This is a genomic window from Polynucleobacter sp. es-EL-1 (assembly GCF_018687975.1).
Lineage (GTDB): Bacteria > Pseudomonadota > Gammaproteobacteria > Burkholderiales > Burkholderiaceae > Polynucleobacter.
Genome location: NZ_CP061310.1, coordinates 519,044 through 576,047, shown reverse-complemented (window position 1 = coordinate 576,047; position 57,004 = coordinate 519,044). Strand labels below are relative to the sequence as shown.

The window sequence follows — 57,004 nt, the reverse complement described above, 5'->3', positions numbered from 1 at the left end:
CTTAGATGCGCTCATGGGCTCAGTTGCTCAAAAAGTCAGTAATTCTGCCAAGCAAGCTGTTTTACTAGTGAAGTAATTTCGATATTGGATATGCTTTATCAGGCCGTCTACAAGACGGCCTTTTTTATAGGTCACTAAATGAGCATTGTGTTTCTCTTATTAGCGCCAGCAATATTTGCCCTCTTTTGGCTAATCAAATTACAAATTTGTCTATCGAGAGTGCGCTATCTGGTGGATACCTATGGAATAGATCGCAAGAAACTGCGCAAGCTCAGCTGCAAAGAGATTAGAGCGCTTCGAAGTTCAATTGACAACTTGAGACAAGAAAATGATGCTATTGCCTTAGAGGCCCTTATTCGTCCTTATCGTGCATAGCAATAGCCAATCTAAATTGAGCGTTGATTGACGCGTTTAGATAACGCCTCTGCAGATTCTTTGCGCTCGCTGTAGCGATCAGTCAAATAGGAGCTGACATTGCGAGTCAAAAGCGTAAATTTATACAACTCTTCCATCACATCGACAACGCGATCATAAAATGCGGATGGCTTCATGCGACCATCTTCTTCAAATTCAGTAAAAGCTTTCGCTACAGATGATTGATTTGGAATAGTGATCATGCGCATCCATCTTCCCAAAATACGCATTTGATTCACTGCATTAAATGACTGCGATCCACCGCAAACTTGCATCACTGCCAGCGTCTTTCCCTGAGTAGGTCGTACAGCACCCTCAGATAATGGAATCCAATCAATTTGCGTCTTCAGAAGTCCAGTCATCGCGCCATGGCGCTCAGGTGAAGTCCAGACCATCCCTTCTGCCCACATCGCCAACTCTCTTAGTTCTTGTACCTTAGCATGGCTATCAGGCACGCTATCAACCAATGGCAAACCAGTAGGATCAAAAACTTTGACCTCTCCACCCATCGCTCTTAATAATCTAGCCGCCTCAAGCGTCAATAGGTGGCTATAAGATCTCTCACGTAAAGAGCCATACAGCATCAAGAATCTAGGGGGATGGGAAGCCTGAGAAATGCCGAGTTTTCCAAGGTCAGGAACCTGAAATAAAGATTCGACTAATGCAGGAAACTCATCGACATACTCAGACATTTAAGAATCGGCCTTTTGAAAATATTTTTCTTTAAACCATAAAGCTACGGTGACTAAGCCAATCATAATAGGCACCTCCACCAAAGGACCGATTACTGCTGCAAAGGCTGCACCAGAATTAATACCAAAGACAGCAATGGCAACGGCAATCGCTAATTCAAAATTATTACTTGATGCGGTAAAGGAGAGAGTGCAACAACGCTTGTATCCAAAGCCCAACTTACCCGTAACAAAGAAGGTAAGCAAAAACATCACTACAAAGAAAACCAATAACGGTACAGCAATCGTCACAACATCCATTGGCAAAGTCAAAATCAAATTACCCTTCAGACTAAACATCACCACAATCGTGAATAGTAACGCTATCAAGGTCAGCTTGCCAATGCGTGGCACAAAGTGCTCGTGATACCACTCCTTAGAAACAAACTTGAGCATCACAAAACGGGTAAGCAAGCCAGCAATACAAGGAACGCCTAAGTAAATGAAAACGCTCTCTGCAATTTGAGCCATACTCACACTGACATTGGCGCCAGCTAAGCCAAAATATGGCGGCAATACTGTCAAAAAGAAGTAGGCGTACACACTAAAAAATAGCACTTGAAAGATTGCATTAAAAGCCACTAACCCTGCTGCATACTCAGCCGAACCTTTAGCTAAGTCGTTCCATACGATCACCATGGCAATGCAAGGTGCAATACCAATCAAAATAAGGCCAGCCATATACTGGGGCTCATTTGGCACAAAGGTAATGGCCAGAAAAAACATGAGCGTGGGAGCCACGATCCAGTTCATTAAGATAGTAATAGCGAATATTTTTTTATCTTTAAAAACATCTGGAAGATCTTCATAGCGCACCTTCGCAAATGGAGGGTACATCATCAATATGAGGCCAATAGCAATCGGAATATTGGTAGCGCCCACCTGAAAAGAATTAATCCACTCTTCCATGCTGGGGACAAAGTACCCCAGACCAATACCAGCAGCCATTGCCACAAAAATCCAGACCGTGAGATAACGGTCTAGGAAAGAAAGTTTTTTGGTTAGAGAATTCATGCTTTTTGGTGAATCTCTTTAAGACTCATAGAATCCAACTTCTCTAAAGGCATGGCAGCCAAGATATCGAGACGCTTCTTTAAACCATTCATCACCTCAACAAAAGCAGCTTTTTTCTCTATATCGTTTCCCTGCACTTGCGATGGGTCTGGGAAACCCCAATGTGCTGTGGCAGGCTGACCCGGCCAGAATGGACACTGCTCGCCAGCTGCGTTATCACAAACCGTAATAATGAAATCCATCTTAGGAGCATCAGGCTGGCCAAAGACATCCCAACTCTTGGACTTGAGTAGCGTCCTATCCATTCCCATCTCAGCAGCAAGATCTGCTGCAATTGGATTGACGCTAGTCCCTGGCGTTGAGCCTGCTGAGTAGCCAATAAATTTGCCGCTTGGATGGGTCGAAGCTAAGGCCTCACCCAAAACGGAACGTGCAGAATTGTGGGTGCATAAGAAAAGAATATTGTATGTTTTCATAAGGATTTAATCTTTTTGGATATTTTTGAAGGAATGCAGGATTTGCCTCCACAGCAGTTATCCAATAAGAATGCGCTTAATTCTTGGACAAGTGCTGCATTAGGGCGATAAATCAGATTGCGACTTTGGCGCTCTACTAACAACAAGTTCGCCTGAACCAACTCTTTTAAATGGAAGCTGAGTGTCGCGTTGGGAATGCCCAACTTCTCAATAATTTGAGTGGGCGTTAAACCCACGTCACCCTTTTGCACAATCAGGCGAAAGATATTAAGTCGCGACTCCTGACCTAGAGCCAGGAAAGCAGAGACTGCGTCTGTATTTTTCATATTTCCAATTATATAGAAATATATGACAGATTCATGACAACACAAAAATTTGAGGTCTATCACCTCCCTAAATTACTTCTTTAGCTTTCCAAAAGCTGCTGCCATCGCACTATTCATGGGAGGAGCGCTGCGGCCTTCCTGAGGTCTTCTGTCTTGAGATTTTTGAGAATTTGATTTATTAGCTCTTTGTTCGGCCTGACCCCCAGCACTTGCTTTTGGAGCCTCATCTGAAAGCCGCATAGTAAGCGCGATACGCTTACGCTTCTCGTCTACCTCCAATACCTTCACTTTAACAACCTGCCCCGCCTTCACAACAGTATGAGGATCTTTTACAAAGGTATTGGCTAGTGCGGAGATGTGAACTAAGCCATCCTGATGAACGCCAATATCGACAAAAGCCCCAAAGGCTGCAACGTTGGTAACGACACCTTCCAAAATCATATCCACTTTGAGGTCACTGATTTTTTCTACACCATCTTTAAAGGTTGCTGTCGTGAACTCTGGGCGAGGATCACGACCGGGCTTCTCCAATTCCTTAATAATGTCTGTGACTGTTGGCACACCAAACTTCTCATCGGCATACTTTTCTGGATGAAGGTTCTTCAGAATTGATGCATCACCGATAAGCTCTTTAACACCCTTCTGAATATCCTTGAGAATCTTCTCCACTAATGGGTAGGATTCAGGATGAACGGCAGAAGCGTCCAGAGGGTCATCGCCATTCATAATGCGTAAGAATCCAGCAGCTTGCTCATAGGTTTTATCTCCGAGCCGCGGAACACTCTTAAGATCTGCCCTCGACTTGAATGCACCTTTACTGTCACGATAGGCAACGATGCCTTCGGCCACAGTATTTGATAGGCCAGAAACCCTTGCCAATAAAGGTGCTGAGGCGGTATTCACATCAACACCAACCGCATTTACACAATCCTCTACAACTGCTATTAGAGATTTAGCCAACTGGGTTTGCATGACATCATGCTGATATTGACCTACACCAATAGACTTCGGATCAATCTTTACGAGCTCAGCCAATGGATCCTGTAAACGTCTAGCAATGGATACGGCGCCGCGCAAGGAAACATCCATACCGGGCAACTCTTTTGATGCGTACTCTGATGCTGAATATACTGAAGCTCCTGCCTCAGACACCACGATCTTTGTCAACTTGAGCTCTGGTTTGGCTTTAATTAAGTCCTGCGCTAATTTATCGGTCTCACGCGATGCAGTGCCATTTCCAATAGAAATTAAAGTCGCTTGATGCTTCTCTGCTAATTTGGCAAGCGTATGAAGCGAACCATTCCAATCATTTTTAGGTTGGTGTGGGTAGATAACATCAGTGTCAACTACTTTACCAGTGGCATCGACTACTGCCACTTTTACCCCAGTACGCATACCAGGGTCTAAACCAATGGTAACCTTTGGCCCTGCAGGTGCAGCAAGCAATAAATCTTTGAGATTGCGGGCAAATACATTAATTGCCTCGGCTTCCGAGCGCTCTCGCAGAGCGCTCATGAGCTCCGACTCTAAATGCATAGAGCACTTAATGCGCCAAGTCCAGCGCACAGTTTCTGCTAGCCATTGATCGGCTGGGCGGCCTTCATTCTTAATCTTAAATTGGTTGGCAATACGGGATTCACAAGGATTATGTGGGGCGTCCCATTTGGGCTTTTCTTCTACGGTATCGAGGCGTAAATTCACCATCAAAATCTGTTCACGACGACCTCTAAACAATGCTAAGGCGCGATGTGATGGAATTGCCTTAATTGGCTCAGAATAATCAAAGTAGTCTGCAAACTTCTCACCCTCTTGCTCCTTGCCTGCAATAACCTTAGACTCGACTACGCCATGATCTTGCAAATAGGTTCTAAGAGACTGCACCAGAGCCGCATCTTCAGCAAAGCGTTCCATCAAAATCTGGCGAGCCCCCTCTAGCGCAGCTTTGGTATCCGGCACTCCAGGGTTATCGGTGCCATCGACCTGAAAGGCTTCTTTGAGATATTTAGCAGCCTCGACTTCAGGATCTAGAGTCGGATTACTTAACAGATCATTTGCCAAAGGCTCTAAACCCGCTTCCAAGGCTATTTGAGCCTTGGTACGGCGCTTCGGTTTATAGGGAAGATAAAGATCCTCTAGGCGTGTCTTATCTTCCGCCAGCATGATGGCCTTGAGTAATTCAGGCGTCATCTTGCCCTGCTCTTCAATGGAGGCAACAATTGCCTTGCGGCGATCTTCTAACTCGCGCAAATAACTCAAGCGCTCTTCCAATAGTCTTAATTGCGCATCATCTAGACCCCCTGTTGCCTCCTTACGATAACGAGCAATAAAAGGCACGGTAGCACCCTCATCCATTAAGGCGATAGCTGCAGCTACTTGAGCGGGTTTAGCGGATAACTCTTGGGCAAGGCGTTGTTCAATCGATGGCAGCATTTATTTAGTTTTCTTACTCTGATGTATTTGTATTTTTAGAATATTCGTAGTGATTGAAGAACAAAAGCCACCCGAAGGTGACTTTTGTTGTCTAACTTAGCGAACTTATTCGCGTGAAGCCTTCTTACGCTCATGCTCTTTCAAATAGCGCTTACGAATACGAATACTCTTTGGCGTTACCTCTACCAACTCATCATCATCGATAAACTCAACAGCGTACTCGAGGTTCATTGCGATCGGCGTTACTAGACGAACAGCTTCGTCAGTACCGGAGGCGCGAACGTTGGTTAATTGCTTACCTTTAATTGGATTAACAACCAAGTCATTGTCACGGCTATGAATACCGATAACCATACCTTCATACAAAGGATCGCCAGGGCTCACAAACATGCGGCCGCGATCTTGTAATTTCCATAAAGCGTAAGCAACTGCCTCGCCATCATCTTGACTAATCAATACACCGTTATGACGCTCACCCAAGATACCTTCTTTAGCTGGAGCATAGGAGTCAAATGTATGACTCATCAAACCATTACCGCGAGTCATGGTCATGAAATCGCCTTGGAAGCCGATCAAACCACGCGCAGGAATACGGTACTCGAGACGAGTACGGCCTTTACCGTCGCTCACCATATCCAGCAACTCGCCTTTACGTTTACCCAAGTCTTCCATGACGGCGCCTTGAGTAGTATCTTCTACGTCAACTGTTAAGTTCTCGTATGGCTCCATCTTCACGCCGTTCTCTTCATGGAAGACAACGCGTGGACGGGAAACTGCTAACTCATAACCTTCACGACGCATCGTTTCTACTAAGATGGTGAGATGCAATTCGCCACGGCCCGACACCTCAAATACAGTGTCATCATCCGTTTCTTTAACGCGCAAAGCCATGTTTGATTTCAATTCGCGGTCTAAACGCTCACGAATTTGACGACTAGTCACAAACTTACCTTCACGACCTGCTAATGGGCTAGTGTTCACCATGAAGTTCATGGTCAAAGTAGGCTCATCAATCTTGAGCATTGGCAATGCTTCGGGAGTATCTGGGGAGCAGATTGTCGTACCAATTGCCAAATCTTCAATACCGTTCACCAATACGATGTCACCCGCCTGAGCTTCATCTACCAATTCACGTTCAAGACCACGGAATTTCAATACCTGGTTAATACGGCCTTTGCGTTGAACACCATCAGGGCCATCCATAAAGACAACATCCATCAATGGTTTTACTGTTCCACGGTTAACGCGGCCTACGCCGATCTTACCAACATAGGTGCTGTACTCAATAGAGGTAATTTGTAACTGCAAAGGGCCTTCTGGATTGTCATCACGAACTGGCACATGCTTAAGAACAGTGTCAAACAATGGACGCATATCACCTTCGCGAACATCATCAGTTAAACCTGCATAACCATTCAAGCCGGATGCATAGACAACCGGGAAATCCAACTGCTCTTCAGTTGCACCCAACTTATCAAACAACTCAAAAGTGGCATTGATCACATAATCTGTACGAGCGCCCGGACGGTCAACTTTATTAATCACAACAATTGGCTTCAAACCAAGTGCTAAGGCCTTTTTGGTTACAAAGCGGGTCTGCGGCATTGGACCCTCAACCGCATCCACCAAAAGCAACACACCATCAACCATGGAGAGCACGCGCTCTACCTCACCACCGAAGTCGGCGTGTCCTGGTGTATCCACGATGTTAATGTGCGTACCGTCATATTCCACTGCACAGTTCTTGGACAAAATAGTAATGCCACGTTCTTTTTCCAAATCATTGGAGTCCATAACACGCTCAGTCATTTTTTCATTTGAGCGGAATGTGCCAGATTGGCGTAAGAGTTGGTCAACCAAAGTAGTTTTACCGTGGTCAACGTGGGCGATGATGGCGATATTACGAAGTGCGCGTTTAGTCATGTGAAGCTTCTAAAGTTAAGAATATGAAATTCGGGTTAGTTAAGGTTAATAAATCAATAAGTCAAAATGGTTAATGGGCTGAGGAGATTAAGCGCTTAGGATGTAAGACCCCAGATCGCCAATCACCAGTACCAATAAAGTTATGTGGAGCTGCCGTAGCACGATAAATCCGCACCAATGCCTCAATGGATGGCAAATTCAGCGGAACACGTTGCCCCATTTCAAGGCGTTTAGCTTGCTGCTCATCAACTGTTAAATGAGGCAAGGTTTGTAACAAGGCATCTACTGGCAAGATATAGGAAGAGCTATCTTGCAGACCTTTTTGAATAGACTCAATCGTGAAAGATTGCTCCAAAGTGAGATGACCTACTTCAGTGCGACGCAAGCCAACTAAGTGGGCACCACAACCTAAAGCTTTACCAAGATCTTCTGCCAATACGCGGATGTAGGTTCCTTTACTGCAGCTCACCTCTAAAGTGGCTTCCGGCCATTGGACATTGGTCCAACGAATTGTATGAATCGTAATATCGCGTGGCGCACGCTCCAACTCAACTCCCGCACGAGCGTATTCATATAGAGGCTTACCATCACGCTTGAGCGCAGAGTACATCGGAGGAATCTGACTAATTGGGCCAGTAAACGCAGGCAATAAAGAATCTAATGTCAATTTCAGTGCTGCATCATCAGCAAACACTGGTAAAGGAAGCTCTTCGATGACTAAGCCTTCAGCATCACCGGTATCGGTACGCTGACCAAATTTAACTTGAGCCACATAAGTTTTATCAGCCTCAAGCAAATCTTGCGAATACTTCGTAGCTTCACCCAAACAAATAGGCAATAAACCGGTAGCCATTGGATCTAGCGTGCCCGTATGCCCTGCTTTTTCTGCATTCAATGCACGCTTAATAGCAGTGACGGCGCCTTGCGAGCTCATGCCAGCAGGTTTATCAAGCAATACAACACCATCGATACGTACTGACATGAATTATGCGTTCTCGTCTTTACGATCACTATCCACTGCTTGATCAATTAGCTTAGACATTTCAATGCCATGCTCAACTGAACTGTCATAGTGAAAATGTAAGGTGGGCACAGTATGAATATGCAAACGCTTAAACAATAAAGAATGGAGATAGCCCGCCTTATCCTGCAAGGCTTTTTGTGCAATCTCAGGCTCAGCACCCAACACAGTAAAGAACACTTTTGCATGCGCCAAATCAGGCGTGAGTTCAATGCTTTGCAAGGTAATCAAACCAAGGCTAGGGCTACGCAATTCACGGGGAATAAGCTCAGCCAGGTCTCGCTGAATTTGATCGGCGAGACGCTGGTTACGATGAGGGCTAGTTTTATGCATTATTTAGGAGGCAATTAGAGTGAACGGGCAACTTCAGTAACTTCGAACACTTCCAATTGGTCGCCTTCTTTAATGTCGTTGTAGCCTTTTAATGACAAGCCGCACTCAACACCAGCGCGCACTTCTTTTGCATCATCTTTAAAGCGCTTGAGTGAGTCCAATTCTCCAGACCAAACAACGACGTTGTCACGCAAGAGGCGAACACTAGATGTGCGCTTAACGACACCATCCGTTACCAAGCAACCCGCAATAGCGCCGACTTTAGAGACCAAGAAGACTTGACGAATCTCCACCATACCGGTGATCTCTTCTTTCTTATCTGGTGTCAACATGCCACTCAAGGCTGCCTTCACTTCATCTACCGCGTCATAAATAATGTTGTGATAACGAATATCCACGCCATTGTTCTCAGCTAATTTACGAGCTGCTGCATCTGCACGAGAGTTAAAGCCAATAATGACTGCCTTAGAGGCAACCGCCAAGTTCACATCCGTCTCGGTGATTCCGCCCACAGCTGCATGGACAATTTGAACCTTGACTTCTGGAGTAGACAGTTTTTGCAATGACTGCGACAGGGCTTCTTGTGAACCTTGTACGTCTGCTTTGATGATCAATGGCAATAGCTTGGCTTCAATCGCACCTTCGCCCATGTTTTCCATCATGGTTTCAAGCTTGACTGCTTGCTGCTTAGCCAACTTCACATCACGGAATTTACCTTGACGGAAGAGTGCAATCTCACGTGCCTTACGCTCATCAGGTACCACTTGCACAGCCTCACCAGCTGCAGGAACTTCAGATAAACCCTGAATCTCTACCGGGATAGATGGGCCAGCCTCATTACATGGCTTGCCGTTCTCATCCAACATCGCACGAACACGACCATAGGTGGAGCCTGCTAATAACATGTCGCCGCGCTTTAGTGTGCCTGACTGAACAAGCACTGTAGCAACTGGTCCGCGACCTTTATCCAAACGCGCTTCAATCACTAGACCTTGCGCCGGAGCATCTTTAGGCGCTTTGAGTTCTAAGATTTCTGCTTGCAACAGAACGTTTTCCAGCAAGGCATCGATACCCTCACCTGTTTTTGCAGATACGCCAATAAATGGCACATCGCCACCATACTCTTCAGGAACTACTTGCTCGGCAACTAACTCTGTTTTGACACGCTCAGTATTTGCTTCTGGTTTATCAATCTTATTAATTGCAACAACGATTGGAACGCCACCGGCTACTGCATGCGCAATCGCTTCTTTAGTCTGTGGCATTACACCGTCATCTGCAGCTACAACCAAGATCACGATATCGGTTGCCTTAGCACCGCGAGCACGCATTGCCGTAAAGGCTTCGTGACCCGGAGTATCCAAGAAAGTAATCATGCCGCGAGGAGTTTCCACGTGGTACGCGCCAATATGCTGAGTAATACCGCCAGCCTCACCAGTAGCAACTTTTGCAGCCCGAATTTTATCAAGAAGAGAAGTCTTACCGTGGTCAACGTGACCCATTACCGTAACAACTGGTGGACGAGAGAGTAGCTCCGCATCATGGCCTGAAGTGCCGAGATCCAAATCAGGATCATCTAACTTAGCAGCATGAGCGGTATGACCCATCTCTTCCACGATAATCATCGCAGTATCTTGATCCAAGATCTGGTTGATCGTCACCATCTGACCCATACCCATCAAAAGCTTAATCACTTCTGCACTCTTAACGGCCATTGCATGAGCTAACTCTGCAACAGTAATAGTCTCGGGGACATGAACATCACGTACAACCGGTTCTGTTGGAACCTGGAAATTGGTATCAACGTTGGCTTCAGCAATTTGACGTTGCTTTCTTCTGCCACCGCCAGAACGCCAGCCACCCACACCACCAGAACTATCGCCACGAGTCTTAAGACCACCAGGCTTCTTGGCGCCTTCCTCTTGCCAAGTGGATGAGGTTTCAGCTGATTTAATCGTCTTGCCGCCAACTTTCGCTGGAGCTTTCTTCTTATCGTCTGCACCTTCTGCTTTGGCAGGTTTATGCAGCGTGCCTTTTTTCGCCTCTTCTGCAGCAATTTCACTTGGTGCCTTCAGAACGCGTGCAGGCGTGCTCATCATGTCACGAATTGCCAATGCTTCCGCTTCTGCAGCAGCTCTTCGCTTGGTAATATCGGCCAACTGCGCTTTACTTGCGTCTGCAACTTCTTTAGCAGCTTTATCGGCTTGCGCCTTCTTATCAGCTACTTTTGCAGCTTCAGCTACAACATCGACTTCAGATTTAGCATCTTTTTCTACTACTGGCTCTGCAGCGTTAGCCGCAGCAAGTGCATCAGCTTCTTTTTGCCGAGCAACTTCTGCAGCCTTCATTTCAGCTTCTTGGCGAGCCAATAACTCTGCCTGGCGAGTAGCTTCAGCAGCACGCTTCTCTAATTCTTCCGCAGAGAGGATTGGCTTGGCTGGCTCAGCAGAAGCAGCCGCTTTTGCAGGAGCCTCCTCCACTTCAGCCGCTTTATCTCCCGCTTTAACGAGAACACGCTTTTTACGGACCTCGACCTGCACTGTACGAGTTCGTCCAGCAGAATCCGCCTGACGAATTTCAGAGCTTTCGCGCTTGATCAACGTGATCTTTTTGCGACTGCCCGCATCAGTATTGCCATGCGCTTTTTGCAAATGCTCGAGTAGAACAGTTTTGTCCTTTTCGGTAATGCTATCGTCCTCGGAACCTTTATCGATACCGGCCGCCTTTAACTGCTCTAAAAGGTCTGGTGCGGTACGCTTAAGTTCTTTAGCGAGTACTTTTACTGTTGTTGCCATGTACTACTTCCTCTCATGAAGTAAACCAATGTTCGCGCGCTTTCATGATGAGCGTTTTCGCAGTTTCTTCGTCAATTTGTGTCGCCTCAACTAGCTCATCAACAGCCAGTTCAGCCAAGTCGTCACGGGTATGAACTTGATTGTCAGCAAGCTTGGCAATCAACTCAGTAGTCATTCCCTCAAGGGAGCGCAAATCTTGCGAGACTTCGCCAACGCGTTCTTCTTTAGCCAATTCCATGGTCAATAAAGAGTCGCGTGCACGAGTACGCAATTCATTTACGGTATCTTCATCAAAAGAATCGATTTCTAACATTTCAGATAGAGGGACATAGGCGACCTCTTCCAATGTGTTGAAACCTTCTTCAATTAAGATGTCGGCAACTTCTTGGTCAACGTCCAATTTATCCATGAACAATTGACGTACAGAAGCCGCTTCTTTTTCTGTCTTCTCTGCAGACTCTTCAGGAGTCATGATGTTGATCTGCCAACCAGTCAGCTCACTAGCTAAGCGAACATTCTGTCCGCTACGGCCAATCGCAATTGCCAAGTTTTCTTCATCAACCACCACATCCATAGCGTGACGCTCTTCGTCAACAACAATGGAAGATACTTGAGCTGGAGCTAAAGCACCAATCACAAACTGCGCTGGATCTTCGGACCACAATACGATGTCCACCGCTTCGCCAGCAACTTCGTTACGCACTGCAGTAACGCGTGTGCCACGTACGCCAACGCAAGTACCGATTGGATCGATACGCTTGTCATAAGTAATCACAGCGATCTTGGCGCGGATACCAGGATCACGAGCAGCACCCTTAATCTCTAATAAACCTTGTTCCATTTCTGGAACTTCATTCTCAAATAGCTTGATCAAGAAATCTGGGCAAGTGCGGGAAAGTTCAATTTGTGGGCCACGCGCCTCACGATCCACCTTAAGGATGTATGCACGTACGCGGTCACCAGAACGCAAGTTCTCTTTTGGAATCATTTGATCGCGACGCAGCAAGGCTTCAACGCGACCGGATTCAATAATCAAACCATTCTTATCAGCGCGCTTGACGGTACCGGTCATGACTTTTTCGCCACGCTCAAGGTAGTCGTTCAAAATCTGCTCACGCTCAGCATCACGAATACGCTGCAAGATCACTTGCTTAGCAGCTTGTGCGCCGATACGACCAAAAGCTAAGGATTCGATTTGCTCTTCAATATGTTCGCCGACTTCCATATCTGGAAATTGCTCTAGGGCTTCAAAGTGCAAAATCTCTTTGTCCGGCTCCTGTAGGCCCGCTTCATCAGGCACAACCAGCCAACGACGGAAAGTTTCATACTCACCAGTTTCACGATCAATCGATACACGAATATCCACGTCTTCTGTCGCATAACGCTTTTTAGTAGCGGATGCCAGCGCCATTTCTAGCGCCTCAAACACAATCGCTTGATCAACGTTTTTTTCACGCGCTAAGGCGTCTGCCAACATGAGAACTTCTCGACTCATGACTTTCTTCCTTTGAAATCAATAACAGGGACCAGCCGAGTCTTATCGACCTCGGCTAAAGAAAACTCCAATTGAGATTCGGCGCCATCAGCACCTTCAAACAACAAACCAAATTTCGCATCTGGTGAATCCAATTCACCACTCAGCAAACCTTGCAACACACCACGAAAATTCTTGCGATTTCCCACGGCAACACGTAATTTCAAATCTACTTCCATACCTGAAAACCGCTCAAAATCCGCGGCCGTCTTTACCGGGCGATCTAACCCTGGAGATGAAATCTCTAAACGCTCAAAAGGAATGTTCTCCACTGGCAATGCGTAGCTCAGTTGATGACTTACTTTTTCGCAATCCAACACGGTGATCAAACGCTCATAATCTGGATTCTCAATCGTGACGCGCAGCAAACCTCCGGCTTCACGCTCGATATCGACGAGTGTGTAACCTAAGTTTTCTACTTCGGCAGAAATAATCCGCTGATCTTTCACGACAATCCTTCAATACAAAACGGCAAAAAAAAATGGGCTTCAAAGCCCATATTCTCGAAATTCAGAACAGGCCGACTTACGTTGATCGCAACATCAGTCGGTAACAACTTAAAACAGCAGCGAACTGCTGTAAGTCCAAAATTATAGCTGATTTAGCGGAAAACTGATCAAAATCAGAAGCTTTCGCTCGGATTTCTCGGTTTTCTAGGGCCCTTATTAAAAGGTTTGCGCCCTTTTGGTGCATTGCGCTTGGGACCGTTTCCAGGACTTTGGGGGCTTGCCGTCACAAAAGCAGACTGTCCGTGGTGGACTTTTTTGCCCTTATTGCGGTTCTGGCCTTGGCCGCCCTGCCCACCTTGGCCACCCTGTCCAGGTCGTCCACCCTGCGTGCGGCCTCGGAAGGGACCGCGCCCATCACCCGAGCCACCACCAGCAGGTTTACCACCCCTACCTTGATGAGTTAAGCCGTTGTGGCCACTAGCCAGTGTCAGGGCGTCACGAGAACCCCAGTAAGAAACAGAGGTTTGCATTGGATCAGGCTGAAAGTCTTCCGCATCAGGAGAGCGGCGATCCCGACTTTGCGCATTTGGATTGCGGCCCTTGTCTTGCGGTTGCGGCATTTTTAACCCAGCAGACTTCATTAAGTTATAGATGCCACCCGCCTCAATTTCTTCCCATTTACCCCGTCTTAAGCGAGGGGGTAATAAGAAAATGCCATAACGAGTGCGGATTAAGCGCGATACCGTATGTCCAACTGCTTCAAACATGCGACGTACTTCGCGATTACGTCCTTCTGTCAAAGCAACGTGATACCAACGGTTGGCACCATCACCACCACCCATCGCCAAGCGTAAGAACTTGGCTTGGCCGTCATCAAGAGTAATGCCGCTTTTTAATTGGGCCATATTTTCTTGACTCAACTCGCCCAAAATACGGACTGCGTATTCACGCTCGACGCCGTAACGGGGATGCATTAAGCGATTGGCTAATTCACCAGAAGTAGTAAATAGTAATAGGCCTTCAGTATTAAAGTCTAAGCGCCCAACTGCAATCCAGCGACCTTGTCGTGGCTTTGGTAAACGATCAAATACTGTCGGACGACCTTCTGGGTCAGACTGACTCACGATCTCACCAGCAGGCTTGTGATACATGATCACACGTGGGGGCTTAGTCTGAATCTTGCGATGAACTTGCTTGCCATTAATGCGCACTTGATCGGTTGGTCCTATACGCTGACCAATGTGTGCAGGCAAACCGTTGACTGATACGCGACCTTGAATAATTAGGTCTTCCATATCACGGCGCGAACCCATGCCAACATCAGCCAAGACCTTATGTAGTTTGACGGTGTCTTCATCATCTGCATCATCATCTAAGCCATCTAAATCAGACCAGACTTCATCACGCAAGCTCAGCGGTAAATCATCAACGTTTGCAAATTGCAAACTGCTCATCTCATCTTCGCTAGGCACATCAGCATCGTCGTCATGACGAACGCGTTGGGCACGACGCTCAGCGCCGGTTTGATGAGAAATCTCATTGACATCTACGCCATCTGGATTTTTTAACGCTTCTGGCTCAGGAGCATCTAAGGCTGCATCAAACTCACCCGATACAACCGAAGCAAAGAGTGCTTCAATCTCGGCGGGATTGGGGGCTAATTTTGCACCGCCCCCATCACGAGGTCCATTGGCATCACCACCCTCCCTGCGAGGCCGATCCTTATTGAAAGGACGTTTTTTATTAAATGGATGCTTGCTGGCACCAGGACCTTGACGGCGTGGGCGGCGTTGTCCACCCTCACGACCTTCGGTCTTTACACCATCAGCATTTGGAGAGTTGTCCGAAGCAGGAGCTATCGGGGTTGAATCGTTTTCGTTAGAGCTTGTCATTAATAATTATTTTGGTTCATCCGATTGGTCGGACTGTGGGATTACTTCTTCGCTTGTCTCGTTTGATACTTCATCAATATTGGCTTCAATCACATCTTGCTCATCTATCTGAAGAACCTCTTCTGTAATGACAACCGTCTCAACCGTTGCAGATGGATCAAATTCCATCACTGCTTGACCTAAGTGCTCAGCCGCAGTCATCGGCGCAGCATCCTCAAGCATTGGTAGGCTTTGTAAATTTGTCAGACTTAGATCATCTAAAAATTGTTTAGTGGTCGCATATAAACCAGGGCGGCCAATTGTTTCTTTATGGCCAATTACCTCAACCCAACCCCGATCTTCAAGCTGCTTCATCACATTGCTACTCACAGCAACACCACGAATTTCCTCAATCTCACCACGCGTTACTGGTTGACGATAGGCAATAATTGCCAATGTCTCCATCACAGCACGAGAATACTTGGGCGGCTTTTCAGGAGTTAGGCGATCAAGATATTCGCGCATGGATAAACGACTCTGAAAGCGCCAACCGGTGGCAATATGCACCAGCTCCATGCCTTTATCTTCCCAAGCTTTTTGCAGTTCTACAAGAGCATCATTAATCTCACTGGTTTCCACATCCTCAGCAAATAAGCGAGTGAGGTCAGCAACAGTAAGTGGCTCTTGTGCGCACAAGAGAGCTGTTTCAATGACGCGTTTGTTGTGATCGTCCATAAAATTCGGGCTATCAGGTAGCAACCTGATGAGACTTTAAAAATGTATTTAGTAATGGGTTGGTGGTGTTCTTTTAGCTACTACGGGCAATTAACCTCAAAAAACGAGTCTTGAGAGAGCTACCCGCGCTGAAACGAAGTTCTTTTCGTTCACCGTGAACCCATTATAAGGGAGGCTCAATACAATAGCCACATGCATGAAAATTTTGCCCAAATTCCTTCGCAGTCGTCAGAGGCAGAAGGAAGACGTCATTTTCTTGGCTTGAGCCTTGGTTTTGGGGCTTTTGCCATCACCGGGTGCTCCATCACCCCTAAGCAAAAGCCAGTCCTGGGGCTGGCACTTGGCGCAGGCGCCGCCAGAGGGTTTGCTCATGTCGGGGTTATTAAAGCTTTAGAGGCACAAGGTATTAGGCCCGACATTATTGTGGGTAGTAGTGCGGGCAGTGTCATTGCCGCACTTGTTGCCTCGGGCGCTACCGGCAATGAGCTCAATCGCCTTGCTTTGAACCTAGATGAGGCCACCATAGCGGATTGGGATCTCCCCTTTTCCGGGCGATTCGGAGGACTCATTAAAGGTGATGCCCTGCAAAACATGATTAATCGCGAAGTACAAAATCGAGCTATCGAGCAGATGCGTATTCCTTTGGGAATTGTGGCCACCGAGCTCCAGTCGGGCAAAGGGGTGTTGTTTCGCTCAGGCAATACCGGGCTAGCAGTTCGCGCCTCCTGTAGCGTTCCCGGCGTCTTTCAACCCGCAGTCATTAGCGGTAAGGATTATGTTGACGGTGGCCTCGTTGCTCCAGTGCCCGCAAGTTATGCGAGACAAATGGGGGCAACAATCGTGATTGCCGTGAATATCTCCTCTGAACCTCTTCACCAAGATGCTAGCGGTACCTTTGGGGTGATGCAACAAACCATCTCCATCATGCAACGCAGTATCAATCAATATGAACTGAAAAGCGCTGACATCGTGATTACGCCCCACCTCAAGCAAATGGGTGGAAGCGACTTTAGATCCAGAAACGCCGCCATCTTGGCAGGGGAAGTGGCGACGCAAGAACAAATGCTCATTATTAAAGAGATGCTAAAGGCCAAAAACGATTAGCAACTCCAATAAGGCTTAGGTACTACCCCACCATCTTTAGCGTGAACAATTCTTGAAATAGATATAAGAATATCAACAAGATTTAGTGCAACTACCAATAATATTCCAGCGGTTGGGGTTGGGCGTCTAGGTACCTCGATCCGCTTAGCGGGAAGCTTTTGAGACTGCAGCGCTCTAGAGGAGTTGCGCTTTACGCTTTAACTTATTAACTTCATTGAGAAGTTCTTGGCGCTCACTGCGATCTAAGCCATCACTATAGAGGCGTCGCGCACCATCAAAGCGCTTATCCCAATAGAGACTATTGAGATCATCCACACGCACATTCGCACCCTTGGATGGCGAATGAATAAATTTGTTATCGCCAACGTAGATCCCTACATGAGAAAACGTTAGGCGCATCGTATTAAAAAATACCAAATCACCAGGCTGCAAATCATCACGCTGCACTGGCTTACCAACTTGGCTCATTTGAGTTGACTTGCGAGGCAATAAGAAGCCCAACTTATCTTTAAAAACATAGCCGACAAAACTACTGCCATCCAAACCCGACTGCGGTAATTCCATATCCCAGCGGTAACGCACTCCAATCACTTCCATGGAGCGATTTATTAACTCATCAGATTTGACTGTTACCGAATCAGCTAAACGGTCAGACACCCGAAAAAAATAAGACTTGCCTGCTTGAAACATACTTTGTTTTGCAGCATTTTTACTGGGTTCATCAACATTCTCGATCGGAGCTTCTTTTGCCTGATCCGATGAAGCATCGGCAGCCACGGCCGGCTGCACAAACAAAGCTAGCGCTACAAGAAACGCATAAGGCGAGCACTTGAGAGATGGCTGAAAGAGCTTGTTTTGAAGTGACATCAGTTCATTCTATCAAAGAAGTGGGATTTCAACAAACCCTAGCTCAATGGCTAACTTATTGTTTTCAATCAATTTATTACGATTATTGGGCATGCATGCACCAAAAAAGCTCATGACGCAGAATCCTTGGATAGCCTTAAGTCAATTCTGCGGCCGTAAACAGTTCTTTTGTATAAGTCTGACGAGGGTGCTTGATGAGGGTTTCGGTATCGCCAAATTCAACTACCCGCCCTTGCTTGAGAACCATGATCTCGTGCGACATAGCCCGAATAACAGCCAAATCATGACTAATCATCAAATAAGCGAGGTTATATTTCTTTTGTAGCTCAGTAAGTAAGGCGAGCACCTGCTTTTGAATCGATACATCCAGTGCCGAAGTCGGTTCATCCAATACCAAAATCTGAGGTTTTAGAATTAAAGCTCGCGCAATTGCGATGCGCTGTCTTTGCCCACCAGAGAACTCATGGGGATAGCGCGTTAATGCTGAGCGATCAATACCCACCTCACGCAAAATATCTAAGACACGCGATTCCCGTTCGGCAGCAGACAAATTGGGGAAATGAATATCAAGACCTTCAGAAATAATTTGCATGACATTCATGCGCGGGGATAGAGATCCAAAAGGGTCCTGAAAGATCACCTGCAGGCTTGAACGCATAGCGCGTCGCTCTACTGGTTTGAGCGCCTGCCAGTCATGACCCAATACATCTACTTCACCCGTAATCTGCGCAGCAGAATCTCCAAGCAAACCAAGCACTGCCATACCCAAGGTCGTTTTACCGGAACCCGATTCGCCAATCACGCCAATGGTTTGTCCTTGCTTTAACTCAAAACCGACTTTACGGAGCACTTGATGGCGAGGTGGTTTTTTAAACCACGCAGCAGACTCTGTTCCCGGGTAGGAAACCGATAGGTTTTCTGTCTTCAGCAAGACTGGGGCTAAAGGCATCACTGGCGCTAAATTGCGCACTGGCTCACTGTTGACTAAAGACTTTGTGTAGGGGTCAGTAGGATGACTGAAGACCTGCTTCGTAGATCCCACCTCCATGAGCTTGCCTTGATTGAGCACAGCAACGCGCTGGGCAAAATGCTTCACTAAATTCAGATCGTGCGTAATCAAAAGAATCGCCATACCGCCATGATCTTTTGACTCCTCTTGCAGCTCTTTGAGTAAATCCAAAATCTGCAAACGCAAGCTGACATCCAGTGCCGTAGTGGGTTCATCTGCAATGAGTAGTCTAGGTTTACAGGCCAATGCCATTGCAATCATGGCACGTTGGCGTTGCCCGCCAGAAAGTTGATGTGGATAAGAATGAAAGCGTTTCTCTGGTTCAGGGATTCCCGTCTTTTGCAGCAAATCAATGGCAGCAGACATGCAATCTGCTTTAGAAATCAAGGGCTGATAAACCTGCACAGCCTCAACAATTTGATTGCCCACAGTAAAGAGTGGATTTAAAGCAGTCATCGGCTCCTGAAAAACCATCGCAATTTCGCGCCCGCGGATCTGCCGAATGTCTGATATGGGTAAGGACAATAAATCCACTGGTGGTTGAGCGCCCTGCTGACCGTTCCATAAAATACGGCCAGAAACTTTAGCACCTTCAGGCTCAAGACGAAGGGGCGCTAAAGCAGTCAGCGTCTTGCCTGAACCAGATTCACCAACCAAGGCAACGCGCTCACCAATGCCAATTTCTAAATCGAGATGGTTAACGGCAAATTTCTCGCGCCGTCCCGCGCCAAAAGAAATCGAAAAATCTTCATAGCGCAACAAAGGTGCATTTAATGCAGAGGGTTTGACTGTACTCATGCGCGCCCCCTATTGACCACACCAGACTTGCGAGAATCAAAAGCGTCTCGCAAAGCCTCACCCATAAAGGTGAGTAATAGCAAGGTTGACACTAACACCACGAATGTTGATAAAGAAATCCACCAGGCATCCAAATTACTTTTACCCTGCGACAAAAGCTCACCAAGACTAGGTGTTCCGGGTGGCACCCCTAAGCCCAAGAAATCCAAACTCGTCAAGGACAAAATAGCTGCGCTCATTCGAAAAGGCAGAAAAGTAATTACGGGAGTCAAGCTGTTAGGAAGAATATGTCGCCACATAATTTGTAAATTGGTTAAACCTAATGCTCTGGCAGCACGGACATATTCCAAGGCGCGATTACGAAAGAATTCAGCGCGCACATAATCCGATAAACCCATCCAACCAAAAGCAGCCAACAAGATAATCAGCAATGAAATACTGGGATTAAAAATGGAAGCGAAAATAATCAGTAGATATAACTCAGGCATGGCAGACCAAATTTCAATTACGCGCTGCGAAATCAGATCAAACTTGCCGCCAAAAAATCCCATGAGAGATCCCGTAATGATTCCAACGCTAACACCGACGATGGTGAGCGCTAAGCCAAAGAGGATCGACAGACGAAAACCATAAATCAAGCGCGCCAATACATCACGCCCACGGTCATCTGTTCCTAACCAGTTCTCCAGCGAAGGCGGCGCTGGGTTCGGTACTTTAGCGAAATAATTTAGGGTCTCATAGCTATACGGGATGAGCGGGTAAATCGCCCAATTACCATTACTCGTAATGTTGTGACGAATATCGGGATCCAAAAAATCGGTTGGCGTTGCAAAGTCTCCGCCGAAGACTCTTTCAGGTTGCGACTTGATAATCGGAAAATAAAACTTCCCTTGATATCGCACCACTAAAGGTTTGTCATTGGCAATCAGCTCTGCGCACATCGAAAGACCAAACAGAACCATAAAAATCCAGAGGCTGGCATACCCCATGCGACTATTTTTAAAACGTTGCCAACGGTTCATGATCCACCCCCAGCACCAAACTGAATGCGTGGATCAATATAGACATAGCACAGGTCAGAAATAAGCTTGGTGAATAAGCCAATCAGGGTAAAGAGATAGAGCGTACCAAAGACAACCGGGTAATCACGCCGCATGACTGACTCATAGGACAGTAAACCAAGGCCATCGAGAGAAAACAAAGTTTCAATCAATAGCGAACCTGTGAAGAATGCCCCAATAAATGCTGCGGGGAAACCCGTCACTAAAGGCAGTAGCGCATTGCGAAATACATGCTTCCACAGCACTTGTTTTTCAGTGAGTCCTTTTGCTCTAGCAGTTAAAACATATTGCTTACGAATTTCCTCTAAAAAGGAATTCTTAGTGAGCATCGTCACTACTGCAAAACTTCCTAATGCTGAGGCAGTAATCGGCAATACCAAATGCCATAAATAATCCATTACCTTACCCATCATGCTCAGCTCACTCCAGTTATCAGAAGTTAAACCGCGCAAAGGAAAGATTTGTAAAAAACTACCGCCACCGAAAATGACTAAGAGCAGTACACCCAATACAAATCCAGGAATGGCATAACCAACCAAAATCATCGTGCTGGTGACAGCATCAAATCGTGAGCCATCCCGCACCGCCTTAGCAATTCCTAAGGGAATCGACACCAAGTACGTTAAGAAGAAAGTCCACAGTCCAATACTGATCGAGACTGGTAGCTTAGAGACCACTAACTGCCAGACGCTTTGATGTTGGTAGTAGCTTTGCCCTAAATCAAATTGCGCAAACCGTTTGAGCATCATGAAATAACGCTCGAGTGGCGGCTTATCAAAACCATAGAGCGCTTTAACTTCAGCCAAGCGCTCTGCATCCACCCCCTGCCTGCCACGATAATTACTGCCGCCCCCGGAAGATTCCGCGCCACTAACAGCAGCATCACCCTTGCCTTTTAGTTCCAGCATTAACTGCTCAACTGGACCTCCAGGGACAAACTGCACCACTGCAAAAGTGAGCGTTAGAACACCTAACAAGGTAGGAATCATCAAGAGAATGCGCTTGAGAATGTATGACCACATTTGACCCTGCATTAGCGCGCCCCCTCTTTCCACCAATTGAGCAGGATCCAAGATTCAGCGGTGTAATACAAAGGTGGTTCTGGATAGCGCATCTCTTTACGATACGCGATTCTGTGAGTGGGGTTGTACCACTGTGGAACAACGTAGTAACTATTCCAAAGGACTCGGTCTAAAGCTCTGGTTGCAGCTTGCAACTCTTGACGTGTCTGGGCTTTGACAACTGCATCGACCAAGGCATCTACTACCGGGGATTGAACACCAATCACATTATCCGAACCCTTCTCTTTAGCCGCCTGACTACCAAAGCGATCCCATAATTCATTTCCGGGGCTTTGAGAGTCCGGGAAGCGAATCGTCGTCATATCAAAATCATATTCATCCATACGCTTTTGATGTAAAGCGAAGTCGCTGGTGCGAATATCTACTTGGATACCCAGCTTTTCCAAGTTGCGTACATAAGAAGAAATCACTCTTAAGAAAAATGGGCCATCTTCAACCATCTCAAAACGAAATGGCTCGCCCCGCATATTGCGCAAAGCACCATCACGATATTGCCATCCCGCCTGAGCTAGCAAGTCACGTGCTTTACGTAGGTTCTGCCGCAAGCTATCCGGTGGCGCAGTAGAAGGTGCAGGAGGCATTGGACTAAAGACTGCATCTGGTACCCATTTGGGATACTGCGCTTTAAGCGGTTTAAGTAATTTCAACTCAGCCTCAGTTGGCTTGCGCGGTCCATCAAAATTGGCACTTAAATCACTGTTCGTAAAGTAGCTATTAATTCGGCTGTACTGATCAAAAAATAATTGTCGGTTAAGCCATTCAAAATCCAGTGCATATCCTAGTGCCTGACGAACTCGTGGATCTTGGAAGATCGGTCTGCGTACGTTCATGGCAAAACCCTGCATGCCAGCGCCGTTGTGATTTAAGAAAGCCTTTTTCTCTAAGGTGCCATCATTAAAGCGAGGCCCTACATAACTTTTTGCCCAGTTCTTGGCGCGATACTCCACCAGGGCATCAAACTCGCCCGCCTTAAATGCCTCTAGACGGACAGCATCGTCGCTATAAAGTTTGTAAACCACGCGATCAAAATTAAAGAAGCCAACGCGCACGTTCAAGGTTTTGCCACCTTGATCAGCCCAGTAATTGGGATTACGCTTAAAGATCATGGTCTTGCCAGCCTTATAAGACTCAATCATATAAGGACCGCTCGCCAATGGCGCTTCAAAAGTTAATTTATCGAAGGGTGTGATGCTGCCATCCGGTTTTTTACCCCAATGGCGCGAGAAGATTGGCAAGGTCGCCACCATTACCGGCAGCTCTGGATTGCTATTCTTAAAGTCAAAGCGAATCACTCGATCGGAGACAGCGACTGCTTGCTTCACATCAGCATAGACAGTCTTAAATTGCGGGTTCGCCAAAGAACTCATCAAAGTATCAAAGCTATGCTTAACGTCGCTAGCCAAAATAGCGCTACCGTCAGAAAACTTCGCTTCAGGGCGAATCCGAAACACGACCGACATCTTATCGGGAGCCACTGAAATATCCTCAGCGATCAGTCCGTAGGCACTTGAAACTTCATCCGCGCTGCCAACCGCTAAAGACTCAAACATCAGTTGTGCGACTCCAGGGGCAGCTACACCACGTAAAGTGAATGGATTGAATTTGTCAAAACTGGTACGGCGGTCTGGATTAGGGAGCGTAATGGTGCCTCCCCGCGGTGCATCGGGATTCACATAGTCAAAATGACTAAAGCCATCCGCATATTTGGGCTTCCCATACTGCGCAATGCCCTGAGCACCTTGTACAGAATGGCCCAAAAGCCCAGTCAGAAGGGCTAAACAGCAAAAGCGAGTGATATTGCGGATGGGTGGTTGCATGAACATATATGCAACAATTGTAGATAGCAAACTACATTTGAAGCAAAGGACACATCATGGGCTTTCTCGCTGGCAAAAAAATTCTGATTACCGGCTTACTTTCTAACCGCTCAATTGCCTATGGAATAGCCAAGGCCTGCCACCGCGAAGGGGCTGAATTGGCCTTTACCTACGTAGGTGAGCGCTTTAAAGGTCGAATTGTTGATTTTGCAAAAGAATTTAATACGGAACTGATTTTTGACTGCGATGTGGGTAGCGATGAGCAAATATCTGCTCTTTTTCAAGATTTAGCCAAGTCTTGGCCCCAGTTTGACGGATTTGTTCATGCCATTGGATTTGCCCCACGTGAGGCGATTGCCGGTGACTTCCTGGAAGGCCTCTCACGGGAAGGCTTCAAGATTGCACACGATATTTCTGCTTACAGCTTCCCTGCTATGGCCAAAGAAGCATTACCCATGTTGCGTGATAAATCTTCATTGCTAACCTTGACTTATTTGGGCTCCATGAAGAATGTCCCAAACTACAACACCATGGGTCTCGCTAAAGCTTCTCTAGAAGCATCTGTTCGCTACCTCGCTGGTTCGGTTGGACCTAAAGGTATTCGCGCCAACGGCATCTCTGCTGGCCCGATCAAAACACTTGCTGCTTCGGGCATCAAAGGGTTTGGCAAAATTTTAGAAGCAGTAGAACAAACTGCCCCACTGCGTCGTAATGTGACCATTGATGATGTAGGCAATACAGCCGCCTTCTTGCTATCTGACTTAGCAAACGGTATCACTGCAGAAATCATTTATGTTGACAATGGCTTTAGTCAAGTCGTTGGTGGAATGGAAGAAGCTTGAATATCCCATTAAGTGAGGCCTTGAAGTTTTGGGCCAAACTGGGGTTTATTAGCTTTGGTGGGCCCGCAGGACAAATCGCGGTTCTCCACCAAGAGCTAGTTGAAAAGCGTCGCTGGATTTCTGAGCGACGCTTTTTACATGCGCTGAACTACTGCATGCTGCTGCCCGGTCCTGAAGCGCAGCAACTCGTTACCTATATTGGTTGGTTAATGCACCGCACCTGGGGTGGCATTTTGGCTGGCGCACTTTTTGTACTGCCCTCACTCTTTATTTTGATCGGTCTTTCTTGGGTTTACCTTGCCTATGGACAAGTACCCTGGATTGCAGCGATTTTTTTTGGCATCAAACCTGCGGTCACCGCCATTGTTTTGCATGCGGCTGTTCGCATTGGTAAGCGCACCTTGCATAACCAAGTACTGCGCATCATTGCACTGTGTTCTTTTTTGGCTATCTTTGTTTTAAACCTTGCCTTTCCACTCATCGTTCTTTGTGCGGCACTGATTGGTATGTGGGGTGGCAAGCGCTACCCCCAATGTTTTCAACAATCTACCGCTCACAGCGAAAAGTCTGGATCAGATCAGGGTCCAGCAATGATTGATGACCATACGCCCACTCCAGAACACGCCAGATTTTCACGTAAAAGAATGATTCGCCATAGCGCGACCGTGCTCACTTTATGGATCATCCCCTTCGCAGCGCTTGTCATCCTATTTGGCTGGAAGACTTTATATCCACAAATTGCCTGGTTCTTTACCAAGGCGGCTTTTTTGACCTTCGGCGGCGCCTATGCAGTTCTGCCATATGTTTACCAGGGCGCTGTTGATCAATTTCATTGGCTTAGCGCTGGTCAAATGATGGATGGTCTCGCCTTAGGTGAAACTACCCCAGGCCCGCTGATTATGGTGGTGGCCTTTGTTGGTTATCTAGCAGGGCATATTCAACACCTCATTGGCAATAGCAACCCTTTTTGGTTTGGTGCGCTAGGCGCCTGTATTGCGACTTGGTTTACCTTTCTACCCTCCTTCTTTCTCGTTCTCGTTGGCGGCCCCATCATTGAATCAACCCATGGGAAGTTGAGTTTTACTGCGCCCTTGACCGCGATCTCTGCAGCGGTTGTGGGTGTCATTGCCAACCTCGGTCTATTTTTCGCTTATCACGTCTTTTTTCCGCATGGATTGGGGGGCTCAATATCTTGGCTTTCCATCGTGATCTGCGGATTTGCCGCGCTGGCACTCTTTCGCTTTCAAAAAGGTGTGCTCTCGGTTTTAGCAGGCTCAGCACTAGCTGGACTACTGGCTTACCTGGCTAGTAGTTTATTGATCTAATAGACCATTCTTTTAGCTCGACATTGGCATAATGGAAGTTATGCGAATCGAACCTCAAACCATCACTCAACTTCAAGAATGGCTTGGTAAAACCGAGGCCTTTGAAGACACTGTTACCAGCGCTCCTGTTAGAGCGTTATCGGCGACTTTAGATCGAGTCGATCCAGAGCCTAAGAAAGGGAGCTTTTTGCCTGAGCTTTGGCACTGGTTATATTTTTTGCCTCATGCTCGTCAATCTGAAATTGGTCCAGATGGTCACCCAAAGCGTGGTGGTTTCTTACCGCCCGTGCCGCTTCCCCGTCGGATGTGGGCTGGAAGTCGCGTCAATTGGCTTGCACCCTTAGCGGTTGGCGATGAGATTAAACGGGTTTCCAAAATTGAATCTGTAACGCATAAATCAGGTAGAACAGGTGACTTAATTTTTGTTTTGGTTAAACATGAAATCTCCAATCAAAATGGCTTAGCCTTAATTGAAGAGCATGACATCGTGTATCGCGATGCGCCAGGGCCTGACGATAAGCCCGTTGCGCCCACTGCCGCACCCACCGACGCCCAATGGAGCAAAACCATCAATCCAGATGATGTTTTACTGTTTCGTTATTCAGCTTTGACATTCAATGGTCATCGCATTCATTACGATCGTAAATACGTCACTGAAGTAGAGGGTTATCCAGGTTTAATCGTGCATGGCCCACTGATTGCGACTCTCTTGGTTGACTTGGTGCGTCAAAGTATTCCCGGTTGCACCTTAAAGAGTTTTGAGTTTCGGGCTATCAGACCCACCTTCGACATTAATCCATTCAAAGTCAGCGCAAAGCCTGATCTCGAAAAAGATCCTTCCGGAAAAACGATTGCCATTTGGGCTCAAGATCATGAAGGCTGGCTCACCATGCAAGCAACGGCAGTTTTAAATTAAGCGCGCCCCTTTATGACACACCCCTCTCAAGAATTAGCGAACTTTGCCTCACAGCTGAGCATTAGTGACGTACCCAAAGAAGTCATTGATCGTAGTGAAGATTTATTGGTCGACTGGTTTGGCTCAGCCATTGCAGGCAAGGGCTCACGCCCCGTTGAGATCATGACTCAATTTGCACAGAGCATGGGGGGCTTTAATGCAGCCAATCCTGGCTCTGCAGAAATTCTGATTACACGCACTAGTTCAAGTCCATTTTTAGCAGCATTGGCCAATGCTGCAGCATCTCACGTTGCTGAACAAGATGATGTTCATAACGGTTCTGTTTTTCATCCTGCAACCATTGTTTTTCCCGCCACCCTTGCTACTGCACAAAGTATTGGTGCCTCCGGTGAGGATTTACTCTTGGCATCAATCGTGGGTTATGAAGTGGGTATTCGGGTAGGTGAATTTTTAGGTCGCTCACACTACAAAACATTTCACACCACTGGCACTGCAGGAACATTGGCCGCTGCAGCTGCAGTAGGTCGCCTACTCAAACTAAGCCCTACGCAGATGTTGCATGCCTTTGGTTCTGCTGGTACCCAGTCTGCTGGCCTTTGGGAATTCTTACGCGATGCTGCAGATTCAAAGCAACTTCACACTGCACACGCCTCCTCAACTGGCCTAATGTCTGCGTATATTGCCCAAGCAGGATTTACAGGCGCCCAGCATATTCTGGAAGGTAAGCAAGGTTTGGCTGCCGGGATGTCTAGCGATGCTGATCTCAGTAAGTTGACTGACCGCTTAGGATCACGCTGGGCAACTGCAGAAACCAGTTTCAAATATCACGCCTCTTGCCGTCACACCCATCCTGCTGCCGATGCGCTTTTACAGGTAATGACTGCAAACCAATTAACACCGCAAGACATTGCCAAAGTGGAAACTTTGGTACATCAAGGCGCCATTGATGTGCTTGGGCCAGTGATTGATCCAGCAACAGTCCATCAATCGAAGTTCTCTATGGGCACAGTCTTGGCTCTCGTTGCCCACTATCAATTTGCCGGCTTACCAGAATTTGACCGACATTTTCATGATGATGCTATTTGCCATTTCAGAGATCGTGTCACGATGGTTTTAGATCCTGAAGTGGATAGCGCTTATCCACAGCGCTGGATCGGGAAAGTCAAATTGCATCTCCAGAACGGTACTATTTTGGAGGGTAGAGTTGATGAACCCAAGGGCGACCCCGGCAACACGCTGAGTAGAACAGAGATCACTGATAAAGCGATGCGCTTAGCAGCCTATAGCGGTGGAGCCACTCCAGCTGAAATGGCAACTGCTGTTGATCGTCTTTGGAATATCCGCAAGCAAAAAGTTGTTGGCAATTTGATTTCTTGAGAATGGCACTTACTAGTCCATTTTCTTTTTAGCGACCCCCCTCACCTAAAGCCCATATGAATCCACTTGATACCGCAGTCGGTTTTAGCAGTAGCTTTTTATTTGTTCCAGCCACACGCCCAGAACGCTTTATGAAAGCCCTTGATAGCGGAGCAGATGGCGTGATTATCGATTTAGAAGATGCTGTTGGTGAAGATGAAAAGGGCCAAGCACGCACCGCTATTCGTAGCGCATGGCCAAGCTTTAGTCCTGAACAAAAGAGACGTCTTGTCATTCGCTCGAATTCTCCAGGAAGTCATTTTTATGCCGCCGATTTAATTTTGGCGCAGGAACTCGATATCGGCTGCTTACTGATCCCCAAAAGTGAATCTCTTGATCAAATCAATGGTGCCGCACAGATTCTTCCTAATACGGCAATCATTCCCATGATTGAAACGGCCTTAGGCTTGCATCGTCTGGATGAGATTGCAAACTCAGAACAAGTATTACGTCTCGCCCTTGGCAACCTAGACTTGCAAGCTGATCTAGGGATGGTGTGCGATCCCCAAGAAACTGAATTGCAAACGGCGCGCTTTCGAATTGTTCTTGCATCACGTCTAGCGCAGATTGCCCCTCCAATTGATGGGGTTACCCCTTCTACTGATGACATTGAGCGCATTACCGATGATGCGCAACGAGCCAAAAGAATGGGTTTTGGCGGCAAGCTTTGCATCCACCCAAAACAGGTCGGCCTAGTCAAAGCGGCCTTTATGCCAACAGCCGAAGAGCTCTCCTGGGCCGAGCGCGTTATTGCCGCTGACAAAACATCCAAAGGCGGAGCAGTCAAACTTGATGGGCGCATGATTGATCGGCCTGTCGTTCTTTTGGCCCAAAGAACGCTAGCAATTGCTGGTAAACCCTAGGAGCTTTCATTTTTAGTAGTGGCAAAATTAGAAAGCTTTATACATAAATGGAGACTTACATGAAATTGAAGAAAACTTTGCTTGCTAGCGTAGGAACACTTTTCCTTGCTGGTGGCCTGATGTCAACACAAGCCTTAGCAGCAGATGCCCCATACCCAACGAAACCGGTTTCCTTGATCGTTCCGTTTGCAGCTGGTGGACCAACTGATACTGTGGCTCGTTTGATTGCTGTTCCAATGGGCAAGTCACTTGGACAGACTGTTGTAGTAGAAAACGTCACTGGTGCAGGCGGCACAATTGCAGCTACTAAAGTGGCTCGCGCAAAACCAGATGGCTACACATTGTTCATTTATCACATCGGTATGGCAACTGCGCCAGCCCTTTATGACAAACTCCCCTATGATCCATTAGAGAGCTTTGAATACATCGGCCAAGTTGTTGATGTGCCAATGGTGCTCTTGGGCAAAAAAGATCTACCAGCTAACAACTTTAAAGAACTTGAGGCATACATCAAAGCCAATGGCTCTAAAGTAACTATGGCTAACGCAGGTCCAGGTGCAGTATCCCAACTTTGCGGCTTGCTATTACAAAGTCGTTTAGGCGTTAAGTTGACCAATGTTCCTTACAAAGGTACCGGTCCTGCGCTGACTGATTTGCTAGGTGGTCAGGTTGATTTGCTGTGCGACCAAACTACACAAACTGTTGGATACATCAAAGCAGACAAAGTAAAAACTTATGGTGTCACTACACCAAAGCGCTTACCAAGCTTGCCTAACATTCCTACTTTAGATGAGCAAGGCTTGAAAGGCTTTGACGTTAAAGTTTGGCATGGTGTTTATGCGCCTAAAGGCACTCCTCCAGCTGTCGTTGCTAAAGTTAACGCTGCCTTGAAAGCTGCATTGCAAGATCCAGATATTAAGAAGCGTCTTGATGAATCTAGTATCGACATCGTTTCAATGGATAAAGTTTCATCACAATCCCTTAAAGCTCAGGTTGATTCAGAGCTCAATAAGTGGGGTCCATTGATCCGTAAATCAAAGATTTCTGATTAATCTCGGAACTGCTGAAATAAAAAACCCGCTGAAGTTAGCGGGTTTTTTATTTGCTCAAAATTAGCCAGCTCTAAACAAATAACCTGACTGCAATTTCTGGCGACGCCGCTGATAAAAGAAATGGATGATGGAATACAAGGCCCACAGCGCTAAAAATGGATCAAGAATGTAATCCCACAAATTAGCAGACTCATGCCAATGGAAAGACCATGCCATGATCGCCATAGACAGAACCCAAACACCTTTTACCCAACCGGCAATACCGCATATAAGAGCAAAAACTACTACTGCAATCAATAGACCCAGTGTGCCGTATCCCCACACATACGGATCAAACATCCCATAACCTAAAGCGAGAGGGTAAAAAGCGATTGCCATAACAACAATGGCTACGCTAAAAGCCAGCGGCATTTTACCATTTTGGGGTAGCAGAGTGCTCCACAATAACAACATAGTGACGATGCTCAACTCTCCCGTAACCCCCCTGACATAGGCGGACAACGGCAGCTCTAAAGACAAGCCAATGGGCCAGAAAAATAGATTGGCCAATAACAATAAAAGCGCTATGCGAATAACTAACGGAAATGAAGTCTGAGAAAAACGTTGCACTAAGTAGATCACTACCACAGCACAAGTAATCGACATTTCCACTAAAGCAATTTGTTGCAGGTATGGACTCATGGCTGTACTCCCTCCATCACTTGTTTGGCCTGCTTAAACCATTGCGCTGGAAAATAGATGTGGCGAATTCTTTTTCTATCCCAGGTGTATGCCAAATGGGCATCATCACCCTGAACTGTAATTAAATAGGGATAAGAATATTCACGGCGCTGATCGCTAGCAAGGGCCTCATCATCTTCCAAAACCTGAATCACTTGCCAATCTAAAGAGTTCGCTTTGCGCATCACCATCACTAGGCGAGAGCGCCCTACTTCAATATTATTCAGAACCATTAAGCGTGTGCCATCACTTAGGGTCAGTGAGGCCACTGCAGCATTTGGGTTCGGGATTTCAAGATCTTTAGCAATCTTCCATGTTTGCCCCGCATCTTTTGTTTCACTAACGGGGATTTGCTTCACTTGAGAACTGGGGCGGGTTTGACGAAAGAAGGCGCTTGCCTCTTGTGCGTTATCCACAAAAACTACCGGCTGAATAGCACCTCTGCCTGAACTCATGCGTCGCTTATCAATAATCTGACCATCTTGTATGCGCAGTAATTCGCCAAATCGTCCAATCCACTCGTGATAAGCAGGCAAACCCAAACGTCCATCAGAAAATTGTAAGGCTGGCGACTTCACTAAAGTGCTCAGATTAATTAGTGGTGATGCAATCAAACGTTGAGGCTTAGTCCAAGTCAGGCCTTCATCATCAGAAATCACCGAAGAAATAGAGCTACCAGCCCAGCCACCAATAGATACCGTTACAAAGAATAGTTGCATGCGGCCATCAGCCATTCTGGCGGGCACAGGGTTGCCTAATTTAGCGATATAACGCGATAAACCTTTTTCTGCACTGACACGACTCATGACTACAGTAGGCGCACTCCAGCGCGCAGCACGCGGGTCAAATACCGAAGAATTAATCACCACATCGGGAGCGCCTTCCCTGCTGCCCGCAAACCAAAATGCCCTGACCGCGCCATCTTTTAATGCAATGAGAGAAGCGGCATGCACGGATGGCGCATCGGTATCAGGCAACCAATCTGCCTGTAAATTGATTGCTAGAGGTTTTGTAGGGGTCAGCGTTTTGCTAGGCTTGAGAGAATTACTAGCCTGCGGGCTATCTACAGATTCTTCAACTGATGTGGCAATTGCAATAGGCTCAGGAGGGGTAAAGGGAGCCCAAGCTGGGCGACTATCAATGTGCAAATAACCCAATACCGCAGCGAGCAATAAAACACATAATGCAATCACACGATTCATCGGCAGGCATCCTTACCTTCTAAGGGCAATGGGAGCGCTGCCGGATTGAAAATTAAGTACTCATTCACAAAAAGATATTCTCCGATCTGACCCATGAGTATCGCCTTAATCTCCTCTTCAGAGTGTCGCGCCCGCATTTCCATTCGCTTACCCAGGATTTTGCAAGAGTCGCATAAAGTAGGCTCAAGCCCTATAGGCGACTGAACCGCCACCAACGGATAAGCACTTGTGAGCATACCTAGCTCACCCGCGTCCTTAGCCAAATAGCCATGGAGCTTTGCCCCAGGCAATAGAAGACGGTATTCCTCATCCTTGGCACGGTAGTCACAGGGTACCCATACATCTTGCGCCTTGACGGCTTGGACTGTGGACTGCTCATAACGACCTAAAGAACCCTCTAAAGGCGAGAGGCTGCTATTTAAAGCGCAATAGCATAGAAAGCATCCTGCTAAGGCGATCGTTTTGGTATGCGCCCTATAAAACAATCCTAGCAATACCAGAAGCAAGGAAGCCCCCATCAGCATCCAGTGAGCATATGAGTAATCCCATAAACCTGGCTTACCGAGAAAATCGGAGAGCTGCAAGTTTGAGCCGACCCATGTGAGAGCTGCTAGCAGTATTAACTGCAATAGGAGGGCAAATCGAAAGCCCCATAAAGGCAAACGATCCCAGTAAAGCGCAATCAATGCTGCAAAAGCAGGCATGACAGGCAGCAAGTAGCGCCCCGATCTCTGGCTAGGCAGGCTAAAAACAAGGAAGAAAGCCAAAATGAGCAGTAACAGCAAGGTCTCTTCAAATGACAGGAAGCGACGCTGGCGCCAACATTGAATTAATGCTGAAATCAAAACTAGGATAAAAAGACCCGCATTAGCCAAAGTGGTCAGGAGCAACATCCAGAGGCTATCTCCGCCACGCACCAGATCAAGCAAATAGTGAGAGCTGCGCGCATCAAACTTGCCCGCATTCTCGCCTAATACAAACTCTTTCCAGATCTCCTGTGGAAATGGATCCAAAACAAACCAAAGCGCAAAAACACCCAAAGCCAAAAGAGCAATCACAAGGACTTTATAGGCGTCTTGCACAATGAGTTTAGGAATACTCCAGTTGCGCCAGCGCCAATAAAACAAACTCAGAGCGAAGCAAGCCGGCACAACATAAGCAAAAGACTTGGCAAGTAATGCCATGCCAATCGAAAAACCAGCTAGAGCAGGAAATAAGAGCTTGGAGTTAAAAGCGGCTTTACCCCAATACAACAAAGCAAAAAACGGCAGACTTAACCAAAATACTTCGGGCGGGTCAGTCAGGAAAGGCCTGCCATAGCGATAGGTGGCAAAAAATGACAGCCAAACCAAGGCAGCCAAAAGACCAGTTTTTCTATTGGCACTAAACCGGGCAACTGCCAGAAATAAGAAAAAAGCAGTCAGTCCGGTGTACACCAGGCTTGGCCAACGTAAGGTAAATAAGGTCCAGTCACCACCCCAGGATGTGCTGGCAATGCCCTCCCAAAATACTAGTGGAGGCTTGGTATTTTTGATCCCGTCCATTTCAGACTGCAAGGGCAGCCACGCCCCAGAATCAGCCGTCATCCGGACAATATGCATATAGGGGTACTCATCCCCATTTTTAGGGGCAAAGCGGCTGTCTAAAGCATATAAGTAGGTAAAGATCCCCAGTAAGAGAATCGCTATCGCGCTACGGTAGGAAAAAGAGCCTCGCATAGTGATAGTTTATAGGTCCTCAGTAATCACCCTTAAATCCGACAGTCAAACCTCACTTATCGATATAAGCAAATCACCAAACTATCTAAGTACAAACACTTATCCACCTTTAATCTGATTAAGATACAGTCGATGGATATGTAGCACCCTAAAACAGTTGCATGCTAGATGGAGAAGATTCCTATGCGAATGAAGTACTTAAAACCGATTCTTGTGGCAAGCGCCTTTATTGGCATCAGCCAATGGAGCACAGTTTCCGTGGCGCAAAACGCAGACACCACCAAACTCTATAACCGTAGCCTAGCTGCGACCTGTGCTAACTGTCATGGCACTGATGGTAAAGGGGTTCCTGAGGGCGGTATGCCACTCATCAATAATCTTTCTAGCCAAGAGATGCTAAAAAAGCTGATGGATTACAAATCTGGTGTGCTAGAGGGAACCATCATGCCCCAGTTAGCTAAAGGCTATACAGATGAACAACTTAAAACTATTGCCAATCAACTTGGCAAAAAACAATAAGGAGGCAGCATGGATCGTCGACACTTTATAGGTCACAGCGCTGCAGCAATTGGTTTGCTCGCGGGTCTTACCGGACAAACAAGAGCAGCTAATTTACAAAAAGCAGAAATTTTAGTGATTGGTGGTGGTTATGGCGGCGCAACTGCAGCCAAGTACTTGCGCCTTTTCTCAAACAACACCGCTCGTGTGACTTTGATTGAGCCTAATCCCACATTCATCTCTTGCCCACTATCGAATCTAGTAGTTGGTGGCTCACGCAACATGGCGGAGATCACCTCCTCTTATGACAATTTGAGCAAGCGTCATGGCATTAAGATCATTAAAGACAGCGTTGTGAGCATTGACCCTACTCAAAAAACCGTCAAGCTCGCCTCTGGAAAAACATTGCCTTATGACAAAGCAGTGGTCTCTCCTGGTATTAGTTTGAATATGAATAGCATCCAAGGTCTTGCACAGGCTAATAAAGATGGCGTTACCTTGCAAGCATGGAAAGCAGGCGCAGAGACTGTTGCTCTACACAAACAAGTAGCAGCGATGCGTGAAGGCGGTACTTATGTCATCAGCATTCCAGAGGCGCCTTATCGTTGCCCTCCTGGACCTTATGAGCGTGCCTGCCAGGTTGCCAACTATCTAAAAAATAACAACCCAAAAGGTAAAGTGTTAATTTTGGATGCCAACCAAGATGTTACCTCTAAAGGTGGCTTATTTAAGAAGGTATGGGCTGAGCAATATCCTGGCATGATTGAATATATGCCTAAGCACAATGTTGTTGGTGTCGATGCCAAAACTAAGACGGTCAAACTAGAAGTGCAAGATGACGTTAAGGCCGATGTGCTCAATTTGCTACCGCAAATGTCTGCTGGTGAGATCGCCGTCAAATCTGGTTTAGCAAACTCCAATGGTCGCTGGGTTAATGTGAATTTCCTTAACTTCGAATCGACTGCACAAAAAGATATTCACGTGCTTGGCGACTCGATTCAGATTGCCCCAACGATGCCAAAGTCTGGACATATGGCTAATCAGCACGCTAAGGTTGCTGCAGCGGCTATCGTGGCTGAACTCAGTGGTTGGGAGGTCAATCCAAACCCAGTGGTAACTAACACCTGCTATAGCTTTGTGAACAGCAGAGATGTGGTTCACGTGGCTAGTGTGCATCAATATGATGCTGAGAAGAAAACCTTCCTACCTGTTAAAGGGGCTGGTGGTTTATCTCCTGGACCAACAGCACTGGAAGGTGTTTACGCTTGGGGCTGGGCTCACAATATCTGGGCTGATAGTCTGGGCTAAGCTCAAGGGAGCATTGCAATTAAAAAAGAGGCCGAGGCCTCTTTTTTAATGTCTACTGCGTCTTGCCGATAGCAGAGATACGCTTACGCCTCTGCTTGCTAATGATCAGGAACACAATAGCCACTACCGGGGCTGCGATGGCCGCGATGATTTCAGGGTGAATCGCCAACCCAGCCTCTTTTCCACCTTTAGCAATATAGGCTAACAAGCTCACTGCATAGTAGGTCAATACCAGCACCGATAAGCTTTCCACAGTCTCTTGCAAACGCAATTGCAAACGCGCTCGTTGATCCATGCTGGCAAGCAATTTTTGAGTCTGCTCCTCATTCACAAACTCAATTCGGGTTCGCAAAGTTTGGGTAGTTCTGGAGATTCGATCGGATAACTCTTTGAGTCTGCGCTGCGTCCAAATACAGGTCCCCATCGCCGGCTGGAAACGTCGATCCATAAATTCAGAGAGGGATTGCACTCCGGGTATTGGCGACTCTGCAAGCTCAAATAGATTCTTATTGAGTAGTTGGCTATAAGCTTCAGAGGCGGTAAAGCGCAAACCATATTCAGAGATCCACTGCTCAGCACGGGATGCCAAATGGGATAACTCGCCGAGGAACTTACCATCTTTCTCCGTATGAATACCTGGCTCAGCCTGCAATTGAGAAATATCTTTAGATAAATCCGCTAACTCTGATTCAGCGGCTCGCAAAGGCATTGATAGGCTCTTAGCAACTGGAAAAGCAATCATGGCCGACATGCGATACGTCTCCGCCTCAGCAAGCGCCCGAGCAACTCGCCCTGCCTGCCTGGAACCCAAAATATCATGGGGAATAAAGTAAGAAATATAGCCATCTTGATCAAGACGCAAATCAGTCCATAGCTGAGCTTTTTTACTAGCTAAGATATAGCTCCCCAAAACCGTATTGCCGTTAAAGATCGCTGAGACCTCTTGTGCCTCACCAAATAATGGGCGATGCTCAAATACAAGATCTAAGGCAGAGATTCTCTCACCGCCGGCCTCAGAAATAATGGGGCAATTTAACTTCCGAAATAAATCATCTAAGCTAGCTTCGAGGGCTAGCCTGGATTCAAGCAAAGGGCCAGTAATTTTGACTGGGTTACGGGTTATAGCGGCAATTGTTGCGAACTCGCCATGAAGCTCCCATTTAATCAAGACTCGCTCTGGTTCTGGCGCCAGAGTGAGGATCTTGAAAGAATGGTCTTTTTCAGTATCGTTTGCAACACCCAAAGCGCGACTCAGACTCTCAATCCACTGAATTTGAGATTGACGAGAGCGTGCATCCAGCAAAAAAGATTGGGACAGTACCCGTTCATTTGGCCATAGTGCAATAGGAGGTCGTGCGTGCACTTCTTCATGCAACTGCATTCTCATCGGGTGATCGTAAGGTCTCATAGGCTTGTTTACCGGCTTAAGTTCAATCTTGTCTAAATACTACTCTCATCGTCTTGAAGTCGGTAAGGCTGAACCCCCCGATTAAGACAATTACGTACGTAATCAATACTAGTTCTCAAAGCGTAATAATCCCCAGACATACTCTTAGGAACCGCTAGCTTGAGTGCCTCATACTCCAGCAAATCTAATTTTTTAAGATATTCATTCTTTGCGCTTGGCAAGAAATTCTCAGTGAGCTCTTGCTCATAAGTCTTGAGATTCCCATATAACTTATTCAGTTTCCGGCGCATACGCTTATTACGATATCCCGGTAGACTAATCAGCGCTGGGTAAGCAATCGCACAGAAAGGTAACAATACAAAAACTAAGCGATTAATGAGCTCTGCTAACCAAAATGGAAAAAATGTCATTAACCATGGAGAGCCATTCTTCTCATAGTGCACGGCAACGGAGCTTTCCGGAAAATGAGAGACCCCAAAGAAAGGAAATTCTCCACGCTTTGCAAAAAAATTCGCCTTCCCATTGATCGCATGTGATGCCTCTAAAAATAAGAACTGAAGTGCAGGATGCATGCGATCATCAATTAACAGGTTAGTCGTCGTTGATATCAACTGTATTTCAGCATCTGGGTTATTTCTAGACAAACTAAACCCGCCAATAGGCACCTGCAATATATGCAGATATGGCAAAAGATGGGTATAAGCTTGAGCCCGCTCAAATCCAGCCAAATGAATCGCAGGGTCATTGAGTAAAGCCTGAACATTTTCAGATTGGTATCCATCAACCAAAAAGGCACCATCAATTTCACCTTTTTTGAGAGCGCTTACCGCCTCATGATTGGGTAGATATAGGAAATGAGCCTCTTTCTGCAATCCAGAAACATCCAATATCCGCATGGCTTGAGAATGCGTACCGCTACCAACAGCCCCAACTGAAACTTTACCCTTGAGGAAATGTTTCATTTGCCCGTTGGCTTCTCTAAAGTTGGTCGGTTTAATCTCTGGCCCGCGATAAAAAAACCAGACTGGCTCGTAATCTACCGCGCCCAGTGATTCAATACCTTCAATGCCGCCTGGGTTAAATGTACCCGCCTGAACAAAGGCAGCTTGCAATGGGTCTTTACGATCGGCTAGACGTTTAAGATTTTCTTGAGCGCCCTTGGTTTTAACCAGCTCTAACTTTATTCCCCTCTTCTCAAAAAAATCTACATACTTTTTAGCCATTAACTCATATGAACCGCCCTCAGTTCCGGTGGCCATTAATACATGCCTTGGAGGTGGCGGATCAGCATAGAGCCAGATGCCTGCCAATATGATCAAGAGTGCCAATAGAATAGGCCATGCTTCTTTCAGAAACTGGATAAAGTCCACCCACTTTTCTTGGGCAGCTTCAGCAAAACCAAAGGCAGATTCTTTAATGTCTTGTTTGATACTTCCCATGGAAGGCCAATCAGCAAATATGTCAAAAGCTAATGATAATGTGCTTATCTAGTTTCAGAAAAGAACCTCTTTTATGATGACACTCCGAAAAGCCCAAGACCGCGGTTATGCTGATCATGGCTGGCTTAAAAGCTTCCACTCCTTCTCCTTCGCGGGTTATCACGACCCCCAATTCATGGGCTGGGGGAATTTGCGGGTGATAAACGAAGACCGGGTGGCAGCGGGAATGGGCTTTGGCAAGCACAGCCACCGCAACATGGAAATAATCAGCTACGTACTTTCAGGCGAGTTAGCTCACGAGGATAGCCTGGGCAACATTAAAGGTATACCACCGGGTGATATACAGCGCATGAGTGCAGGAGCTGGGGTTACCCACAGCGAATTTAATCACGCCAAAGATCATGCTACCCACTTCTTACAAATCTGGATTGAGCCCAATGTCTTAGAGATTGCGCCAAGCTATGAGCAAAAATCCATAACCGAAAGTGACAAGCGGGGCAAGCTTTGCTTGCTAGCTTCATCCGAAGGTGGTGGCAATGCAGTAAAAATCCATGCTGATGCCAAAATGTATGGCGGGCTTTTTCATGGAAATGAATCCTCTCATTTAGAGCTAGATCCTCGTCGCAAGGCCTATGCTCATCTTGTCAAAGGTGAGATCAATATCAATGGGGCAGTCCTTCGCGCTGGTGATGCCCTCCTGATTGAGGATGAGAAACTGTTACAAATATCTCAAGGGAAAAATGCTGAGTTATTAGTGTTTGATCTCACTAGCTCTTAAGAAAATATCCTTAATACAAAATGAATACGCCCAATGGAAAATACATGAATCAATATATTGGCATTATTGGTACAGGAACCATGGCCGCTGGAATAGCAGCTGGGTTTATATCTCATGGCATGCCTGTAGCGATTCTAGGCAGAAGCAAAGAAAAATCTGATTCCTGCCTCAAAAAAGCGATTGCACTGGCTATCAACATTGGATTGCACAGCGAGAAAACATCACAGGATCTGGCAAGTATTGAAGCGGCACAAGTCAGCGCAGTATTGAATGAATGGGATAACTGGGCTCAATGCTCGTACATTATTGAAACTGTCTCTGAGAATCTAGCGCTTAAGCAAGAAATCTTTAGCTATCTTGATGAAAAAGTTCCCGAGGGTATTCCGATTGGAAGCAATAGCTCTGGTTTTCCTATTAGCAAAATTGCCGCAGGTCTGAAGACAGCCAAGCGCATGATGGGTGCGCATTACTTCATGCCTGCCCAAGTGGTTCCCTTGGTAGAAATCGTACTCGGCGCAAAAACAGATCCCGCCATTGCTGAACAAGTTTGCCAACTCTATCGAGATATCAATAAGAAACCAGTCTTGGTTAAAAAAGATATTCCTGGATTTTTGGCCAACCGTATTCAGCATGCCTTAATGAGAGAGGCACTATCTCTAGTAGAAGAAGGTATTGCAAGCCCTGCAGATATTGATGATGCCGTGCGCTACAGCTTTGGATTTCGTTATGCGGCGGTAGGCCCCATGACCCAAAAAGAAATTTCTGGCTGGGATGGAATGGCTAATGCGGCAAAAGAAATCTATCCGTCTTTATCTAACATCACTACCCTCCCACCAAAACTAGTAGAGCTTATGAATGAAGGCAAAACCGGCATGAAGGCAGGGGAAGGCTTTAGAAAATGGACCCCAGATGAAATTGAGCAGACATCAGACTCTTACTCCAAAAGACTAAAAGCGGCTTTTGATGTGCTGAACATGAAATAAACAATAAAAAAATAATTACTGAGAGCACCCCATGATTGAAACTTCTGAAAAAACATTAGCCGGACCTATTATTCGTTTGCATCCCAATGACAATATCGTTGTCGCTCGAGTGGATGTGGCCATTGGCGAATCAGTGCCTAGTGAAAATTTCACTAGCCGCAGTCAAGTACCTGCGGGCTACAAGATTGCAGCAAAGAAAATTCTCAAAGGTGAGCCGATTCTGAAATACAACGTCACTGTTGGGTTTGCCAATACCGATATTGAGGCTGGGACTATGGTCCATAGCCACAATATGGAGTTTCGTGAATTTGATCGGGACTACGCCTACGCTAGTGAGTATCAGCCCACTACCCTACTCCCTGAATCTGAACGTGCCACATTTCGAGGTTATGTGCGCGCTAATGGCAAAGTAGGCACCCGTAATTTCATTGGTCTTTTGTCGACAGTCAATTGCTCAGCAACAGTAGTTCATAAGATTGCAGAATGGTTTACACCTGAGCGCTTAAAAGATTATCCAAACGTGGATGGTGTAGTTGCCTTTAGTCATGGCATTGGATGCGGCATGGAAATGAGTGGCGAGCCTATGCAGTTACTACGAAGAACGATGGCAGGCTATGCGCAGCACCCCAATCTGGCTGCTGCTCTCATTATTGGCCTTGGTTGCGAACGCAACCAGCTCAAGGGTTTAATGGAGCAGGAAAACCTTCAGGAAAACTCCACCTTGCATACCTTCATCATGCAAGAGACTGGGGGAACTCGTAAAACTATTGAGGCCGGCATTGAAGCGGTCAAAGCTCTATTGCCAGAGGCTAATAAAGCAAAACGTCAAACTGTTTCCGCAAGTCATTTATGCGTTGGCTTGCAATGCGGTGGGTCGGATGGTTTCTCCTCGATTACTGCTAATCCCGCACTAGGTGCTGCCATTGATATCCTCTCACGCCATGGAGGAACAGGCATTCTGTCAGAGACACCTGAGATTTATGGGGTCGAGCACACTTTAACCCGCAGAGCAGCTAGCAAGGAGATTGGCGAAAAGCTCATTCAACGTATTCGTTGGTGGAAAGATGAATACTCTGTTGGTCGTGATGTTCAAATTAATGGACAAGTTAGCCCAGGCAATCAAATTGGTGGTCTAGCCAATATATTTGAGAAGTCCCTTGGCTCCTCGATGAAAGGTGGCACGGGCCCGCTGATGGAGGTTTATCGCTACGCTGAACCAGTGACTACCAAAGGATTTGTCTTTATGGATACCCCTGGCTTTGACCCAGTTTCAGCAACCGGGCAAATCGCTGGTGGCGCCAATCTCATTGCCTTCACTACAGGACGCGGCTCTATGTTTGGCTCTAAGCCGGCCCCTTGTATCAAGCTTGCAACCAATACTCCGATGTACCAGCGACTCACGGAAGATATGGATATCAATTGCGGAGAAATCTTAGACGGCACCATTTCCGTTCAAGCAATGGGGCAAAAGATCTTTGAATTATTCCTCAGGACTGCTTCTGGGGAGCGCTCTAAGAGTGAGTTACTAGGGCTAGGTGACCATGAATTTGTACCCTGGCAAATTGGGGTGATGAGCTAAGCTTAAGAACTGTAGAATTAAGCTTATTGATTCAACAGGACTGAACCAGGAATATGAAATTTAGGGACTACTACGAAACGCTCGGTGTCGCCCGTAGCGCAACTGAAGCCGAAATTAAGGCAGCCTATCGTAAGCTGGCTCGCAAATACCATCCAGATGTCAATAAAGAGGCTGGTGCAGAAGAGCAATTTAAGGCGGTTGGTGAAGCTTATGCCGTATTAAAGGATACCGAAAAACGTGCAGCCTACGATCGTATGGGCGCCAACTGGCAAAATGGTCAAGACTTTACTCCACCGCCCAATTGGAATGAAGGGTTTGAATATTCCGACGGCGGCTTTGGTGGCGCTTATGATGGAGATCAAAGTGAATTCTTTGAATCTCTCTTTGGAAGAGGCAAACATCGCCAAGGTGGTCGTGGCGGTGATCCACGTCAGGGTATGAACTTTAAGGGTCAAGATCATCATGCCAAGATCTTGATTGATCTTGCTGATGCCTATAACGGTGCAAAGCGTACGATCGCATTACACATGCCAAGCCTTGATCCAAGTGGGCACGTCACTACACAAGAACGCAAACTCGATGTGAGTATTCCTAAGGGCATTAAAGCCGGACAAAATTTACGCCTGGCTGGGCAAGGTGGCCCAGGAATGGGACAAGGTGGTGCAGGAGATCTCTACCTAGAAATTGACTTCCACCCTAACCCCATTTATCGAGTCGATGGTAAAGATGTTTACTTCGATTTGCCACTGGCCCCTTGGGAGGCCGCTTTGGGCGCCACTGTCAATATTCCAACTCCCGCAGGATCAACACTGGAGCTCAAGATTCCCGCTGGCACGGCTGCTGGTCGCAAGATGCGCCTGAAGGGCAAAGGCATACCTAGCAAAGAAGCAGGTGATTTGTATGTAGTTCCAACCATTACATTGCCCGCTGCAGATACTGATGCCCAAAAAGAAGCCTATCAAACCTTTGAAAAGGCTTTTGATTTCAACCCTAGAGCTCACTTGAAGGGATAAGAACATGACACAAACTCACATCACTTGGATAGAAGGTGCGATTGTTGAAGATGAAGTTCACATGAGCATTGTCGAGCTGTCTCAGGCGGCTCGAACCCCTGAAGAGCTCATTATGTCTTGGGTCTCTGAAGGCGTTCTTAGCCCCGCAGGATCTTCGCCAGAGGACTGGCGCTTTAGTGGTGAATCATTGCGCCGCGCTAAAACTGCCGCTCGCCTTACGAATGATTTAGAACTCAACACCCCTGGTGTTGCCTTAGCCCTAGACCTTTTGGAAGAGATTTCTCGACTCCGCTGTCAATTAAATCGTGAAAATTTAGGTTAATTTCTGTTGAGCGCAGACCTACTAAAACAAAAGCCCAAGCAAACTCAAACTAAGGACATTAGTTTATTTTCCGCTACCGCCTTAGGAATTGGCGGAATGATGGGTGCGGGTCTCTACTCCCTTTTAGGCCTAGCCAGTTCACATGCAGGTACACATGTCCCCCTCGCATTTCTGGTGGGGGCCATTGCTGCCTCATTCTCGGTTTATTCATATGCAAAATTAGGCGCTGCCTTTCCAAGTAGCGGTGGAGGCGCAACCTTTACTGTAATGAGCTTTGGCCCTGGAATGATTTCCGGTGGAATTAATATTTTTCAGTACATTGCTTATCTGTTTGCAGCTGCACTGTATGCCGCTGGCTTCGTGGAATACACCAATAGCCTTTTTGGGGGCAACTTATCTCCGATCACTCTCAAATGCATCACAGCAGCGCTTATCTTAATCTGCACATTTATTAACTTGCTTGGACCAAGCTTAGTTGGCAAAGCAGAGACCTTTGCAATTGGTTTAGTGGTGATCAGCTTGTTGGTGTTTTCAGCAATGGGTTTTCATCAAGCGGATTTCACAACTTTTCAGATGGGCGGCGGTTCAATTGAAGGCATCGCTGTTGCCGCTGGAATTTTATATATAAATTTTCAAGGCTTTGGAGTTGTCACCAACTCTTCATCGGCCATGAAAAGCCCTCAAAAAGAATTGCCTCTAGCCATGTTTTCTGCTTTGATTCTGGTGACTGTTGCGTATGTTGCAGTGAGCACAGCTGTTGTTTTGCTGATGCCACTTAATTCAATACAACTTCATAGCGGTCATGTTCTTGCAGTAGCAGCTCAAATTGTTGCCGGTAAGCTTGGCTTTGTAGTGATTAGCATTTCTGCGCTATTAGCCTGTGCGGCTGCAGTCAATGCCACCATTTTCGCTGCCTCTAATGTTGCAGCCGATGTAGCGAAGAAATCTTCGATTTCAAGCGCCTTGGGCGATAGCGTTCTGAAAAATAAACTACGCGCGCTGACGATTTCCTCTTTTGGTGTGATTGCTTTAGCCCTCATGTTCCCATTAAATGAAGTTGGTCAGATGGCTAGTTTGGCTTTCTTACTGGTATATGCAGCCATTACCTATGGCCATATTCGAGTTTCTCAAAAGACTGGTGCGAACCCCAAAATTCTTTGGTGCGCCATTGCGATTAACTTGACGCTGTTTACAGCGCTAATGCTCAATACGATTGAACACTCACCATCGAGTGCCATCGCACTAGTGATTGCCTTGGCTGGATCATTCCTGATTGAAGGTATTGCCAGGCTCAAATCCAAGCATTCAAGCTCACTCTAAGATTCAGATCGGCTCAACAAATACTCCCACCGCTGTAGCTTAATATCCAGATCGGCAGTAATTTCAGTTAAGCGGGCCTGCATACTCGCAGCGAGCTCAGGTTCATTCTTATAAAGATCGGGGTTGCTCATCGCAATTCCAATATCAGCCTGCTCCGTTTCCAAAGTCTCAATTTGGGAAGGTAGGATCTCTAATTCCTGACGCTCCTTACCATTGAGCTTTTGCACGCTAGATTTGGCCACAACTGACTTGGCTTCGGTCTTTACTTCAGACTTAACTTCAGCCTTTCCCTCTACTCTGTCATTGGATTTAGAGCCACTATTGGCCGCGCGTATCTTGTCTGAACGGGCTTTCTGAATTTTCCAATCTTCGTAGCCGCCTTCATACTCACGCCAAAATCCATCACCCTCGTTAGCAATAATGCTAGTCACTACGTTGTCTAAGAAGTAGCGGTCATGACTAACTAAAAATACTGTTCCTTTGTAGTCTTGCAGTAATTGCTCCAGCAAATCTAAAGTATCAATATCCAAATCATTCGTAGGCTCATCGAGCACCAGTACGTTTGCTGGTCTAGCGAATAATCTTGCAAGTAGCAGACGATTTCGCTCTCCACCAGATAAAGTACTCACCGGTGAATTGGTACGCTCAGGCGCAAATAAAAAATCACTCAAATAGCTTTTGACATGTTTCTTATTACCGTTGATCTCAATCCATTCGCTACCTGGACTAATGTAATCCTCTAATGAAGCATTGAGATCTAGACCTTCACGCATTTGATCAAAGTAGGCTACTTCGATTCGGGTACCCATCGTTGCGGTTCCGGCATCTGGCGCAATCGTTCCCAAAATAAGCTTGAGTAAAGTAGTTTTACCAGCCCCATTGGGGCCCAAGAGGCCTACCTTATCGCCTCGCAGAATGGTTGCTGTGAAGTCCTTCACAATGGCGCGGTCACCATAAGACTTAGAAACATTCTGGAGATCCGCAACAATCTTGCCACTGCGGTCACCAGCTGATACTGCAAGCTTGACTTGGCCCATAGCATCACGGCGCTGTGCACGACTTTGCCGAAGATTTTCTAGGCGAGCGATTCTGGCCACACTTCTAGTGCGCCTAGCTTCAACCCCTTTTCGGATCCAAACCTCTTCTTGGGCCAGCAGCTTATCCGCCCTAGCATTGGCAAGAGATTCCGCATTGAGCTCTTGGTCTTTCAGTACTTCATATGCAGAGAAGTTGCCGGGATAGCTTCGCAAAATACCGCGATCAAGTTCAACAATTTGGGTGCATACATTGTCTAAAAAGGCTCGATCATGGGTAATCAAAATTACAGAACCTGTGTATTCCTTGAGCAAATCTTCTAACCAAGCAATCGAATCTAAATCCAAATGGTTGGTCGGCTCATCAAGCAAAAGAACATCCGGCATCTCTACCAACGCACGCGCTAAGGCCACTCGCTTTTTGGTACCGCCGGATAAAGTGCTAATCTTGACATCCGCATCTAAATGCAAGCGATCTAAAGTTTCATGAACCCGTTGCTCCCAGTTCCATCCGCTCAGCGCCTCTAATTGTGACTGTACTTCGTCTAAGCAATGATGAGAAGCATCGTCCCATTCTCCAATACTCAGAGCTTCATACTCTTCCCGCAATGCCTTTGCTTGAGCAACGCCTTGAGAGACAGCATCAAATACGGTTTCCTCGGCTTCAAAAGTGGGTTCCTGAGGCACATAGGCAATCCGTAGACCTTGCTGATACTGCAATAGCCCATCATCCATTTTTTCAATGCCGGCGAGAATCTTCAGTAGCGAAGATTTACCAGTGCCATTGCGGCCAATTAAGCCAACCCGCTCCCCTGATTCGAGGGAAAAAGCGGTGTTGGCGAGGAGGTCAACGTGGCCAAAAGCCAGTTTTGCATCTGTGAGTACGATTAAAGCCATGGCGACATTATCGTCACTTCATCAAAAGGGCTGACTTTTCTAATAAACATGGGATCAAGAAGTAGAATTTACTTAAGCTTTTCAGCCAAACTAAGAGATTAATGACCTGCAAACTATCCCCTTCTGCCCCACGCCTGATCCTCTTTGCAGGCCATGCCGGCACTGGAAAATCCACTCTAGCTAAAAAAGCATTGCCGCTCATCGTGGAAAAAACAGGGGAGGATTTTTTCTTTTTGGACAAAGATACCGCCTACGGCGCATTTAGCTCCCACATCATGGAGCTCACCACCAATAATCCGAATGATCGTGACAGTCCTTATTACTTAAAGCATCTCCGAGATTGGGAGTATTCGGGCCTTATTGCGATCGCTAAAGAAAATCTCCAGCTGGGAGTCAATGTCATTCTCGTAGGCCCTTTTTCTAGAGAGATCCAAAGCGGCAAGATGTTCGATCCAGAAGCATTAGGCATTCCCAAGGAGACAAGCATTCGGATTGCGTGGATTGATCTGGATGAGAATGAAGCGAAGCAGCGTATGGAAAAACGCGCTGACCCCAGAGATGAATGGAAGCTTGCGCATTGGGGGGAATATATCAAGCGCAGAGTCGAACCTCCTACCCATGCATCTACCAAACGCTTTGATAATCTTCACTTTGACCAAAATAAGTTTAATAAGCTTATTCAGCACTTAAGCGAATCCGAATAGCAAAAAAATAGAGCCCCTCAGGGGCTCTATATCAAGAACTAAGAACTAAATTCTTAGAACTTGTATGTCACACCAACGGCAGGCGTCCATGGATTCAAATTTAGCTTACCGATATTTGCGCCATTGAGAGAAACATCAGTACTCATTGTGATGTACTTAACATCTAAGTTCAGGCCCCAGTTTTTATCAAACATATAGTCCATACCGATTTGTCCAACTGCGCCAAAACTTGAGCTACTCACGGAGGCCGCACCACCCAGAATGTTATTTCGATCGCTAAATATTGTGTAGTTCACACCCGCGCCAACATAGGGCTTAAAAGCACCAAAATCAGTGAAGTGGTATTGTAATACTAGGGATGGTGGAAGCGCTTTGATAGTGCCCTGTTTATTTCCACCAACATTAATATTGACATTTTGTGGGTAAGTTAAAACCAACTCTGTAGCAATATTTTTGGTAAAGAAATAGGAAATATCAACCTCAGGAATCCACTCTTTTTGTGCGGTAATGTTGTAAGCATTTAGTCCGTTTGCTTGACCATTTTGCCAATCGGTATACACGGCACGAGCACGAACCATCCATGGATTTTCACTTGAGGATTGTGCTTGAGCGGCTACCGGAGCCAATGAAGCTACTGCTGCCATTGCAGCTACGAGAGATTTAATACGCATGATGTTTTCCCTTTTCTTATCAATTTGGTGGGTCTATTTTCAAATTGATATCGGGTCGGCATTTTGATTCAAATCAAACGCCAAGGTAGCGCAATTTTTTTATTGGTTTAAAAGCAACAGGATTTTGTTGAGTTTTTGATCTGGATCAAATTGACCCCGTTTTTGTCACTCGATTTACAAAACTTTAGAGTAAGTGCCTTTAGCTTGAGACTCTCTGAGGTGACGATCAAAGGTCATGGCAACCCGTCTTGCAAGTAAACGACCTTTTATAGGAACTAACATTGTTGCGTCATCCCACTCGAGCAATCCCGCCTCTTCAAGAGCCTTAAGCTCTTCGATTTCAGTCTTGAAATAACTGGCAAAATCAATTTGATGAGACTGACCAAACCGTTCAGTATCTAAGGCAAATTGGCACATGAGCTCTCCGATTAACTCCCGGCGCAGTAAATCATCTTGATCTAGCTGCAGGCCCCTCAGTGTAGGTAAATGCCCATGATCTATCGCGGCATAGTATTCATCTAAAGTGCGAACATTCTGCGAGTAACAGTCATCTACCTTGCCTATCGATGAAATACCAAATGCCAAGAGATCGCACTCAGCCTGGGTGGAGTAACCCTGAAAATTTCGGTGGAGCTTGCCTTCTTTCTGAGCTATGGCTAATTCATCATCGGGTTTAGCGAAGTGATCCATGCCGATAAATACATACCCCGCTTCACCCAATCGCTCTATCGTATTGGACAAAATATCCAGCTTATCGGCTGCGCAAGGCAAGTCTGCTTCTGAAATCCTGCGCTGAGGCTTAAAGATATGGGGCAGATGGGCATAGTTGTATACCGATAGACGATCAGGGCTCATATTGAGAACCGCATCTACCGTCTCTTTAAAAGTCTCCGGAGTTTGCTTTGGTAAGCCGTAGATCAAATCTACGCTTCTGGATTTAAAGCCATACTTTCTTGACCAATCAATTACCGCTTGAGTTTCTTCAATCGTCTGCACACGATGCACCGCTTCTTGGACCGCTAAATTGAAATCCTGTACACCCAGGCTAATGCGATTAAAGCCAAGATCCGCTAATAGCGCAATGTCTTCTTCTGTAACTCTGCGAGGATCAATCTCGATTGAGTACTCTCCGCCTGGCAATAGATCAAAATGCTCTCGAGTATGGTGCATTAACTCGGTCATCTCTTCGTGAGATAGAAAAGTGGGTGTACCACCACCCCAATGCAACTGCGTGACGGGAATCTTTCCTTGAACGCCCATTGCCGCGCATACCATCATCATCTCTTTTGCGAGATACTTAATGTACTTAGCGCTACGACCATGATCTTTGGTAATAATTTTGTTGCAGCCACAGTAGTAGCAAATATTAGGGCAGAACGGTAGGTGAAAATAAAGTGAAACTGGTTCGCTAGCTTTGGCTAAGCGCTTGAGCGCCCCCAAATAATCGAGCTCATTAAATTCACCATGAAAGCGATCAGCACTTGGGTAAGAGGTGTAACGGGGACCATTGATATCAAATTTTTGCAACAGCTCTGGATGAAAAAGAACTTCTTTTTCAGCTTGGGAAGATGCCATCACTTCAGAGTTCATGAAAAATTCAAATTCTTAAGAAAGATAATCGAGGGCCACTGCTTCTGCCACTTTAATACCATCAACACCAGCAGACAAGATTCCCCCAGCGTAACCCGCTCCCTCGCCAGCTGGGTAAAGACCTTTGATATTAATGCTCTGAAAGTTAGGCCCCCTGCTGATGCGCAAAGGAGATGAGGTACGAGTCTCTACACCTGTAAGCACTGCATCCTTCATTGAGAAGCCTTTGATTTGCTTCTCAAACTCTGGGATTGCTTCACGTATTGCTTCAATTGCATATGCTGGTAAGCTCTCAGCCAAATCTGTCAAGTGAACACCTGGCTTATAAGATGGCAAAACGGTTCCAAATTCAGTTGAGGCTTTGCCGGCTAAAAAATCACCGACCAATTGACCTGGCGCTTCGTAAGTAGAGCCCCCGAGTTCATACGCCTTAGACTCCAAGGCACGCTGAAAATCAATGCCGGCTAGCGGTCCACCAGGATAGTCTTCTGGAGTAATACCAACAACAATTCCCGCATTCGCATTGCGCTCATTGCGCGAGTATTGACTCATACCGTTGGTCACCACGCGATTAGGCTCTGAAGTTGCCGCCACCACAGTGCCGCCCGGACACATACAAAAGCTGTAGACAGCGCGTCCATTTTTAGCATGATGTACTAATTTGTAATCCGCAGCGCCAATTAATTCATTGCCTGCATGCGGACCCAAACGAGCCCTGTCAATTAGTGATTGTGGATGCTCAATCCGAAACCCTACCGAAAATGGCTTAGCTTCCATATACACACCCGCTTCATGCAAGGCTTTAAAGGTATCGCGGGCACTATGACCCAGGGCCAGAATCACATGATTGGCTGGCAAGTCGGGGTGGCCTTCAATTTTGACCGCTTTAATTTGCTCATCTGCAATATCAAAACCAATGACTTTTTGAGTAAATCGAATCTCTCCACCCAGACGAATAATTTCTTGGCGCATTTTTTCTACTACACCCACTAAGCGGAAAGTACCAATGTGGGGTTTAGCGACATACCGAATTTCTTCTGGAGCACCCGCTTTGATGAACTCGCTAATGACTTTGCGTCCATAAAACTTGGGATCCTTAATTTGACTGTAAAGCTTGCCATCTGAAAACGTTCCAGCCCCACCCTCACCAAACTGAACGTTCGATTCCGGGTTTAAGACATTCTTGCGCCATAAACCCCAGGTATCTTGGGTGCGTTCTCGCACCGGTTTGCCACGTTCAAGAACGATGGGCTTAAAACCCATTTGCGCCAAAAGAAGTGCTGCAAAAATTCCACAAGGACCAAAACCGATCACTACTGGACGCTCAAATGCTTGGGTCTTTAATTGGGAGGCATTGGCTACAAAGTGATAGCTAGTATCAGGTGATGGCCGAATATGCACATCGTTTGAAAACTGCTTTAAGACTTTTTCTTCATCTTTAATACTCAGATCTACAGTGTAGATAAAGGCAAGGGCAACATTTTTTCTGGCGTCATAACTGCGTTTAAAGACCTCGGTGCGAAGCAGGTCAGCAGGCTTGATCTGCAAGCGCTTCAAAATCGCCTCTTCCAGCGCCTCAGGAGGGTGGCTAATAGGCAAACGAAGTTCAGTAATACGGATCATGGGACTCTACGATACACAGTCTATAAAGGCATTTTCTCAAATAATACTGGTACAAGCTGCCAGATCCTCAGCAAAGCCTGAATAGAGGCGATAATGCCGCATGGCCCTACGCGCAACTATTCACAAAGCCGACCTTCACGTCGCAGACTCTGACCGCCACTATTACGGCAGTCACTCCCTCACCATTGCCAAGCACCCCTCAGAAACCGAGGAGCGGATGATGGTCCGTATCATTGCTTTTGCCCTACAAGCCCAAGAAGACTTAGTATTTACCAAGGGTCTCAGTGAAACCGATGAACCCGATCTTTGGGTCAAAGATCTCACCGATGCTATTAAGGTGTGGATAGAAATCGGTCAGCCAGATGAGCGTCGCATCCTGAAAGCCTGCGGCCGCTCAGATCAAGTGATCGTCTATTGCTATGGTGGGCAAACCAGCAAAATTTGGTGGGATGGCATTGCCAATAAGCTCAACCGCGCCCGCAACCTGCAAATCATATCCATTCCGGCTGAGCAAGCTAAAGAACTCAATAAGCTTGTTGAGCGCAGCATGGTGCTTCATGTCAATATTCAAGATGGAGAAGCTTACGTCTCATCAGACATGGGTCAAGTTACGATCACTCCAGAGATTTGGCGCGACAAGCAGTCATGAGGCGGCTGATCTTAGATACCAATATCCTGCTTGATATTTTTGTGTTTCAGGATATAAAAACACAAGGTTTAAAGCAGGCAATAATTGATCGACGGATTGCGGTGTTTGCCAGTCAAAAAACGATAGCGGAACTTACTGACATCATCGCCCGGCCTCTCTTTGGATTAGAGCCACAGCAGCAAAATAAGATCCTAGAGCAATGGCAGTCATTAAGCCAACTTCAAGATGACTCGAGCCTGCCACAAGCCCCCTGGACATGCGCTGATGCTGATGATCAAATATTTTTGGACTTAGCTTTTCAGCTCAAGCCGGCCATTCTGATTAGCAAAGACAATGCACTATTGAAGCTTGCAAGTCGTACTGCAAAAGAGAATATTTTGATTACGGCAAACTACGATAGCTTCAAAATCTAAGCTTAATTCAAAGTTATATCTAGAATGGAGTATGGGACGAAATTTGTCATTTATAGATCATACCGAGGAAGCCTGTATTTATCATGAGCAAACAGAAGATGGCAGATGCCGATGATGGTCTCTTTAAGCCTGGCAGCAAACTAAAACATCTCAAAACTGGTGGCCTTTATAAGATTGTCTTACTGGCCAATATAGAGGCCACATTAGAGCCGTCCTACGTCTATGAATCAATGCAAACCCATGACTTTTGGATTAGACCAAAAGCGGAGATGGAAGATGGTCGATTTGAATTAGTCGATAAACAATAATGAGGAATTTGCCATGACTGAAGATCGTATTACCAACCTAGAAATTAAGATCAGCTTTACGGAAGACCTCATAGAGCAACTCAATCAGACCGTCTATAAGCAACAACAGCAAATTGAATTTCTGTATCGAGAACTCAAATCGATTAAAGAGCAGGCTGGAAGCAGTGATCAATCGGGTGCTCGTAATTTAAAGGATGAGATTCCGCCACATTATTAAACCTCTTGATCCCTGAGGTTTCTTGATATATCATTTTTGACATATATCAATATTGATATAATTTGGGAATGACTAAATGGATAGTTCAAACCCTCAATATCGATGTTGATGATGAATTAAACGCCTTACCTGTCGATATTAAAAGTCGCTTTATTAGGGTCTCTTTGCTGATTGAGCAATTTGGGCCCAAAAATGTTGGAATGCCTCATATTAGATCCCTAGGGAAAGGTTTTTGGGAAATTAGGGCATCTGGTAGGGATGGAATTGCTAGGGGAATTTATATTTACTCAAGTGGAAAAAGATTGATTGTTCTACATGTATTCATTAAGAAAACACAAAAGACTCCAACTCATGCTCTCGAGATAGCCGAGAAAAGAGCAAAATGGGCCAACTTACTATGACTAAAATTTCCCAATTACATAAGCAATGGATTAAAAATCCAGAATACAAAAAAGCTTATGAAGAATCTAAGATTGAATTTGATATCGCCAAGGAAGTGATTGAAGCACGCATGAAGAGCGGTTTATCTCAAGAACACTTAGCAGCATTAATGGGGACATCTCAATCAGCCATAGCCAGACTTGAAAGTGGCTCCTCCCTACCCTCAATCAGAACACTAGCCAAATTTGCCGAAGCGACCAATATGCAAATACAAATACAATTTAAGCCCAATAAAGTAAGAAAGCAAAAAATTGCTGCATAGCATTCCTGATAAGATCAGACTTTATAAATGCAGTTAGTTAATAAAAACTCTATGGAAAGAAGAACGAAATGGGTAACTTAACGCCGTTTTTAGTTCAGTGGGCCTTAACCTCACTATCACTCTGGGTTGCCAGCTATCTTTTTAGTGGCTTACGCTTTGCTGATGGCGGCTCTCTTCTAATTGCTGCCCTGCTACTAGGTTTTGCTAATGCAGTAGTAAAGCCTCTATTAATCCTATTTACTCTACCGCTAACCGTGCTGACCATGGGACTGTTCCTGCTGGTAGTGAATGCCTTAGTGTTGATGCTGGTCTCCGCCCTGGTAAGTGGCTTTACGATTTCCAGTTTTTGGACAGCCTTCTTCGCCAGTATCTTTATTTCTTTATTCAGCTTATTTATTAGCGGAATACTGTTTTAAGCCTCAGTTTGCCCCTGGGTAAATATCAGACCAGGGGTGCAGCGCATCACGGCAAGGGTGGCCTTTGGAAGTGAGCGAGCGAGCATTCTCAGCAAGCAAGCTTGCACCTCCCGTTAAAAATCCCAGGCCGATAGAAACGGCGCTATTGACTACTCCGGCTTGATTAATCATTGCCTTCGGATTGGATAGTGTCCCACCGACTTTTACTAAACCCGCTAAATCCAATCCAGTGGTGAGCCCTGATTTCTCTTTTGGATCAATGGTCAGATTGACTGCCTCATTTTTTAAATTAATAGAACCGGCTAAAACAACATTTAAACGATCTGTCTCCATACCAACACTATTGGCAATGTTCACTTGACCATTATTAATCGGAAGATAAGCGACAGCACACTCTAAAACTGTTTCACTTGATTTCTTACGCAATGGATTCATGGAGTCGAGCACGGTAATGACAAAATCTCCCGCATCATTCAAAAAATTCGTCCCCATTCTTGCCTGCTCAATGCTAATTTGAATCTTCCCGGTGGAATTGGCGGCCATTTGATGCAAACTATTTCCACTCAGCTGCATATCTAATGCCAGCTTCATATTGCCACCAATGACCTTAGAGCTGGGATCCAACCTTGCGAGCAAGCTCTCCAGAGTGAATTCTTTTGTCACACCCTTTAGATCGATTGCGGGGGCAACACTATCAAGCTTTGACATTTTTATCCGCAAATCTGCAGTTCCTTTACCTACCTGAAAAGTAAGCCGAGGAATATCAATCGTATTTCCTTGCAGCAGCACGCCTGCTTTAAGATTTTCAATTGGTTTTCGCCCGGGGAGTCCCAGTTGGGCAATATCAATACTCACCTTACCTTGCATTTTGGGAAGGCTATTCAAAGGCAAGACATCACTACTAAAAAGGTATGGTGATGCAGTACGAGTGACCCCCTTTTCGGCAGGGGTCACTGCAGCCGAATTAGTAGATGCACTTTTAGATGATTTGGCGCCCAATGAAAGCCAATCAAAGGTCTTTGATGTCAGTGCAATATCAAGAACAGCATCCGCCTTGGGATCCTTTTTCACGGCACCTTTAATGATTAAGGTCTTCTTATTAATAACAAGATTCAGATCAACTGGAAAATGTACCGCAGAACTATCCCACTGTTTTAATAGCCCTGAGACTAAACCCGTCTTCCCGGTAAGCTCAATAGCCAGATCTCGATAGACTCCATTAAAGGCTAGCATTGTTTTGTCGCCATTCCTCCCAAAAGAGAGATTACGGACCTGATACTGAGATTCTTGACCGAGCGCATCACGATATTCAATCTGTGCGTCAGATAGCGCAAGTTTCTCAATATCAATAAAACTACTATCGCCTGAAGCCTCTACCGCCCCTTTGTCAGAAGTGGGAGTGACAGCAACAGACGGGCCATCCCCCAGCTCCCAATTAGATTTTCCAGCAGCGTTAGTTTGTAGATAGGCATGGACACCACTTAAGCCAATGCTGTCAATTTCTACACGACCACTTAGTAGTGGCAGCGTTTTGATATCAAGCTCAATATATTTCAGTGTGAGCATTTCTGGGGCTTGCGCCCAAGAGGCATTACTTAAGCTTATACGCTCTGCTTTCACAGCAATTTTTGGAAATACGCTTAATGAAATTGGGCCCTCGATCTTAAGCTCACGGCCCGTGGCAGATCTCACCGATGAAGAGAGCAACTTCGCCAGTTGAGCAGGATTAATAGCCGTAGATGCATACCAGGCGCCGATGCCACCTAAAAGGACAAGGCCACCCAATACGCCAAAGACAATCTTGCTTGTTTTGTTCATGATGATTCATTCTAACTTTGTGAACGCTACCCTGGACTAAAATAGACCCTTATCCTACCCAACCCAATCAATGTTCATGAATGCTAGCGCCAACCTTCCCCCATGCCCTGCCTGTAAAGAGGATATGACCTACCCAGATGGGGAGAACTATATCTGTGCCCAATGTGGGCATGAGTGGCCTATGGCAGAAGCTGCAGATGAAAGCGAGGCTGGACTGATTGTGAAAGATGCTAATGGAAATCTATTGGCAGATGGTGATAGCGTGACCTTGATTAAAGACCTCAAGGTAAAAGGATCTTCCACCACCTTAAAAGTAGGCACCAAAATTAAAGGTATTCGCCTCGTATCAGGCGATCATGAAGTGGACTGCAAAACAGATGCAGGCAATATGCTACTGAAAGCCTGTTTTCTGAAAAAAGCCTGATTTTGTAAAGGACTCAATCAGACCTCAGCCAAGGCTAAGGCTAAGGCCTGACTTCAATCCGATTACTGTGTGCTCGCCTTTTTAAGCACCGCATACAGCTGATCTTTCAGCAATAACTTCTCTTTTTTGAGGGTTTCTATTTCTTCTGGGGTGCTAGGCTCAGAGTGCGCTTCCATCCGTAGAATTTTCTGATCCAGATTATTGTGCTTGTCAAATAAATGGGAAAAATGACGATCCGATGTTTTCAGTTTAGTAATTAACTCACGATATTCAGGGAACATAGATTCTCTTTCAGTTGAGGTTAGGAAAAACTGCACACTTCCAGTGTAGCAAGATAAGAGCTAATTTCAAGCTGAAATAAACGCCTGAAGCAATGGCCTTGATATTGCTGGGTAAATCCCCATATAGCTATTGGTATTACTAGACAATAAGTGCAGTAATATCATTCTGTGCACAAAGCACTTAACTACTGAAATGAAGGGTAATAGACCATGGCTACAAAGAAGTCACCAGCAAAAAAGAAAGTAGCTACTAAGGTGGTAAAAAAAGCCCCTGCAAAAAAGGCTGTTAAGAAGGTCGCTGTCAAAAAAACAGCGGCCAAGAAAGCAGTAAAGAAAGTAGTGAAAAAACCAGCCGCTAAAAAGGTTGTTGCCAAGAAAACTGTCGCAAAGAAGCCGGCAGCCAAAAAAGTAACTAAAAAAAGAGTCGTCAGCAAACCTGCTGCTAAAAAACCGGCTCCAAAAAAACCTGCCAAAAAATCAACGAAAGTCGCAGCACCAAAAAAACTCAAAGTTGACCAGTATGGACTTGAGGAAGATGATGAGTTTTACGGTCTGTACTTTGCCAAGTCCACCAAGAAAGGCTTGGTTGAAGTAAAACCGTGCACCTTCTCGTTGATGTATTGGTGGAAAGGTCTTTTGGGCTACCCTGACATGATTGAAATCTCCAAAGACAGCAACACTGCTATGTTGCAGTTTGAATCGACTTTTGGCGGCGGCGATTCTGGTGAGACAGAGTTAACTGAAAAAGATGTCTTTGACGTGGA

56 protein-coding genes (2 of these 56 cut by a window edge) are annotated in these 57,004 nt (G+C 46.1%); 27 read left to right on the top strand and 29 right to left on the bottom strand.

Translation table 11 applies throughout. The features are described from left to right. Nucleotides 1-76, top strand: partial view of a universal stress protein gene (locus FD974_RS02995; RefSeq protein ID WP_215365663.1) — the 3' end only. It extends 350 nt beyond the left edge of the window; 76 of the gene's 426 nt are visible here — the last part of the coding sequence; the start codon falls outside the window, past its left edge; the stop codon is at nt 74-76. A 62-nt stretch (nt 77-138) separates the two neighbouring features. Then, nucleotides 139-375 (top strand): hypothetical protein, encoded by a 237-nt coding sequence (locus FD974_RS02990; protein WP_215365661.1) that lies wholly within the window; start codon nt 139-141, stop codon nt 373-375. Nucleotides 376-386: 11 nt separating this feature from the next. On the opposite strand, the gene arsH is transcribed toward FD974_RS02990, so the two are convergent. The 13 genes from arsH to scpB form a co-directional block, all read right to left on the bottom strand. Beyond that, complete coding sequence (arsH, locus tag FD974_RS02985) at nt 387-1,106, bottom strand: arsenical resistance protein ArsH (RefSeq protein WP_215365659.1); 720 nt, start codon at nt 1,104-1,106, stop codon at nt 387-389. Beyond that, nucleotides 1,107-2,159: an ACR3 family arsenite efflux transporter gene (gene arsB, locus FD974_RS02980; RefSeq protein WP_215365657.1), complete on the bottom strand. Its 1,053-nt coding sequence runs from the start codon at nt 2,157-2,159 to the stop codon at nt 1,107-1,109. It abuts the gene before it with no gap. Then, nucleotides 2,156-2,635 carry an arsenate reductase ArsC gene (locus FD974_RS02975; protein WP_215365655.1) on the bottom strand — a complete coding sequence of 160 codons (480 nt, stop codon included), beginning with the start codon at nt 2,633-2,635 and terminating at the stop codon, nt 2,156-2,158. Before FD974_RS02975 ends, arsB begins: the two co-directional genes overlap by 4 nt. Beyond that, a complete protein-coding gene (locus FD974_RS02970; protein WP_215365653.1) occupies nt 2,632-2,961 on the bottom strand; it encodes a helix-turn-helix transcriptional regulator in 330 nt (109 codons plus the stop codon). Before FD974_RS02970 ends, FD974_RS02975 begins: the two co-directional genes overlap by 4 nt. Before the next feature lie 72 nt (nt 2,962-3,033). After that, nucleotides 3,034-5,391 (bottom strand): Tex family protein, encoded by a 2,358-nt coding sequence (locus tag FD974_RS02965; protein WP_215365651.1) that lies wholly within the window; start codon nt 5,389-5,391, stop codon nt 3,034-3,036. 105 nt (nt 5,392-5,496) lie between these two features. Continuing rightward, nucleotides 5,497-7,314, bottom strand: a complete 1,818-nt coding sequence (gene typA, locus FD974_RS02960) for a translational GTPase TypA (RefSeq protein ID WP_215365650.1) — start codon at nt 7,312-7,314, stop codon at nt 5,497-5,499. A gap of 70 nt (nt 7,315-7,384) precedes the next feature. Next, nucleotides 7,385-8,296: a tRNA pseudouridine(55) synthase TruB gene (truB, locus tag FD974_RS02955; RefSeq protein ID WP_215365648.1), complete on the bottom strand. Its 912-nt coding sequence runs from the start codon at nt 8,294-8,296 to the stop codon at nt 7,385-7,387. A 3-nt stretch (nt 8,297-8,299) separates the two neighbouring features. After that, nucleotides 8,300-8,668, bottom strand: a complete 369-nt coding sequence (rbfA, locus tag FD974_RS02950; RefSeq protein WP_215299822.1) for a 30S ribosome-binding factor RbfA — start codon at nt 8,666-8,668, stop codon at nt 8,300-8,302. A 14-nt stretch (nt 8,669-8,682) separates the two neighbouring features. Then, nucleotides 8,683-11,463, bottom strand: a complete 2,781-nt coding sequence (infB, locus tag FD974_RS02945; protein WP_215365646.1) for a translation initiation factor IF-2 — start codon at nt 11,461-11,463, stop codon at nt 8,683-8,685. A 13-nt stretch (nt 11,464-11,476) separates the two neighbouring features. Further along, nucleotides 11,477-12,958 (bottom strand): transcription termination factor NusA, encoded by a 1,482-nt coding sequence (nusA, locus tag FD974_RS02940; RefSeq protein ID WP_215365644.1) that lies wholly within the window; start codon nt 12,956-12,958, stop codon nt 11,477-11,479. Further along, nucleotides 12,955-13,446: a ribosome maturation factor RimP gene (gene rimP, locus FD974_RS02935; RefSeq protein WP_215365642.1), complete on the bottom strand. Its 492-nt coding sequence runs from the start codon at nt 13,444-13,446 to the stop codon at nt 12,955-12,957. Before rimP ends, nusA begins: the two co-directional genes overlap by 4 nt. A gap of 173 nt (nt 13,447-13,619) precedes the next feature. Beyond that, nucleotides 13,620-15,338 carry a 23S rRNA pseudouridine(2605) synthase RluB gene (rluB, locus tag FD974_RS02930; RefSeq protein WP_215365640.1) on the bottom strand — a complete coding sequence of 573 codons (1,719 nt, stop codon included), beginning with the start codon at nt 15,336-15,338 and terminating at the stop codon, nt 13,620-13,622. 6 nt (nt 15,339-15,344) lie between these two features. Then, on the bottom strand, nt 15,345-16,052 hold the full coding sequence (scpB, locus tag FD974_RS02925; protein ID WP_215365638.1) for an SMC-Scp complex subunit ScpB: 708 nt from the start codon (nt 16,050-16,052) through the stop codon (nt 15,345-15,347). 192 nt (nt 16,053-16,244) lie between these two features. Here scpB and FD974_RS02920 point away from each other — a divergent pair, with 192 nt between their 5' ends. Continuing rightward, nucleotides 16,245-17,156, top strand: a complete 912-nt coding sequence (locus FD974_RS02920; RefSeq protein ID WP_215365636.1) for a patatin-like phospholipase family protein — start codon at nt 16,245-16,247, stop codon at nt 17,154-17,156. 174 nt (nt 17,157-17,330) lie between these two features. Here FD974_RS02920 and FD974_RS02915 read toward each other — a convergent pair whose 3' ends face one another. The 5 genes from FD974_RS02915 to FD974_RS02895 all read right to left on the bottom strand — a co-directional run bounded on the left by FD974_RS02915 (nt 17,331) and on the right by FD974_RS02895 (nt 23,790). Further along, on the bottom strand, nt 17,331-18,023 hold the full coding sequence (locus tag FD974_RS02915) for a C40 family peptidase (protein ID WP_215365634.1): 693 nt from the start codon (nt 18,021-18,023) through the stop codon (nt 17,331-17,333). A 136-nt stretch (nt 18,024-18,159) separates the two neighbouring features. Then, nucleotides 18,160-19,830, bottom strand: coding sequence for an ABC transporter ATP-binding protein (locus FD974_RS02910; protein ID WP_215365632.1), 1,671 nt, complete (start codon nt 19,828-19,830; stop codon nt 18,160-18,162). Further along, nucleotides 19,827-20,852 (bottom strand): ABC transporter permease, encoded by a 1,026-nt coding sequence (locus FD974_RS02905; RefSeq protein WP_215365630.1) that lies wholly within the window; start codon nt 20,850-20,852, stop codon nt 19,827-19,829. Before FD974_RS02905 ends, FD974_RS02910 begins: the two co-directional genes overlap by 4 nt. Next, nucleotides 20,849-21,913, bottom strand: coding sequence for a microcin C ABC transporter permease YejB (locus FD974_RS02900; RefSeq protein ID WP_215365628.1), 1,065 nt, complete (start codon nt 21,911-21,913; stop codon nt 20,849-20,851). Before FD974_RS02900 ends, FD974_RS02905 begins: the two co-directional genes overlap by 4 nt. Before the next feature lie 11 nt (nt 21,914-21,924). Further along, complete coding sequence (locus FD974_RS02895) at nt 21,925-23,790, bottom strand: extracellular solute-binding protein (RefSeq protein WP_251374647.1); 1,866 nt, start codon at nt 23,788-23,790, stop codon at nt 21,925-21,927. A 56-nt stretch (nt 23,791-23,846) separates the two neighbouring features. Between FD974_RS02895 and fabI the strand changes: the two genes are divergently transcribed. Genes fabI through FD974_RS02865 form a run of 6 tightly spaced genes read left to right on the top strand, consistent with a single transcriptional unit; the run spans nt 23,847 to nt 30,204 of the window. Beyond that, nucleotides 23,847-24,632, top strand: coding sequence for an enoyl-ACP reductase FabI (gene fabI / locus FD974_RS02890; protein WP_215365624.1), 786 nt, complete (start codon nt 23,847-23,849; stop codon nt 24,630-24,632). Then, the gene (chrA, locus tag FD974_RS02885; protein WP_215365622.1) at nt 24,629-25,957 is read left to right on the top strand and encodes a chromate efflux transporter; all 1,329 of its coding nucleotides are present in this window, start codon (nt 24,629-24,631) and stop codon (nt 25,955-25,957) included. The genes fabI and chrA overlap by 4 nt, the downstream gene beginning before the upstream one ends. Before the next feature lie 31 nt (nt 25,958-25,988). Continuing rightward, on the top strand, nt 25,989-26,873 hold the full coding sequence (locus FD974_RS02880; RefSeq protein ID WP_215365620.1) for a MaoC family dehydratase N-terminal domain-containing protein: 885 nt from the start codon (nt 25,989-25,991) through the stop codon (nt 26,871-26,873). Nucleotides 26,874-26,885: 12 nt separating this feature from the next. Further along, nucleotides 26,886-28,250, top strand: coding sequence for an MmgE/PrpD family protein (locus FD974_RS02875; protein ID WP_215365618.1), 1,365 nt, complete (start codon nt 26,886-26,888; stop codon nt 28,248-28,250). Between the two features lie 56 nt (nt 28,251-28,306). Next, the gene (locus FD974_RS02870) at nt 28,307-29,152 is read left to right on the top strand and encodes a CoA ester lyase (RefSeq protein ID WP_215365616.1); all 846 of its coding nucleotides are present in this window, start codon (nt 28,307-28,309) and stop codon (nt 29,150-29,152) included. A gap of 59 nt (nt 29,153-29,211) precedes the next feature. Continuing rightward, nucleotides 29,212-30,204: a tripartite tricarboxylate transporter substrate binding protein gene (locus FD974_RS02865; protein WP_215365614.1), complete on the top strand. Its 993-nt coding sequence runs from the start codon at nt 29,212-29,214 to the stop codon at nt 30,202-30,204. A 60-nt stretch (nt 30,205-30,264) separates the two neighbouring features. Here FD974_RS02865 and FD974_RS02860 read toward each other — a convergent pair whose 3' ends face one another. From FD974_RS02860 to FD974_RS02850, 3 genes are read right to left on the bottom strand one after another with little or no spacing between them, the layout of a single operon-like run. Next, on the bottom strand, nt 30,265-30,885 hold the full coding sequence (locus tag FD974_RS02860) for a hypothetical protein (RefSeq protein ID WP_215365612.1): 621 nt from the start codon (nt 30,883-30,885) through the stop codon (nt 30,265-30,267). After that, complete coding sequence (locus tag FD974_RS02855) at nt 30,882-32,126, bottom strand: exo-alpha-sialidase (RefSeq protein WP_215365610.1); 1,245 nt, start codon at nt 32,124-32,126, stop codon at nt 30,882-30,884. Before FD974_RS02855 ends, FD974_RS02860 begins: the two co-directional genes overlap by 4 nt. After that, nucleotides 32,123-33,844: a glycosyltransferase family 39 protein gene (locus FD974_RS02850; RefSeq protein WP_215365607.1), complete on the bottom strand. Its 1,722-nt coding sequence runs from the start codon at nt 33,842-33,844 to the stop codon at nt 32,123-32,125. Before FD974_RS02850 ends, FD974_RS02855 begins: the two co-directional genes overlap by 4 nt. 183 nt (nt 33,845-34,027) lie before the next feature. On the opposite strand from FD974_RS02850, the gene FD974_RS02845 reads away from it, so the two are divergent. Together FD974_RS02845 and FD974_RS02840 are read left to right on the top strand one after the other, a co-directional pair. Further along, nucleotides 34,028-34,363 carry a c-type cytochrome gene (locus FD974_RS02845; protein ID WP_215365606.1) on the top strand — a complete coding sequence of 112 codons (336 nt, stop codon included), beginning with the start codon at nt 34,028-34,030 and terminating at the stop codon, nt 34,361-34,363. A 9-nt stretch (nt 34,364-34,372) separates the two neighbouring features. Further along, nucleotides 34,373-35,650 (top strand): NAD(P)/FAD-dependent oxidoreductase, encoded by a 1,278-nt coding sequence (locus FD974_RS02840; protein ID WP_215365604.1) that lies wholly within the window; start codon nt 34,373-34,375, stop codon nt 35,648-35,650. Nucleotides 35,651-35,702: 52 nt separating this feature from the next. Here FD974_RS02840 and FD974_RS02835 read toward each other — a convergent pair whose 3' ends face one another. Together FD974_RS02835 and FD974_RS02830 are read right to left on the bottom strand one after the other, a co-directional pair. After that, nucleotides 35,703-37,058 (bottom strand): DUF3422 domain-containing protein, encoded by a 1,356-nt coding sequence (locus FD974_RS02835; RefSeq protein ID WP_215365602.1) that lies wholly within the window; start codon nt 37,056-37,058, stop codon nt 35,703-35,705. A gap of 32 nt (nt 37,059-37,090) precedes the next feature. Then, nucleotides 37,091-38,497 carry a TAXI family TRAP transporter solute-binding subunit gene (locus FD974_RS02830; RefSeq protein ID WP_215365600.1) on the bottom strand — a complete coding sequence of 469 codons (1,407 nt, stop codon included), beginning with the start codon at nt 38,495-38,497 and terminating at the stop codon, nt 37,091-37,093. A 73-nt stretch (nt 38,498-38,570) separates the two neighbouring features. Between FD974_RS02830 and FD974_RS02825 the strand changes: the two genes are divergently transcribed. The 6 genes from FD974_RS02825 to FD974_RS02800 are packed head-to-tail and all read left to right on the top strand — an operon-like array spanning nt 38,571 to nt 44,492. After that, nucleotides 38,571-39,275 carry a pirin family protein gene (locus FD974_RS02825; protein WP_215365598.1) on the top strand — a complete coding sequence of 235 codons (705 nt, stop codon included), beginning with the start codon at nt 38,571-38,573 and terminating at the stop codon, nt 39,273-39,275. A gap of 44 nt (nt 39,276-39,319) precedes the next feature. After that, nucleotides 39,320-40,258, top strand: a complete 939-nt coding sequence (locus FD974_RS02820; RefSeq protein WP_215365596.1) for a 3-hydroxyacyl-CoA dehydrogenase family protein — start codon at nt 39,320-39,322, stop codon at nt 40,256-40,258. Nucleotides 40,259-40,289: 31 nt separating this feature from the next. After that, nucleotides 40,290-41,837: a UxaA family hydrolase gene (locus FD974_RS02815; RefSeq protein WP_215365594.1), complete on the top strand. Its 1,548-nt coding sequence runs from the start codon at nt 40,290-40,292 to the stop codon at nt 41,835-41,837. 53 nt (nt 41,838-41,890) lie between these two features. Next, the gene (locus FD974_RS02810) at nt 41,891-42,850 is read left to right on the top strand and encodes a DnaJ C-terminal domain-containing protein (protein WP_215365592.1); all 960 of its coding nucleotides are present in this window, start codon (nt 41,891-41,893) and stop codon (nt 42,848-42,850) included. Between the two features lie 4 nt (nt 42,851-42,854). Next, nucleotides 42,855-43,172, top strand: a complete 318-nt coding sequence (locus FD974_RS02805; RefSeq protein WP_215365590.1) for a chaperone modulator CbpM — start codon at nt 42,855-42,857, stop codon at nt 43,170-43,172. A gap of 6 nt (nt 43,173-43,178) precedes the next feature. Next, complete coding sequence (locus FD974_RS02800; RefSeq protein ID WP_215365587.1) at nt 43,179-44,492, top strand: APC family permease; 1,314 nt, start codon at nt 43,179-43,181, stop codon at nt 44,490-44,492. On the opposite strand, the gene FD974_RS02795 is transcribed toward FD974_RS02800, so the two are convergent. Further along, complete coding sequence (locus FD974_RS02795) at nt 44,489-46,423, bottom strand: ATP-binding cassette domain-containing protein (protein WP_215365586.1); 1,935 nt, start codon at nt 46,421-46,423, stop codon at nt 44,489-44,491. The genes FD974_RS02800 and FD974_RS02795 overlap by 4 nt on opposite strands. Before the next feature lie 101 nt (nt 46,424-46,524). Between FD974_RS02795 and FD974_RS02790 the strand changes: the two genes are divergently transcribed. Next, the gene (locus FD974_RS02790) at nt 46,525-47,127 is read left to right on the top strand and encodes an ATP-binding protein (RefSeq protein ID WP_215365584.1); all 603 of its coding nucleotides are present in this window, start codon (nt 46,525-46,527) and stop codon (nt 47,125-47,127) included. A 53-nt stretch (nt 47,128-47,180) separates the two neighbouring features. Here the strand turns inward: FD974_RS02790 and FD974_RS02785 are convergent, their stop codons facing one another. The 3 genes from FD974_RS02785 to FD974_RS02775 form a co-directional block, all read right to left on the bottom strand. Beyond that, nucleotides 47,181-47,798 (bottom strand): OmpW family protein, encoded by a 618-nt coding sequence (locus tag FD974_RS02785; RefSeq protein ID WP_215365582.1) that lies wholly within the window; start codon nt 47,796-47,798, stop codon nt 47,181-47,183. 174 nt (nt 47,799-47,972) lie between these two features. Next, entirely contained in the window at nt 47,973-49,388 is a 1,416-nt protein-coding gene (hemN, locus tag FD974_RS02780; protein WP_215365580.1) for an oxygen-independent coproporphyrinogen III oxidase, read from the bottom strand. Between the two features lie 15 nt (nt 49,389-49,403). Beyond that, nucleotides 49,404-51,011, bottom strand: a complete 1,608-nt coding sequence (locus FD974_RS02775; protein ID WP_215365578.1) for an NAD(P)/FAD-dependent oxidoreductase — start codon at nt 51,009-51,011, stop codon at nt 49,404-49,406. 100 nt (nt 51,012-51,111) lie between these two features. Between FD974_RS02775 and FD974_RS02770 the strand changes: the two genes are divergently transcribed. The 7 genes from FD974_RS02770 to FD974_RS02740 all read left to right on the top strand — a co-directional run bounded on the left by FD974_RS02770 (nt 51,112) and on the right by FD974_RS02740 (nt 53,717). After that, entirely contained in the window at nt 51,112-51,660 is a 549-nt protein-coding gene (locus tag FD974_RS02770; protein WP_215365575.1) for a YaeQ family protein, read from the top strand. Beyond that, complete coding sequence (locus FD974_RS02765) at nt 51,657-52,073, top strand: putative toxin-antitoxin system toxin component, PIN family (protein WP_215365573.1); 417 nt, start codon at nt 51,657-51,659, stop codon at nt 52,071-52,073. Before FD974_RS02770 ends, FD974_RS02765 begins: the two co-directional genes overlap by 4 nt. 83 nt (nt 52,074-52,156) lie before the next feature. Next, a complete protein-coding gene (locus FD974_RS02760) occupies nt 52,157-52,381 on the top strand; it encodes a hypothetical protein (protein WP_215365571.1) in 225 nt (74 codons plus the stop codon). A 13-nt stretch (nt 52,382-52,394) separates the two neighbouring features. Further along, a complete protein-coding gene (locus tag FD974_RS02755; protein WP_215365569.1) occupies nt 52,395-52,598 on the top strand; it encodes a SlyX family protein in 204 nt (67 codons plus the stop codon). A gap of 68 nt (nt 52,599-52,666) precedes the next feature. Continuing rightward, nucleotides 52,667-52,999: a type II toxin-antitoxin system RelE/ParE family toxin gene (locus tag FD974_RS02750; RefSeq protein WP_215366609.1), complete on the top strand. Its 333-nt coding sequence runs from the start codon at nt 52,667-52,669 to the stop codon at nt 52,997-52,999. After that, nucleotides 52,996-53,301 carry a helix-turn-helix transcriptional regulator gene (locus FD974_RS02745; protein ID WP_215365567.1) on the top strand — a complete coding sequence of 102 codons (306 nt, stop codon included), beginning with the start codon at nt 52,996-52,998 and terminating at the stop codon, nt 53,299-53,301. Before FD974_RS02750 ends, FD974_RS02745 begins: the two co-directional genes overlap by 4 nt. Before the next feature lie 68 nt (nt 53,302-53,369). Next, on the top strand, nt 53,370-53,717 hold the full coding sequence (locus tag FD974_RS02740) for a phage holin family protein (RefSeq protein ID WP_215365564.1): 348 nt from the start codon (nt 53,370-53,372) through the stop codon (nt 53,715-53,717). Nucleotides 53,718-53,720: 3 nt separating this feature from the next. On the opposite strand, the gene FD974_RS02735 is transcribed toward FD974_RS02740, so the two are convergent. Next, nucleotides 53,721-55,535 carry an AsmA family protein gene (locus tag FD974_RS02735; RefSeq protein WP_215365563.1) on the bottom strand — a complete coding sequence of 605 codons (1,815 nt, stop codon included), beginning with the start codon at nt 55,533-55,535 and terminating at the stop codon, nt 53,721-53,723. Nucleotides 55,536-55,611: 76 nt separating this feature from the next. On the opposite strand from FD974_RS02735, the gene FD974_RS02730 reads away from it, so the two are divergent. After that, a complete protein-coding gene (locus tag FD974_RS02730) occupies nt 55,612-55,959 on the top strand; it encodes a zinc ribbon domain-containing protein YjdM (protein WP_215365561.1) in 348 nt (115 codons plus the stop codon). A 62-nt stretch (nt 55,960-56,021) separates the two neighbouring features. Here the strand turns inward: FD974_RS02730 and FD974_RS02725 are convergent, their stop codons facing one another. Beyond that, entirely contained in the window at nt 56,022-56,240 is a 219-nt protein-coding gene (locus FD974_RS02725; protein ID WP_215365559.1) for a YdcH family protein, read from the bottom strand. A 210-nt stretch (nt 56,241-56,450) separates the two neighbouring features. On the opposite strand from FD974_RS02725, the gene FD974_RS02720 reads away from it, so the two are divergent. Continuing rightward, nucleotides 56,451-57,004: the 5' portion of a hypothetical protein gene (locus FD974_RS02720; protein ID WP_215365557.1), read on the top strand. Its footprint extends 337 nt past the window's final position; the window shows 554 of its 891 coding nt (coding positions 1-554); the start codon lies at nt 56,451-56,453; its stop codon lies beyond the right edge, outside the window.

What these genes read in the sequence shown, in the direction of transcription:
- FD974_RS02735 (WP_215365563.1), bottom strand. Translation starts at nt 55,535, where the DNA reads ATGAACAAAACAAGCAAGATTGTCTTTGGCGTATTGGGTGGCCTTGTC.
- rluB (WP_215365640.1), bottom strand. Translation starts at nt 15,338, where the DNA reads ATGACAAGCTCTAACGAAAACGATTCAACCCCGATAGCTCCTGCTTCG.
- infB (WP_215365646.1), bottom strand. Translation starts at nt 11,463, where the DNA reads ATGGCAACAACAGTAAAAGTACTCGCTAAAGAACTTAAGCGTACCGCA.
- FD974_RS02825 (WP_215365598.1), top strand. Translation starts at nt 38,571, where the DNA reads ATGATGACACTCCGAAAAGCCCAAGACCGCGGTTATGCTGATCATGGC.
- FD974_RS02790 (WP_215365584.1), top strand. Translation starts at nt 46,525, where the DNA reads ATGACCTGCAAACTATCCCCTTCTGCCCCACGCCTGATCCTCTTTGCA.
- FD974_RS02830 (WP_215365600.1), bottom strand. Translation starts at nt 38,497, where the DNA reads ATGGGAAGTATCAAACAAGACATTAAAGAATCTGCCTTTGGTTTTGCT.
- FD974_RS02775 (WP_215365578.1), bottom strand. Translation starts at nt 51,011, where the DNA reads ATGATCCGTATTACTGAACTTCGTTTGCCTATTAGCCACCCTCCTGAG.
- nusA (WP_215365644.1), bottom strand. Translation starts at nt 12,958, where the DNA reads ATGAGTCGAGAAGTTCTCATGTTGGCAGACGCCTTAGCGCGTGAAAAA.
- scpB (WP_215365638.1), bottom strand. Translation starts at nt 16,052, where the DNA reads ATGGACGATCACAACAAACGCGTCATTGAAACAGCTCTCTTGTGCGCA.
- FD974_RS02900 (WP_215365628.1), bottom strand. Translation starts at nt 21,913, where the DNA reads ATGTGGTCATACATTCTCAAGCGCATTCTCTTGATGATTCCTACCTTG.
- FD974_RS02895 (WP_251374647.1), bottom strand. Translation starts at nt 23,790, where the DNA reads ATGCAACCACCCATCCGCAATATCACTCGCTTTTGCTGTTTAGCCCTT.
- FD974_RS02745 (WP_215365567.1), top strand. Translation starts at nt 52,996, where the DNA reads ATGACTAAAATTTCCCAATTACATAAGCAATGGATTAAAAATCCAGAA.
- FD974_RS02815 (WP_215365594.1), top strand. Translation starts at nt 40,290, where the DNA reads ATGATTGAAACTTCTGAAAAAACATTAGCCGGACCTATTATTCGTTTG.
- FD974_RS02750 (WP_215366609.1), top strand. Translation starts at nt 52,667, where the DNA reads ATGACTAAATGGATAGTTCAAACCCTCAATATCGATGTTGATGATGAA.
- FD974_RS02865 (WP_215365614.1), top strand. Translation starts at nt 29,212, where the DNA reads ATGAAATTGAAGAAAACTTTGCTTGCTAGCGTAGGAACACTTTTCCTT.
- arsH (WP_215365659.1), bottom strand. Translation starts at nt 1,106, where the DNA reads ATGTCTGAGTATGTCGATGAGTTTCCTGCATTAGTCGAATCTTTATTT.
- FD974_RS02850 (WP_215365607.1), bottom strand. Translation starts at nt 33,844, where the DNA reads ATGCGAGGCTCTTTTTCCTACCGTAGCGCGATAGCGATTCTCTTACTG.
- typA (WP_215365650.1), bottom strand. Translation starts at nt 7,314, where the DNA reads ATGACTAAACGCGCACTTCGTAATATCGCCATCATCGCCCACGTTGAC.
- FD974_RS02965 (WP_215365651.1), bottom strand. Translation starts at nt 5,391, where the DNA reads ATGCTGCCATCGATTGAACAACGCCTTGCCCAAGAGTTATCCGCTAAA.
- arsB (WP_215365657.1), bottom strand. Translation starts at nt 2,159, where the DNA reads ATGAATTCTCTAACCAAAAAACTTTCTTTCCTAGACCGTTATCTCACG.
- FD974_RS02760 (WP_215365571.1), top strand. Translation starts at nt 52,157, where the DNA reads ATGAGCAAACAGAAGATGGCAGATGCCGATGATGGTCTCTTTAAGCCT.
- FD974_RS02820 (WP_215365596.1), top strand. Translation starts at nt 39,320, where the DNA reads ATGAATCAATATATTGGCATTATTGGTACAGGAACCATGGCCGCTGGA.
- FD974_RS02870 (WP_215365616.1), top strand. Translation starts at nt 28,307, where the DNA reads ATGAATCCACTTGATACCGCAGTCGGTTTTAGCAGTAGCTTTTTATTT.
- truB (WP_215365648.1), bottom strand. Translation starts at nt 8,296, where the DNA reads ATGTCAGTACGTATCGATGGTGTTGTATTGCTTGATAAACCTGCTGGC.
- FD974_RS02910 (WP_215365632.1), bottom strand. Translation starts at nt 19,830, where the DNA reads ATGAGTACAGTCAAACCCTCTGCATTAAATGCACCTTTGTTGCGCTAT.
- fabI (WP_215365624.1), top strand. Translation starts at nt 23,847, where the DNA reads ATGGGCTTTCTCGCTGGCAAAAAAATTCTGATTACCGGCTTACTTTCT.
- FD974_RS02905 (WP_215365630.1), bottom strand. Translation starts at nt 20,852, where the DNA reads ATGAACCGTTGGCAACGTTTTAAAAATAGTCGCATGGGGTATGCCAGC.
- FD974_RS02855 (WP_215365610.1), bottom strand. Translation starts at nt 32,126, where the DNA reads ATGAATCGTGTGATTGCATTATGTGTTTTATTGCTCGCTGCGGTATTG.
- FD974_RS02835 (WP_215365602.1), bottom strand. Translation starts at nt 37,058, where the DNA reads ATGAGACCTTACGATCACCCGATGAGAATGCAGTTGCATGAAGAAGTG.
- FD974_RS02770 (WP_215365575.1), top strand. Translation starts at nt 51,112, where the DNA reads ATGGCCCTACGCGCAACTATTCACAAAGCCGACCTTCACGTCGCAGAC.
- FD974_RS02875 (WP_215365618.1), top strand. Translation starts at nt 26,886, where the DNA reads ATGACACACCCCTCTCAAGAATTAGCGAACTTTGCCTCACAGCTGAGC.
- FD974_RS02860 (WP_215365612.1), bottom strand. Translation starts at nt 30,885, where the DNA reads ATGAGTCCATACCTGCAACAAATTGCTTTAGTGGAAATGTCGATTACT.
- FD974_RS02725 (WP_215365559.1), bottom strand. Translation starts at nt 56,240, where the DNA reads ATGTTCCCTGAATATCGTGAGTTAATTACTAAACTGAAAACATCGGAT.
- FD974_RS02915 (WP_215365634.1), bottom strand. Translation starts at nt 18,023, where the DNA reads ATGTCACTTCAAAACAAGCTCTTTCAGCCATCTCTCAAGTGCTCGCCT.
- FD974_RS02765 (WP_215365573.1), top strand. Translation starts at nt 51,657, where the DNA reads ATGAGGCGGCTGATCTTAGATACCAATATCCTGCTTGATATTTTTGTG.
- FD974_RS02730 (WP_215365561.1), top strand. Translation starts at nt 55,612, where the DNA reads ATGAATGCTAGCGCCAACCTTCCCCCATGCCCTGCCTGTAAAGAGGAT.
- FD974_RS02970 (WP_215365653.1), bottom strand. Translation starts at nt 2,961, where the DNA reads ATGAAAAATACAGACGCAGTCTCTGCTTTCCTGGCTCTAGGTCAGGAG.
- FD974_RS02880 (WP_215365620.1), top strand. Translation starts at nt 25,989, where the DNA reads ATGGAAGTTATGCGAATCGAACCTCAAACCATCACTCAACTTCAAGAA.
- FD974_RS02785 (WP_215365582.1), bottom strand. Translation starts at nt 47,798, where the DNA reads ATGCGTATTAAATCTCTCGTAGCTGCAATGGCAGCAGTAGCTTCATTG.
- FD974_RS02795 (WP_215365586.1), bottom strand. Translation starts at nt 46,423, where the DNA reads ATGGCTTTAATCGTACTCACAGATGCAAAACTGGCTTTTGGCCACGTT.
- hemN (WP_215365580.1), bottom strand. Translation starts at nt 49,388, where the DNA reads ATGAACTCTGAAGTGATGGCATCTTCCCAAGCTGAAAAAGAAGTTCTT.
- FD974_RS02810 (WP_215365592.1), top strand. Translation starts at nt 41,891, where the DNA reads ATGAAATTTAGGGACTACTACGAAACGCTCGGTGTCGCCCGTAGCGCA.
- rbfA (WP_215299822.1), bottom strand. Translation starts at nt 8,668, where the DNA reads ATGCATAAAACTAGCCCTCATCGTAACCAGCGTCTCGCCGATCAAATT.
- FD974_RS02845 (WP_215365606.1), top strand. Translation starts at nt 34,028, where the DNA reads ATGCGAATGAAGTACTTAAAACCGATTCTTGTGGCAAGCGCCTTTATT.
- FD974_RS02740 (WP_215365564.1), top strand. Translation starts at nt 53,370, where the DNA reads ATGGGTAACTTAACGCCGTTTTTAGTTCAGTGGGCCTTAACCTCACTA.
- FD974_RS02920 (WP_215365636.1), top strand. Translation starts at nt 16,245, where the DNA reads ATGCATGAAAATTTTGCCCAAATTCCTTCGCAGTCGTCAGAGGCAGAA.
- FD974_RS02755 (WP_215365569.1), top strand. Translation starts at nt 52,395, where the DNA reads ATGACTGAAGATCGTATTACCAACCTAGAAATTAAGATCAGCTTTACG.
- FD974_RS02975 (WP_215365655.1), bottom strand. Translation starts at nt 2,635, where the DNA reads ATGAAAACATACAATATTCTTTTCTTATGCACCCACAATTCTGCACGT.
- FD974_RS02805 (WP_215365590.1), top strand. Translation starts at nt 42,855, where the DNA reads ATGACACAAACTCACATCACTTGGATAGAAGGTGCGATTGTTGAAGAT.
- FD974_RS02990 (WP_215365661.1), top strand. Translation starts at nt 139, where the DNA reads ATGAGCATTGTGTTTCTCTTATTAGCGCCAGCAATATTTGCCCTCTTT.
- FD974_RS02840 (WP_215365604.1), top strand. Translation starts at nt 34,373, where the DNA reads ATGGATCGTCGACACTTTATAGGTCACAGCGCTGCAGCAATTGGTTTG.